This window comes from Luteibacter sp. P1_D3, from assembly GCF_056406135.1.
In genome coordinates, this window is sequence record NZ_JBFUAT010000001.1 from 44055 (window position 1) to 101307 (window position 57253).

Below are 57253 nucleotides of genomic sequence, written 5' to 3' on the forward strand. Positions count from 1 at the left end.
CTGTCTGCACAGGCCCTGGTAGGAGCCGATTCATCGGCGATGCTCTTCCCTCGTCCAGGGCCAGGCGCATTGTGCGCCGCAATAAGGTATACTCGGCGGGTCGTGCTTGCGCTCCGACTCCCTTGCGGACCCCCGGCGTGGAGATTCTCCCGCCCGTTCCCCCACCCTCGGAAGCGCGCTCGACACCGGCCAGCCTGCTGTCTTCGTCATGGTTAGCGGCCGCCAATCCATCGACTTGTAGCGCGGTTCCAGGGAACGCTCGAGTCACGCAGGAGCTTCACTCCATGTCATTCGATTCGCTGGGCCTTGCGCCCGCGTTGCTGYGCGCCCTTTCCGAAGCCGGCTATGAAAAGCCGACTCCGATCCAGTCCGCGGCCATTCCCCTTGTCCTCGCCGGCAACGACCTCATGGCCGCCGCCCAGACGGGTACCGGCAAGACGGCCGCGTTCGCGTTGCCGCTGCTGCAGCTGCTTTCCAAGGACGACCGTAGCGATACGCGTCGCCCGATCCGCGCTCTGATCCTCACCCCGACCCGCGAACTCGCCGCCCAGGTGCAGGAAAACCTGCGCGACTACGGCAAGTACGTCCGCCTTTCCAGCACCGTCATCTTCGGCGGCGTCGGCATGGGCAATCAGCTGCAGGCACTGCGCCGCGGCGTCGACATCGTTGTCGCCACGCCGGGCCGCCTGATCGACCACATGCAGCAGCGCTCGGTCGACCTCTCCAAGGTCGACGTGCTCGTCCTCGACGAAGCCGACCGCATGCTCGACATGGGCTTCCTCCCGGCGCTCAAGCGCATCCTCGCCGCCGTGCCGCGCCAGCGCCAGACGCTTCTGTTCTCGGCCACGTTCGCGCCGGAAATCAAGGCGCTCGCGCAGCAGTTCATGCGTGATCCGAAGGAAGTCTCGACCACGCCGGCCAACACCGTCGCCAACACGGTCACGCACCGCGTGCACCCGGTCGACGCGGCCAACAAGCGCGACCTGCTGCTGCACATCCTTTCCCAGGACAGCCGTCGCCAGACGCTGGTCTTCGGTCGCACCAAGCACGGCGCCGACAAGCTCGTACGCCACCTGGAACAGTCCGGCATCAAGGCCGCGGCGATCCACGGCAACAAGAGCCAGAACGCCCGCACGCGCGCCCTGTCGGACTTCAAGACCGGCCGTGTCACCGTGCTCGTCGCCACCGACATCGCCGCGCGCGGTATCGACATCGACCAGCTGCCGGTGGTGATCAACTTCGATCTGCCGATGGTGGCCGAGGATTACGTGCATCGCATCGGCCGCACCGGCCGCGCGGGCGCCGAAGGCCAGGCCATCTCGCTCGTCAGCCACGACGAGTCGGGCCTGCTGCGCGACATCGGTCGCCTGCTCAAGACCGACCTCGAAGTCGTCAACGTCCCGGGCTACGAGCCGAGCACGCCGCTGCGCATGGACGCCGGTGCGCCGCGTCCGAAGCAGCAGCCACGTCAGCCGCAGGCCTCGCGCAACCAGGTCGGCCAAGGCCGTTCCGGTGGTGGCCAGGGTCGCTCGGCTGGCGGCCAGGGTCGCTCGGCCAGCAACGGCCAGGGCCGTTCCGCTGGCGGCGAAGCTCGCCAGGGTGGCGGTGGTTCCAGCGCCGGTCGTCCGTCGTCGCATCGTCCGCACGGCCATTCGGCCGCGGGCACCGGCGAGAACACCGGCAACCACAAGCGTCGTCGTACGCGTACCGGTCCGGCCACCAACAAGGCCTGATCGATCGCTCAGCCCTGCGCCCTGATTTTCGCGGTGAGCACGTGGTCTTCCCACAGCCCGTCGATCTTCAGGTAGCGCTTGGCATAGCCTTCCTTCTCGAAGCCCAACCGCTCGAGAAGGCGGCCACTCCGGTCATTGCGTGGCATGTAATTCGCCATCACGCGATGGAAGTCCAGAGGGCCGAACGCATAACGGATAGCGGCGTCCAGGGCCTCGTACATCAGGCCCTGCCCTTCGTGTTTCCGCGCAATGCCGTAGCCAAGATGGCAGGCCTGGAAGACGCCACGGACGACGTTGGCCAGGGTGAATGTCGCGATGATTTCGCTACTGTCGGGCGTCAGCACGACGAACGGAAATCCGCGATCCGCCCTTGCCGCCTCGAGGCCCGCCTCGATGGCGAGCCGGCAGCCGTCCGCGGTGTAGTGCGACTCGGTGCGCAAAGGCTCCCACAGCCTGAGGTGCTCCCGGTTCTCTATCCGGTAACGGCGTAGCAACTCGGCCTCGTCCACATCCAGCAGGCGAATCACCGTTCGCGGTGTGCGCATGCGGATCGGTTCGCTCATACCGCGAGTGCCTTCGCGTGATGACGCAGGTGATCCTCGACGAAGCTCTGGATGAAGTAATAACTGTGGTCGTAACCCGGCTGCATGCGCAACTGGAGCGGCTGGCCCGCTTCTTCACACGCGGCCTCGAAACGCTGGGGCTGCAACTGGTTTGTCAGGAAGCCATCGGCTTCACCCTGGTCGATAAGGATACGACCGTCGAAGCGCGCACCGTCGCGAACGAGCTGGGTGGCGTCGTGCAGGGCCCATGCCTTGCGATCGTCGCCGAGATATCGCGGGAACGCCTTCTCGCCCCAGGGCACGGTGGCAGGCGCGACGATCGGTGCGAACGCCGACACCGAACGATAACGGCCCGGGTTACGCAGTGCGATGGTCAACGCACCGTGTCCACCCATGGAATGGCCGAAAATGCCTTGCCGGCTCATGTCCAGGGCGAACCGTTCCGAGACCACCCGGGGCAGTTCGTCGACGACGTAGCTGTACATACGAAAACGTGAAGCCCATGGGGCTTCGGTGGCGTCCAGGTAGAAGCCTGCGCCCTCACCGAATTCCCAGTCACCGGTGGCGCCTTCAATGCCGGTCTCGCGTGGACTCGTGTCGGGCATCACCAGCGCTATACCCAGCTCGGCGGCGGCGCGTTGCGCGCCAGCCTTGATGGTGAAGGTTTCAGCGGTACACGTCAGACCGGCGAGGTACCACAGGACAGGAACAGGCCCGTTTTCGGCCGCCGGAGGCATGAAAACCGCAAAACGCATCGTACCGCCGCACGCCTCGGATGCATGGGAGTAAAACCCCTGAAGGCCGCCGAAGCAGCGTTGTTCCGAAATCGTCTCGATCGTCGTCATGCCCTTCTCCCTACGAAAGCTGACCGGGAAGTGTAACGCCGACGCAACAAGTGGCTATGGCCCGCCTCACCAGGCGCCCATCGCTGCTACAATACCGCTACTGCCCGGCGCCGCTTCCGCCGCCGCGCCCCCTCTTCGAGGTCGCCATGTCATCCCCCGATACAGATAACGCTCCGGCCCAGCCCGGTTTTAGCGCGCTCGCGCTCGACGAAAAAGTCATGCGCGTCCTGGCCGAAGTCGGCTACGAAGTGCCGTCGCCGATCCAGGCCGCCACCATTCCGCCGCTGCTCGAAGGCCGCGACGTCATCGGCCAGGCGCAGACCGGCACCGGCAAGACCGCTGCCTTCGCGCTGCCGGTGCTCTCGCGCATCGACCTGAAGCCCGGCAAGCCGCAGGCGCTGGTTCTCGCGCCGACCCGCGAGCTCGCCATCCAGGTCGCCGAAGCCTTCCAGAAGTACGCCACCTACATGCCCGGCTTCCAGGTCCTGCCGATCTACGGCGGCCAGAGCTACGGTCCGCAGCTGCAGGGCCTCAAGCGCGGCGCGCAGGTCATCGTCGGCACGCCGGGTCGCGTCATCGACCATCTCGACAAGGGCACGCTGGATCTCTCCGGCCTGCGCTTCCTGGTGCTCGACGAAGCCGACGAAATGCTTCGCATGGGCTTTATCGACGACGTCGAGAAGCTGCTGCAGGCCACGCCGAAGACGCGTCAGGTCGCCCTGTTCTCCGCGACCATGCCGGCGCCGATCCGTCGCATCGCGCAGACCTACCTGAAAGAGCCGATCGAGATCACGATCAAGAACAAGACCACGACCGCGGCGAACATTCGCCAGCGTTACTGGTTTGTCAGCGGCGTGCACAAGCTCGACGCACTGACCCGCATCCTCGAAGCCGAAAGCTTCGATGCGATGATCGTGTTCACGCGCACCAAGCAGGCCACTGAAGAACTGGCCAGCAAGCTGCAGGCAAGGGGTTTTGCCGCGGCTGCCATCAACGGCGACATCGCCCAGGCGCAGCGTGAGCGCGTGATCGACCAGCTGAAGACCGGCAAGCTCGACATCCTCATCGCGACCGACGTGGCCGCCCGCGGCCTCGACGTCGAGCGCATCAGCCACGTGCTGAACTACGACATCCCGCACGATACCGAGTCGTACGTGCATCGCATCGGTCGCACCGGCCGCGCCGGTCGCAGTGGTGAGGCGATCCTGTTCGTCACGCCGCGCGAGAAGAACCTGCTCCGCCAGATCGAGCGCGCCACGCGCCAGCCGATCGAACAGATGCAGTTGCCGACGATCGAAGCGGTCAACGACACGCGCATCAACAAGTTCAACCAGAAGATCACCGACACGCTGGCGACGGGCGACCTCGGCCTGTTTCAGCAGATGGTCGAGAAGTTCGAGCAGGAGCACAATATTCCTGCGATCGAGATCGCGGCCGCGCTGGCCAAGATCGCCCAGGGCGACCAGCCGCTGCTGCTCGAGCCGCCGGCCAAGCGCGAATACACCGAGCGTCCGCCGCGCGAGTTCGATCGCGAGCGTCCGCAGCGTGATTTCGACCGTGACCGTGGTCCGCGCGACAGCGGCGGCGACTTCAGCGACCGTCGTCCGGTTCGTGAAGGCATGCGCCAGCCGCGTCCGCACACCACGGAAGCCGGCAAGCGCACGTATCGCATCGAAGTGGGCCACGAGCACGGCGTCAAGCCGGGCAACATCGTCGGTGCCATCGCCAACGAAGGCGGCGTCGAGGCCAAGTTCATCGGTCGCGTGAGCATCCGTGACGACTACAGCCTGATCGACCTGCCGGACGGCATGCCGCCGGAGGTCTTCACCCACCTGAAAAAGGTGTGGGTGGCCCAGCAGCAGCTGAAGATCGCCGAGTGGGATGGCGTGGAAGCTCCGCAGAGCGGCAATGCCTCGCGTCCGCCGCAGCGCAGCTTCCGTCCCCAGGGCGCCCGCCCCGGTGGCCACGGTGGCGCTGGCGGTCCTCCCGGTGGCGGCAAGCCGCCGCGCAAGAAGCGCGATTACTGAGTAACGAAAAAGGCACCTTCGGGTGCCTTTTTTTATGGCTCCCACATTTCCAGGGTGAGCGGCTGCATCCCGTGCTTCACCCGCGCCTTGTCGCATTGCGGGCTCGGCTCGCCGTTCTCCCACGCAGGCTGAAGGTCGTGGCAGGGCGACGGCCGCACTTCGTAGATACCGCAATGCGCGGCAACGCCGACCTCGCCCACGAGCGACTTGCAGCGCGGCTGGTAGGCGTTGGTGCCGTGCATGTTCACCCGGTGCGGGTCCAGGTGTTCGGTCAGCGCCGACGGCACGATGCCGCCGGCGAGATCGGTTTCCATCCAGTGGAAGGCCACGCGAAACGTTGCGCAGCACGCGCCACAGAGAAGACAGGGATGGGTCATACGTCGCTTAGGTCAGATCGAACCGGAGAAAGTGTTGCACTTGCCGATGTCACCGGATTCGAGACCGGTCTTGAACCACTTCACGCGCTGCGCCGAGGTGCCGTGCGTAAACGAGTCGGGGACGACCCTGCCCTGAGCCTGCTCCTGCAAGGCGTCGTCGCCGATCGCCGTCGCCGCATTGAGCGCCGACTCGACGTCACCGGGTTGCAGCCATTGCTGGCGTTGCTGAGAACGGTTGGCCCATACGCCGGCGAAGCAGTCTGCTTGCAGTTCCTGTCGCACGGAGAGTCCCGTAGCACCTTCCAGGCGCGCACCCCGACGACGCGCGTCGCTCACCTTGTCGAAGACGCCGACGAGGTTCTGCACGTGATGGCCCACCTCATGGGCAATGACATACGCGCGAGCGAAATCGCCGGCCGAGTGGAAGCGCTGCTGCATGGTCTGGAAGAAGTCCAGATCGAGGTAGACCTTGTGGTCGCCGGGGCAATAGAACGGCCCCACCGCCGATGAGGCCGAGCCACAGGCCGTGCGGACGCCACCATGGAACAGCACCAGCTTCGGCCGCTCGTACGTCTGGCCATTCGCCGCAAAGATCTCGCCCCAGGTGTCTTCGGTCTCGCCCAGGATGGCGCGGACGAAATCCACCTGCGGATCGTTGGACGCCGCCTGATGTGGCGCCGACGGGGTCTGCTGCTGGGGTGCGGCGCCCGGTTCGCCCTGGCCGAGCAGGGCCGTGGGGTCCTTGTAGAACACCATCCCGAGGATAGCCAGGATGATGATGCCGCCGATGCCGAGGCCGCGTCCTCCGAAGGACGGACCGCCACCACCGCCACCTTCGCCCGCGTCTTCCACGTTGTCGCTTCTACGGCCTTTTTGCCAGAGCATGGCGCCCTCCTCCCATGGATGCGTCCCCGGAGCGAGACACGGTCGGCATGATCGCATGGACCAGAACCGCTAGACTCGGCGGCTGAATACGCTCCCCGGATAGGTTTCATGACCAGTCAGCTCCCCGCCGTCGTCACCCTGCTCACCCTGCTCCTGATGTTCGCCACCGTGTGGATGGTGGGCCGGGCGCGCCACCGCTACGGGATCAAGGCGCCGTCGATCTCCGGCGATCCCGCCTTCGAGCGGGCCTGGCGGGTGCAGATGAATACGCTGGAGAACGCGGTGATGTTCATTCCCGCGTTGTGGCTGGCGGCCCAGTACGCCGATCCGCTGTGGGCGGGCATCGCCGGGCTGATCTGGCTCGCCGGCCGCGCCTGGTATGCCTGGGCCTATGCCCGCGAAGCCTCGCGTCGCGGGCCGGGCTACATGGTCTCGATGATCGCCTGGGCGGCACTGATGATCATGGCCGCCGGCGGCATCGGCATGGCGATCATGGAAAACAACGCGGCCCCAGCCGAAGAAGCCGCCTGACGTCTGAGGTAACCGTTAGTCGTCGTCTTTCGCCACGGCCAGGACGCGAACGCGCTGGATGCGGGCACCTTCCATCGCGGTGACCTCGAATTCGAGGCCATCGGTTTCGAAACGGTCCCCGGCGCTGGGCAAGCGCCCCAACTGCTGAAGCACGAATCCGGCAAGCGTGGAGAAGTTGCCATCGCTCGCGCCGGGGAGACGGTGGCCGAGCAGGTGCTCCACGCGACGCACGTCCAGGCTGGCATCGAGCAACCAGGCACCATCGGGCTCGCTGACCGCGGACGGATCGCCCTCGCTGGTCTCGTCGGGGAATTCACCCGCGATCACCTCGAGCACGTCGGCCGGCGTGACCAGGCCGAGGATGCTGCCGTACTCGTCGACCACCAGGGCCACCTGTAGCGGCGCACGGCGGAATTCGTCGATGAGACGGAGCACGCTGAGCGATTCGAGCACCGTGATCGGCTTGCGCACGACGCGCTCGGTTTCCAGGCGGCCGTGATCGGCGAGGCTGGCAAGCAGGTCGCGCGACGACACCACCCCAATCAATGCGTCGAGATCGCCGTGGGCGACCAGCATCCAGTGATGGGGCGACTCGCGCGCCTCGGTCAGCAGGGTCGGCAGGTCCTCGCCCGGATCGACCCAGACGATTTCCGTGCGCGGGGTCATGATCGAGCGGACCGGACGCTGGGAAAGGTCGAGGACACCCTGGACCATTTCCAGCTCGTCCTTGCCGAACACCCCCGTGTCGGTGGCCTCGGTGGCGGGCGTGCTCTTGCCGCTGTCGCTCTCGTCGTCAGGTGCGCCGCCCAGCAGGCGCAACACGGCCTTCGCCGTGCGGTCCCGCATGATGCGGCCGCCGACCAGCAGCGAGCGACGGCGGTTCCGCCGCATGGTCTGGTTGAACGCCTCGATCATGATCGAGAAGCCGATCGCGGCGTACAGGTACCCCTTGGGAATGTGGAAGCCAAAGCCCTCGGCGATCAGGCTGAAGCCGATCATCAGCAGGAACGACAGGCAGAGGATGACGATCGTCGGGCGGGCGTTGACGAACACGGTCAACGGCTTGCTCGCGGTGATCATCAGGCCCATGGCGATGACCACGCCGATCATCATGATCGACAGATGATCGACCATGCCGACGGCGGTGATCACCGAATCCAGCGAGAACACGGCATCGAGGATGACGATCTGCGCCACGACCAGCCAGAAACTGGCGCGACGCGCGGCCTTGCCGTCGGCGCCATCGTCGGCTTCGAGCCGCTCGTGCAGCTCCAGGGTGGCCTTGAACAGCAGGAAGCCGCCACCGATCACGAGGATAAGGTCGCGCCAGGACAGGCCGAAGCCGTTCCAGCTGAACAGGGGCTTGGTGAGCGTGACCAGCCAGGACATGGCGGCCAGAAGGCACAGGCGCATGAGCAGGGCCAGGCCAAGGCCCAAGAGCCGCGCCTGATCGCGTTGGCGGGCGTGGAGCTTGTCGGCGAGGATCGCGACAAAGACGAGGTTGTCGATACCGAGCACGATCTCCAGCACGATCAACGTGAGAAGACCCGCCCAGGCCGAAGGGTCGGCAAGCCAGTCGAAAGCGAACATGGGTCGGCGCGGGGGCGCCCGGTTTCCTCCGGAAGGGACGCAACACTATACAGGGGGCACATGACGGTCTGTGCCAGAAGCGCCGTTGCGGAGCCCAACCCCGTCGGCTACGGTGGTTCATGCCTCACGATATCTCGCCGACCTCCCCACCCCTGGACACCGTCTCCGCCCCACCTGCCCTGCCGGCACGAACGCCCGGCCTGCTCGAGACCGTCCTGACCATCCTCGCCTACTTCGCGCTGCAGGCGGGCTTTGGCGGCGCCTTTGGCGCCACCTCGCAGTTCATCGCGCGGATGTTCCCCGATGCGGTACCGGACCAGCCCGACCGCCTGATCTTTGTCGTGATCCTCACCCTGACCTGTGCGGCGGGGGTGGTTGTCACATGGATCGTGCGACGCTGGTCGGCAAAAACGCTCGACGGCGGCGCCGGCGGACTCGGCTTCACGCCGCCCCCGGGGCGCTACATCGCACTGGGCACGGTACTGGGCATCCTCGCGCCCGTGCTCGGCGGCCTGCTCACCCAGTTCCTGGCGGCTGGCCACGATGTGAGCCAGACGGTCACCGACATCGCCGATCGCGCACACGTCGGCATGCGGGTGGCCTTGCTCCCGGCCGTGGTGCTGGTCGGCCCCCTGATTGAGGAAGTGTTGTTCCGCGGCGCCCTGCTGTCGGTGCTGCGGACCCGTCTTGGTGATGGCTGGGCCATCGCGGTCTCGGCCATCGTCTTCGGCGCGGTGCACCTGCCTGACCTGGAATGGCTCTGGTATGCCGTGCCCAACCTGATCTTGGTCGGCGTGTTCTGCGCCTGGCTGCGCGTACGCAGCGGGTCGATCTGGCCGGGCTTCGTCGCACACGCCGCCAACAACGCGCTGGCGACAGCCAGCTGGTTCATGGCGACCTGACGCACCGTCGAACGGTTAGAAGGTTTCCAACGAGGCCACGTGGCGCGACAGGCGTGGTCCGGCGTAACACTGCGAGCCCACCGGTAGCAGGCCCACCTCATTGAACGCGGCGCGGTACCAGCGTGCCGGTCGCGACAGGAACCCTTCGCGATCGCCGCCGGGATCATCCTCACGCGTATAGAGCTCGAGGAATGCCAGGCCTTCGAGCATCTCGCCGATGCCGGTCAGCCCGGCACGGATCTCGGCGGGCTTGAGGTAGTGCAGCACATCGGTGCAGACGATCAGGTCGAACCGCGTGTCGAAGCGCAACTCGGCCAGTTGGCCGAAACGGGCATAACCGATATTTCGCGAGCGACCGTAGCGTGCCACGGCGTATTCGCTGGCCTCGAGCCCACGATAGTCGATACCCGGCCGCATCTTCCGCAACACCGCCCGCCACGGCGCTTCACCGCAGCCGATGTCGAGGACGTTACGTACCGGATGGCCGAGGTAGAACTCCGCCTGGGCGAGCACCATGGCCACCTTGCGGTTAAGCTCGGCCGGCGAGCCCACGGCATGGTCCGTGCTGCGGTACCACTTGTCGAAATAGGCCTGATCGTAGGTCTTGGGCATGGTACGCAGTCGCCGAAAACACCTATGTTAGCCGGGCCTACACTTCGGGCATACATGCCCGGCCGCAGCATCGGACGTCACGGCTTCAGGAGAACCCCATGCCCCGCATCCAGCTCCGCATTACCGGCGACCGCGACATCTTCGACGACGTCATCAACGCCATCCACGGCATCGACCGCGTCGAACGCGTGGAAGAAATCGACGACTTCGGCATGGGTGTCCGCGACGACTCCAGTTCGAGCGAATTGTCGGACGATGTCGGCTCGCGGACCTTCACGGTCGAAGTCGAGGTGCCGAACGACAAGGTCGGCGAGCGCGTACGCGAGGTCGCCGAGGAAACCGCCGGCAACCGCGAAGCCGCCATCGAATTTATCGGCGACGACGAAATCGAGATGTAAGCGCGCTCTGTGTAGGAGCCGATTCATCGGCGATCCCGCGGCAGCGGGCGAGGTTGGGGCAAGCGCCCGATCGCCGATAAATCGGCTCCTGCCTGAGCGCGCCACATGTTCTTGCGGTTAGCTCGCGGTAAACCTTCGGCGCGCCCTCCCGTTTAAGGTGAACACCTCACCGAACCGGAGGTTTCATGCGAGCGTTGGCCACCGCCGTACTGCTTGCCCTTGTCGCCCTGCCCGCTGCGGCACGCGACGAAGCGCTCTCGAAGGACGACGTCGCCTGGTTGAACCGGGTGACCTTCGGCATCGATTCGGCGACGGTCGCCAGCTACCGCGACCTGGGTCGACGCCGTTTCCTTGACCGCCAGCTGCATCCGAAAGCGGACGGGCTTCCCGCCGACGTCCGCGCGCAGATCGACGGTTTCGACGTCGCGAAGACGCCCATGGCGACGCTGGTGGCGCAAGTCCGCGACCAATATCGCGACATCAATGCCATGCCCGACGGCGATGGCAAACAGGCGGCGAAACAAGCCCTGCAGAAACAGGGCAACCAGTATGCGCAGGAAGCCCAGGCGACCGAACTGCTCTACGCCATCTACGACGAGAACCAGTTGCGTGAGCAGATGGTCTGGTTCTGGCTGAATCATTTCAGCGTGTTCCAGCAGAAGGGCCGCGTGCGCTGGGTCGTCGCCGACTACGCGCAGAACACCATCCGGCCGCATGCCCTGGGCAAGTTCCGCGACCTCGTGCTGGCTACGCTGAAAAGCCCGGCGATGCTCGAATACCTCGACAACGTGCAGAACGCGCGCGACAAGATCAACGAGAACTACGCGCGCGAGTTGATGGAACTGCACGCGCTAGGCGTAGGCAGCGGCTACAGCCAGGACGACGTGCAGAACCTGGCGCGCATCCTCACCGGTGTCGGCGTGAACTTCGACGGCCAGCCGCGAAAGATGAAACCCGACATGCAGGCGTACTACCTGCAGGAAGGCGTCTTCGAATTCAATCCGAACCGACACGACTTCGGTGACAAAGTCTTGCTCGGCACGACGATCAAGGGCGGCGGATTCGACGAGGTTGAAAAAGCCGTCGACCTGATCGTCAGCCAGCCTGCCTGCGCGACCTTCGTTTCCACGAAGCTGGCGCAGTACTTCGTCGCCAACGATCCACCACCGGAACTGGTCAAAGCCATGGCGAAGACCTTCCACCACACCGATGGCGATATTGCCGCGGTGATGGACACGATGCTGACCTCGAAGGCATTCACCGCGTCGCTCGGCAAGCGCTACAAGGACCCGACCCAGTTCCTGGTCTCGACCATGCGTCTCGCCTACGACGGCAAGCCGGTGTCGAACCCGCGTCCGCTGGTCAACTGGATCAACCAGCTCGGACAGGCGCCGTTCGGCAGGATCACGCCGGACGGCTGGCCGACCACGGATTCCGAATGGTCCAGCTCGGGCCAGATCGCCAAGCGTTTCGAAATCGCCCGGGCCATCGGCAGTGGCGCCAACCACCTGTTCGATCTGGACGAGGCGGGGACGCATACCCGCGGCGGCTTCCCGCAACTGACCACGCCGACCTACTACGCCACCCTCGATCCCTACTTGTCGCCGAAGACGCGCGACGCGCTCACCCAGGCCACGTCGCAGCAGGAATGGAACACCTTCCTGCTCGCCTCCCCCGACTTCAACTACCGCTGAGGCTAACCATGGATCGCCGCCAGTTCCTGCTCGCCACTGCCGCGACCGTTCCCGCGCTCATGCTGGGTGGCAAGGTGTTTGCCGCACCCGCGTCGTCGCCGCGCTTCCTGCTGGTTTTCCTGCGCGGCGGTTACGACGCGAACAACATGCTCGTGCCGTACTCGAGCGACTTCTATTACGAATCGCGGCCGAGCATTGCGCTGGCCAAACCGGATGCAGGTAACCCGAAGGCGGTCCGTGCACTCGATACGAACTGGGGTCTCACCCCAGCACTGGCCGCTTCGATGGGCCCACTGTGGGACAAGCGTCAGCTGGCTTTCATTCCGTTTTCCGGCACCGACGACCTCTCGCGAAGCCACTTCGAAACCCAGGACAACATCGAGGCCGGTGAGGCAGGAGACGCGCGCAACTACGGTTCGGGTTTCATGGGCCGCCTGTCCAGCGTACTGCGGGGATCGCCGCCAATCGCGTTCACCGACGCGCTGCCGCTGTCGTTCCGCGGTGCGGGCGACATCCCGAACATCTCGCTCAAGGTTGGCAGCAAGGCCGTCTTCGACGACCGCCAGTCGAAGATCCTCGCCAGCATGTACGAAGGCACGTCGCTACAGGCGGCAGCCACCGACGGGCTGCAGTTGCGCCAACAGGTAGCCCAGGATCTGCAGACCGAAATGGTCGCGGCGAGCCGCGGTGCGGTGAACGCGCGGGGTTTTGCGCAGCAGGGCCAGCGTATGGCAACCCTCATGCGCGACCGGTTCCGCCTGGGTTTCGTCGACGTCGGCGGGTGGGACACGCATGTGAACCAGGGCGGTGCCGATGGCCAGCTGGCCAACAACCTGGACAATCTCGGGCAGGGTCTTGCCAGCTTCGCCGATGGCCTGGGCGAGGCCGAGTGGAACAACACCGTGGTCGTCGTCGTGTCCGAATTTGGTCGGACCTTCCGCGAGAACGGTAACAAGGGTACCGATCACGGTCATGGCACGACGTACTGGGTCCTCGGCGGCAAGGTCCACGGCGGCCGCGTTGCCGGGCAGCAGGTCGCGGTGAACGCCGGCAGCCTGCTGCAGAACCGCGACTACCCCGTGCTCAACAACTATCGCGACGTGCTCGGAGGCCTCCTGCGCCGCACCCATGGACTGTCCGATAAGGACCTGGCCACCGTGTTTCCTGGCGCAAAGCCTCGCGACCTGCAACTTGTCTAGGGCCTAGGGCCTAGGGCTGCCAGAGCTGCCCGCCGGGATTCGAAAGCTGACGATCGAGGTAGTAGGCAGCGCTGATGAAAGCGAGATGGGTGAGCGCCTGCGGAAAGTTGCCGAGAGGCTCGGCGCGCAGGCTCAGCTCTTCGGAGAACAGCCCGAGGTGGTTCGAGTACAACACTCCGCGCGCCATGATTTCGCGGGCCTCGTGCAGGCGTCCCGCGCGGGCCAGGCATTCCACGTACCAGAACGTGCAGGTGGTGAACGCACCATCCCCGCCTTCCAGGCCATCAGCATTGCGATAGCGGAACACCAGGCCATCGTCGGTGAGCTGGTCGCGGATGGCATCCAGCGTGCTCAGCCAGACCGGATCGGTCGCCGAGACGAAGCGGACCAGAGGCATCATCAGCAAGGCGGCATCGACATCCGTGCCGCCCTTGCTCTGCACGAAGTGGCCGTGTTCCGGATGACGGAAATGCGTCCAGATATCCTCGGCGATGCGGTCGCGATCGCGCGTCCACTCCACCACGGGAGCTGGCAGGGAGCGCTTGTGGGCGAGACGAACGGCACGATCCAGCGCCACCCAGCACATCAGGCGCGAGTGGAGGAAATGGCGAGGCTCGTCGCGAATCTCCCAGATGCCTTCATCGAGATCTCGCCAGTGGCGGCGCACGTGGTCGACCAACCGACGCACATGCTCCCAGCCGGCGTGACTCATCGCCGTGCCGTACTTGTTCGCCAGGTACAGGCTGTCCATCAGTTCGCCGAAGATATCGAGCTGGGTCTGCGTGCGTGCCGCATTGCCGATGCGTACGGGCTGCGAACCGGCGTAGCCGGCGAGGTGGTCGAGGGTGGACTCCTCCGCCGCTTCGCTGCCATCCAGCGCATACATGATCTTCAGGGCAGCGTCCTTGCCCAGCTCCATGATCCGTTTCTCGGACCACTTGCGAAAATGCTCCGCCTCCTCGACGTAGCCCAGGCGCATGAACGCGTAAACCGTGAACGACGCGTCGCGGATCCACGTCGCGCGGTAATCCCAGTTGCGCTCCGCCCCCGTGGCCTCGGGCAAGCCGAATGTCGCCGCGGCGGCGATCGACCCATGGCGATGTGAGGTGAGCAGCTTCAGCACCAGGGCCGAGCGTTCCACACGCTCGCGCCAGCGGCCGCGGTAGTTCGATTTCCGTGCCCATATCCGCCACGCAGCGGCCGTGTGCTCGAGCGCGGCGATGCACTCATCCACGTCGAGCGGGTCGTGCTCCTTGCCGCACAGGACGAACCAGACCGTATCACCCTGGCCGAGTACGAACTCTGCCGTCGCTTCACCTTCGCCGCAGTGCAAGGGAACGCTCGCGCCCAGGCGCAACGAGGTGGGACCGTCATGGAAGACGACACTCTCACCGTAGTGCTCGGTCGTCGGAATCTTGCGCGCGTAATCCAGTCGCGGCCGGCAGCGCACACGAATCGTCACTTCGCCACGAGGCACGCGAAGACAGCGAACAAGGCTCGCGGGCAACCGGGTGTCGGTCTGCGGATGCGGCATGAAATCGGTCAGCTCCACACTGCCCTGCTCCGACATCCATCGGGTCATCAGGATGTTGGTCTCGGGAATGTAGAGCTGGATCGTGCGTGCATGGTCGAGCTCGGGCTCGATGGTGAACTCGCCGCCTTTTTCCGGATCCAGCAGACCGGCGAACACGGTCGGGCTATCCATGTGCGGCCAGCACATAAAGTCGATGGTGCCGTCGCTTGCCACCAGGGCAGTCGTGTCGAGATTGCCGACGATACCGTGCTCGCCGATGGTCCGGCCCGGAACGGGATTTTCGCGCTGGGTCACACCGTTCTCCGACAACGGGAGGTGGCGGAGGTTGCCACAGCCCGCGTGAAGAAGGTCAGAACTCGAGTCGGTAAGCCACCTTGACCAGGCCTTCCTGGATGTCCTTCAGGCCGAAGCCACGACGGAACTGCGAGCCGACCTCATCCTCGGTGTCCTGCTCGTAGCCACCCCGGTTGTAGACGATGTACAGGTTGGACAGCGGCGCGATCTCGTAACGGTAGCGGATCTGGAAGCCGAGATTGGCCACGCCCAGGCCATCGACATGCTCGTTGGAGGGCACGGCACGGCCTTCCGGATCGATCTCGTAGGCCTGGCGCAACTTCGCACCGACGGCCAGCGTCTGCAGCTTCACGCGCAGCTCCTGCTTGTTGCCGAAGTTCCAGTTCACGCCGCTGTCGATACCGACCGTCCTGCCGTCGAACGCGCCGACCAGGTTGGAGACCTGCGCGCCGCGATCCTGCCAGATCAGCCAGTTCGGATCCCATTCGTAACTGGCGCCAGCGAAGATGCTGAAGGCGTCGGTGATGAAATACGTCGGAGTGAACTTGAAGTAGTACGAAAGGCGGTGATAGCCGGTGAGCTGGTTGCCACTGATGAAGCCTTCGTCCTTCCAGCTCCAGTGGCCGATGCGCGGGCTTTCGCGCTCGTACGTCAGCTTGGCCGTCGGCGGCGTATGCAGGGGATTGCCGCCCCGCGTGAGCAGGTCGTCGTAGGCGGCCGTGAACATGTCGAGGCGCCACTCTTCATCACCACCATCGCGGCGCCGGCTATCACGCTGGATGCGGAAGCGACGAGAGATGCGACGGCCCTCGGTGTTGTCCTGCGCGGAGATGCGGTAACGCCAGAGATGCGAGGCGTACGCGGAATCCGCTGGCAGGTCGGTCACGCGCTGACGCACTTCCCAATGCAGATACTCCATGTCGTTGCGCGGCAGGTAGCCAAAATCATCGATGTCGAGCCGATGGCCGAAGTACATGCCCAGCCACTGCTGGCTCCACACCGGCGTCATTTCCCAGAACGCGATACTGGTCGCGCCGAGGCCCGACGAGTTCGCCTGCGGCTGGTCGATCTTGCTGCCGACGATGTTGCTGGTCAACGTAAACGTCTCGCTCGGCTGCCAGCGGTGATCGAAGCCGAGCACGTTGGCATCGCGGTCCAGGAACGGATGATTGACCCGCGTGGCGAGCATGCCGAAGGTTTGCGTGCCCTCGGTCTGGGTGAGCCGGAGCGCGCCGAAGGTGCGGCCATCATCGCCCTTTTCCTGCGCGGTGAGGATCCCGTAGCTGGTGTCGCCGACACTGCCGTTCACCTTCACCGCCGCCGAGATATCCGCCGGACCATGGCCGTCATCCGACTCCCCACCGACGCGTCGCGTGTAGACGAGCTGCGAGTAGTCGTCGAGCAGGCTGAAATCGAAAATGCCCTGGTTCTCGGTAAAGAACGGACGTTTGTCGGTGAAGAAGGTTTCTTCCGGCGAGAAGTTCACGACGAGGTCGTCGCTCTCCACCTGGCCGAAATCGGGATTGATCGTGGCAGTCAGCTGGGTCTGCCCGTTCGGCTTCCACACGATGTCAGCCCCTTCCTGGAACGAGGTGCCACCGTGGGCGCGATCGACGCGGCCCACCAGGTAAGGCGTCACCGCGAACAGCGACTGCGAGTACGCAGGCAACGACACCTTGTTGAAGCTGGATAGAAAACGGCCCTGATCGAAACTGACCGCCGGCCATGCCATGCGCTCACCGGTAGCCGCGATGACACGGTCGATGTACAGGCCGATGTGGCGGTTGTCGCCATCGGCCCGGCGCATCGGCGCGATGTACCAGGGAATCAGGATCTCGACCGAATAGCCTTGCGCATCCTGGGTCACGGCATGGTCCCAGCGGCCGTCCCAGTCGTAGCTGAAGTCGGACTCGTTGGTGATCACCTCGTCGGCGACGCCACCGAGCGAGCGCACTTCGAAGTCGTAGCCGACGCGGCCATCGCCGTCGAAGTCCACCATCACATTGATGCGATCGACGAGCGCGTCTTCGTCGCGGCGGGTCTGCTGCGTCGAACGTGGCACGTCCGCGGACTGGGTCACCCGGATCGCAACGGCCAGACCCTTCGGTGTCGACAACACCCAGGCCTCCGTCGGCTGGCTGCCCGGCTTGCCGGTTTTTGGCTGGGTGTCGCGAAAATCGGTGATGTGCTGCGCACCGGCCCATTCCGTCGGGTCGATGTGGCCGTCGATCGTCACCTCGGCGTGGGCCGAGAAAGCAGCGAGGCAGAGGGTGGCGAACAAGGCGAAGCGGCGATGCATGAGTCATCCGGGACGTGGAATCTTGCGGATAGGATGCCGCCCGTTTCGCAAAGGTTTGCCATGACCCTTGGCCCATGCGCTCAGCCCATCTCCCTGATGAGGTCGATCAGTGCGCGCAATGCCGCGGGCACATGGCGTCGACCGGGGTAATACAGGCATAGCCGGTCGAAGGGCGGTGTCCAGTCGTCCAGCACCCGCTCCAGCGTGCCGGCCGCAAGATCCTCCGCGATGTTGAACTCGGTCAGGTAGGTGAGCCCCAGCCCGGCGCGAGCCGCCTCCCGCATGAGATCGGGCTGGCCGAGGGTCAATTGCCCCTCGACGTCGATGCTGATGGCTTCACCGTGGCGTTCGAACTCCCAGTGGTAGATATGCCCCGCCGGCATGCGCGCACGAATGCAGCGATGACCGGCCAGGTCGGCCGGGGTCTGGGGACGGCCATGCGCCGCGAAGTACGCCGGTGAGCCAACGACCGCGAAGCGGATAGCCGGCCCAAGGGGCACGGCGATCATGTCCCCGGGCACGGTGTCGACCGTCCGGAATCCGGCGTCGAAGCCCTCACGAACGATATCGATCATCCGTTCTTCCGTGACCAGGTCGAGGTGGACGTTCGGATAGCGCTGCAGATAGGGGATGAGCAAGGGCAGCATCAGCCAGCGCGCGGCACCGGTGGACGAGTTGAGCCGGAGGGTCCCGCTCGGCGTGGTCGCCTCCTCGCCTGCGCGGTCGACGGCATCGCGAATGCCCGCGACCGCAGGGGCGAGGTCGGCAACGAACCGTTCCCCCGCCTCGGTCAGGCGAACGCTGCGCGTGGTCCGGTGGAACAGCCGCGTGCCCAGACGGGCCTCCAGTGACGCGACCGACTGGCTCAGGGCCGAGGTCGACATCTCCATCTCGGCTGCCGCCGCCCGAAAGCTGCCCAGCCTCGCCACGGCGAGTACCGCTTCGAATTCCGTCAGTCCCGATCGCATTGTCCGCTCCAGCTTCATGCCTCATCCGGCTTTGTCCGGCTTATCAGGCTAATCCTTTGCGCCCATTCTTGCCATCAAACCTCCCCCTCCCCCCCCTTTCGCGAGAATCCCCATGCACACGATCGACCAGATCTACATCGACGGCGCGTTCGTTACCCCGCACGGCGAAGAGCGCTTCGACTTGTTCAATCCGGCTACCGAAGAGGTCATCGGTATCGTGCGCCTTGCCGACCAGGAAGACGCCCGCCGCGCCATCGCGGCGGCGAAGCGCGCCTTCCCGGCCTTCTCCCGCACGACGATCGCCGAGCGCATCGCCCTGCTCCGCCGCATGCACGCGGCTGTGGAGGCCCGTGGCGACGACCTCTTCGCCGCCGTGCTCGAGGAATACGGTGCACCGGTCAATCGCGGTCGCTGGATGGTCGGGCATGCGTCGAGCGTCTTTCTCGATGCCATCGACACGCTCGAGCATTTCGAGTTCGAGCGCCGCAAGGGCACGGCGACCGTCGTCATGCAGGCGGTCGGCGTGGTCGGCCTCATCACGCCCTGGAACAGCGACGCCGGCTTCATCTGCGGCAAGCTGGCCACCGCCATCGCAGCAGGCTGCACCGCGGTGATCAAGCCGAGCGAAATGAGTGCGCTGCAGACGCGCGTCGTCACCGAGGCCCTGCACGCCGCGGGCGCACCAGCCGGCGTGTTCAACATCGTCACGGGCCGCGGCGACGTGGTCGGCGCCGCCATCGTCGATAGCCCGGATATCGCCAAGATCTCCTTCACTGGCTCGACCGCCGTCGGCAAGGGCATCGTCCGCGCCGCCGCCGATACGCTCAAGCGCGTCACGCTGGAACTCGGCGGGAAATCCCCCGTCGTCATCCTCGACGATGCTGACTTCGACGCCGCCGTACCGCTGGCCGTGATGGCCGGCTTCGCCAACAGCGGCCAGGCCTGCATCGCCGGAACGCGTCTGCTCGTGCCGCGCGCGCGCCTTGCCGACTTCGAAACGCGCATGGCCGCCGCCGTGAATGCCGTGGTCTCGGGTGATCCGTCCGACCACGCCACGGAGGTCGGTCCCATGGTCAGCCAGAAGCAGTGGGAGCGCGTGCAAGGCTATATCGACAAGGGTATCGCCGAAGGCGCGCGCCTGATTGCGGGTGGTATCGGCCGGCCGGAAGGCTATTCGCGTGGCTGGCTGGTCCGCCCCACCGTCTTCAGCGACGTGCGCAACGACATGGTCATCGCCCGCGAAGAGATCTTCGGACCGGTGCTGTCGATCATCGCGTACGACGACGATGAAGATGCCATCGCGATCGCCAACGACACGCCGTATGGCTTACAGGCCTACGTATTGTCCGTCGATACGGCACGCGCGCGCCGCGTCGCCTCGCGCATCGATGCCGGCCGCGTCTTGATTAACACGCTCACGCATGAGCCGAAGGCACCGTTCGGCGGGTTCAAGCAATCCGGTCTCGGTCGCGAGTACGGCAGCTTTGGCCTTGAGGCTTATCTCGAGCCGAAGGCCTTGCTTGGCGTCGATGCCTGACCGGACCGGCAGGCCGCTAAGCCGCTGGCCATCAATGCGACTTGGCGATGTCCACGGCGGTGAGGGTCAGTGTCGCCCGGTGAACAAAACCGAGTTTCTCGTATAACCGCGTGGCACCCTCGTTGCCGGCCGAGACATGCAGGAAGGAAACCAGTCCTTGTTCGCGATGCCGGTTTACTAATGCCACCAGGAGTGCCCGGGCGAGCCCTCGCCCGGCGAACTCCGGATGCGTGCAGACGGCGCTGATTTCGCGGCCCCCGGGTACGGCCATGCGCTCACCGGCCATCGCGATGAGGCGGCTTTCCTGGAGGACACCGACGTAGGTACCCAGGGCTGCCGTGTGCTCGCGGAAGAACTCGGGGTAAACCAACGAAGTGAGCGCCCGCATGCGCTCGCGGTGTTCGTTGCCGAGCACGCTCACGGTCTCTTCGGTATCCAGGTCGGGCGCATCCAGGGAGCGGACCAGTTGGAGGGTGTCGGCCACCGCATGCCCGGCATCGACGGGCGCGCGTACCCACCGCTCGGGCAGGATCTCCGGTGCGACGCCGAGGAAATAACGCCGGCCGACCAGGCGCGGATCGTCGACCACGTGGGCAGCCGGGCTCGCCACCGCCACGAAGGGTGCATAGGCATCCCCATACCAGAGCGCATCGCCCGATCGACGGGCCAGCGCTGCGTGTTCGCCCGTGAGCGAGTGCCACAGCGGATTATCGAGTACGGAGGTATCCATGCCTGCCTTCCGATGACGAATGTCACATCATGGGGGTCAACCCGAGCGCATCACAACAGGCTCTGTTACTTTTCTTCGGGTTCGCACTCAATCCGGGGATCCCATGCTCGCTCGTACCTGCCTTGTTCTCGCCCTAGCCCTCGCCCTGCCCGCCGTCGCCGAGGAGGCGAAAAAGGCGCACACGCCCACCGCCAAGGAGTTGCTGGCCAAGTCGACGGCCGCCGAATGGCGCACCCCGGATCCGCAGAACCTCGTCTATATGGACCTTCCGCAAGGCCAGGTCGTCATCGAGCTCGCGCAGGACTGGTCGCCGGAACATGCCGCCAATATCCGTACCCTGATCCGCGAGCACTACTTCGACGGCACCCAGGTCATCCGCGTCCAGGACAACTTCGTCACCCAGTGGGGTGACCCCGACGGCGACGACAAGAAAAAGGCCAAGAGCCTGGGTAGCGCCAAGGAGACGCTGACGCCGGAATTCACGCGGAAGCTGGGCGGCAAGGCCATTCCGTTCACCAAGCTACCGGACGGCGACGTCTACGCGCCGGAAGTCGGCTTTTCTGAGGGCTTCCCCGTGGCTCGCGACACCAAGGCCGGCGAAGCCTGGATCGCGCATTGCTACGGCACCGTGGGTGTCGCACGCGACGTCGGCGCCGAGACCGGCAACGGCAGCTCGCTCTACGCCATCATCGGCCAGGCCCCGCGCAACCTCGACCGCAACCTCGCCGTCGCCGGCAAGGTCATCAAGGGGATGGAGTTCCTCGCGGCGTATCCGCGTGGTGGCGAACCGATGGGCTTTTACGACAAGCCCGAGCAGCGCGTGACGATCAAGAGCGTGCGCCTTGCGGCCGATGTTCCCGAAGCGCAGCGCACGCCGATCCAGGTGCTGCGCACGGACAGCAAGACGTTTGCGGCGGTGATCGAGGCCAAGCGCAACCGCAAGGACGATTTCTATACGCGGCCGGCGGGGAAGATCGATCTGTGCAACATCAGTGTGCCGGTGCGTGATCCGTCGAAGCCTGTCGCACCCTGATCGGAGAGCGTCGCCGATAAATCGGCTCCTACAGAGGTGTCGGTGCCCTTGTAGGAGCCGATTCATCGGCGATCCCGCGCCAGCGGGCCAGCTCACCACACCAACTCGCAATCGCGAATCACTCGCCGACTGACATCGCCGCCCTATCCGCCACGATCTCTTCTCGCAACGCGCGCAGCTTCGCCTTCAGCTTCGCCTCGTTCTCCGGCCCCACGCGAATCATGAACTTCTGCCCGACCGACAACTGCTCGAGCGCCTGGTTCGCATAAACGTATCCGACCTTCTCCGGCAGAAGCTGCTGGTTACCCTTCGGCTCCGGCGCAGCAAGCAAGTGATCGATCACCTCGATCAGCCGGTCGTTGAAGTAGCCGTTGGTACCCAGATCGCGATAGGCCTGCTGGAACAGCGGGTAGTTGCGCTTGTACCAGGCGGCGGCCGCCTTGGTATTAATCCGGTCAGCGACATACATGTACGTCGCGTAGCGATCGATGTTCTTCTTCGACGCGACGAAGTTGCCGTCGTCTGAAACCACCTGGAAACGGCCCGTCGGCGTGCGCAAGGGCACCACGTTCATGCCGACGCTCTGCTTCGGCAGTGCATCGATCGTCGAGACCATGCGCGAGACGATCGCCTCGGGGCGCAGCAGGGATTTCAATGCACCGTCACTGGTCAGGGCCATGAGACCCGCCAGTACTTGGTCATCGCTCTGGTCCAGGGCTGGCAAGGCCGTCGTCGACCCACTGGCGGGACCGATCGGATGTTGCACGAGAGGCGCATCGTGCACGGTGGTCGACGACGCGGACGCCGCCGGTGCTGTCGAGAAAGCGGGCGCCGTCACGGCATCACGCGCCTGCTTCTCCCGGAAGATGAAGATGCCGACGACGACCAGAATCGCAACGATCAGCAAACCCGCAACCCACTTCGAACCCGACGACTGACTGCTCAACGCAGCTTCTCCTGCCAAAACCTAGCCCCATGGGACTACGAACGGCGGGTTTGGTTCAAGGTTGACCGGGAAACTGATCCGCATCGATCACGTAGTCGCGGTAACGATGTCCTCCGGCGAAACCGAGGTCGAACCCGTAGACCATGCGTACCGCAAGGTTCGTATCCACATGGCAATGGAACCGCGAGACAAGGCCCGTAGCCACTTTCCGCGCGATCTCTTCATCGTCCACGCCCGTACCGCGTAAGGACACCGTGACACTGGTGCAGGTCCGAGGCGTGCCTTCGACAGGCGTCCAGCGAATCCACGCGGCGCGCACCAAAGGCCGCCCCAGCGACGGCAGCTGTGTCGCCTTCGACGATGTGCCCGGCGCAAAACCGACGTAGACCGGATAGCCCGCCATGCTGATGGGTACGCCGGTTACCACGAAGATGGCCGCCACCGCGAGGTGCGCTCGCCAGAGCGTCAGGCCGCTCATCGCCTGGCGCGATGCCCGGCCTCGTACGACGAATGCACCCGACGCCAGGTCATGCAGCCCCTGACGAGTCGAGCGGTTGAAAGCGAGCATGTAGATCGACGCTATCGCCAGGCCGCCCATGAGGCCGCTGGCCGCGCGCTCACCATAGGACGCGTCACTCATCACGACGATGGTGCCGTTGAACATCATCGGAGCCACCAGCACACCGGCGCGAAGCATCGATTTGGGCAGCGACACGACGCGACCTGCCGCGTCCACCACGCGCAGTCCGAAGGCTCGCTTTCCTGGTGTGGATGCGCCGAAAGGGCCGCTGTCGAGCAAGCCAAAATAGAGGGTGGCGATCACGAACCCGAGCAGTCGGTCCCAACCGCCCAGCCACGCCAGCTGATCGAACATGAGCTGGCCAACCACGCCGCCGCCCAACGCCAAGATCATCCAGTCGACGGCAAACGCGCCGAGCCTTCGCCAGAATCCGCCCAGCGACACCCGCGGTGCCGCCGCCCCTGAAACCTCTTCCATGCTGCCTCCGTTTATCCAACCATGATGCACCGGCCCAGCCGCTTGCGGGAAGGGCCAGTCGGCACCTAGTCTGAGTTTGCCGGACATCCCCCCATGGTCCGGCACCAGGGCACCACCCCATCGATAATGTCTGTAGGAGGCACCATGGCTTTCTCTGCACGGCAAGACGCTACCCCGATCTCGGGCATCAATGTCACCCCGCTCGTCGACGTCCTCCTGGTCCTGTTGATCATCTTCATGATCTCGGCACCGGTCATCGCCCACAAGGCTCGTGTGGACCTGCCAGCGCCAGGCTCACAACCGCCCACGGCAATGATGGAACCCATCGACATCACCATCGAACCTAACAGCATGACGTTCTGGAACCATGTACTGGTCACGGATGCCGCGTTGGCGACGCAGATGCAGATCCTTGGCGCACGGGAAGGAGACAAGCCAGCGATCCACATCGGCGCGTCGGACGATGCAGCGTACGAGGATGTGGCGAAGGTGCTGGCTGAGGCGAAGGTCAACGGGCTTTCGAAGATCGATTTCGTCAACCGTTGACGCACCCGGCTACGGGCCGCTCTACGGCAAGGATTCGATGTCGCCGTAGAGCTGCCCCGCAATCAATCGTTCACTAGCGACCAGCGAACGATCCACCGAATTGTCCGCCACGCGGATACATTCCTCCGTTGCACGCCGCGACGCCTCCCCATCGCCGACTAGATGCGCGCGCCACGCCTCGCACCGCGCAGCAAAGGATGAGTCACCCCGCCGGGACCGCCGGAGGGCATCCGGGGTCGGCAGTCGGGCAACGTCCCGATGAACGACGGCAGCCGAAAAGGCCATCTCGGAACGCATCAGGTCGATTAACTCGGCAAACCTGGACTTCGCGTATCGTTGCACGGGAAGCAGATCATCAAGTCGCGCGCGAAGCTCGGTCGCCAGCTCCCACTCGCCGCGCTGCTGGTGCCGCTTGAGCGCAAACCAGACTCCGCTGATCGACTCATCTAACAGCATGTTGAGGTCGGCTTGCCCCAACGATGAGAAGGGTGTCCCACGCACCATGCGCGACAATGCGAGCGTCCGGGCCATCCACGCACCCGAAGGCGGATGCTTCCACCAGCGCCACGCCATGACGCCTGCGGCCTCGAGTATCGGACCAGCCGGAGTCAACGGACTGGGAAACAGGCTCGACAGTGGAGTTAGGAGTACAGCAACCACTCCGGCCATCGACCAGCGGCCGGCATCCGTCTGAATCAGCGGAATCGTCAGCGCCACTAGTACGGCGACGATGACCGTCGACGCGACGCCGCCCAAGGCGAAGCGGATCATTGGCAGGCGCAGTGGCTGGGAGGGATCAGGTAGAGCGTAGACATAGCCGGCGGGAAGCGGGTGAATGTAGCGTTTCCAGCGAAGCTTCCAGCCAACTCGGCGTGGCAAAATATCCACAGCACCGATGCGCATCGCGACGACGACCATGCCGGAACGGCGCGCGGCGACGTAACGCCCTGACTCATAAACGACCCTTCCAAAGGGAACGGCGACCATCAGCGTGAGGAGAAGGATTACAAACGCGACGCTACCTACCGCTGCGACATCGCACAGATAAGCTGCGCCAAACAGCAGATACACCACGACACGCCCCATGCGGACGCCAACACGTGTCCACGCCGGCGTCAGCGACCATTCTGCCCGGCCTTCGCCGTCCCCTCGATCGGTTCCGTCCATACGCCCCCTTCCTTTGCACCCGATCAAGCATCGTATGCGAACGCACGGCACGTCAACGACTCAGGGGGTGGCGGCGAGCTTCTCGGCCATGGAGGCATCGATGAGGCACGTCAACGGCGAGGCCGCCGCATCGATGTGAACGATACCGTCCGGATCGGGGGCGTGATACCAGAGCGGGCCGCCGACGCACGGCGTTCGCCTGGATACCTCCCCCATCACCAAACGCCACGTACGCAACGCCATCAGCGCCGTCGTCGTCTGGCCCGGGTGCTCACCGTCTGCGGGCGTCCACGCAGCTTCCGGATACAGAGCCATCAGCTGCCGGCGAGTCTCGCTGATCTCGATCATCGGCATGTGCGCGAGCGCAGCGATACGGCGCTCTCCCTTTACTTCGCCCTGGCTGACCTGGGAATTCGCGCGTTGCCAGGTACCCAGGTAATACACGCGGGCACCGGCAGCGCGGGCATCCCGAGCTAGCGATATCGTTGCCTGATCCGTTCGGGCAAACGCCGCCAGCCGCGTTTCGCAACCCGGTGTACACGTGGCATTGCCACCGCGTTCCTGGAGGATGACGTCCGTGTAACCGCCCGTTGCCAACGCCTTCATCACCACGGGGTCGTGGTCGTAGTCTTCCAACGCCGCGCCGGCCCGGGCGATCATGTCGACCCTCAGGTGTACTCCAGCGGGCGCGAGCGATGCAAAGGCAGATGGGAGGTTGTTGACGTAGGTCAGGCTGTTGCCGATGAAGAGAACACGACGTCGATCACCGTGCTCGGCAGTCGCAGAGATCGCAGGGGGATAGGCACGGCGCAGGGCAAACTTCTCCGACGCGAGGTAGATGGTGTCGTGATGCTCTTCGGGACGCGGCACATATATCCAGTCAAGGCCCGTCGGAGCGTCCGATTTCAGTATCGCGGCAAACTTCGCCACGTTCGGCGCGATGTTGTCCTCGTCGGCCGAGGTGAGGAAGAGACGACGGCTGGCATGTGCCTGCTGCCTGAGCAGCGCCGGCGCATCGCGCAGCAATGCCCCGTCGTTCCACCACAGGCTCGGGCTGATCGCGACGACCGTGTCGAACAACCCAGGCTCTCGCAGGAAGGTCTCTACCGAGAAAAGCCCTGCCAGTGACTCGCCGATGATGCCGCGATGGCCGTCGACCCTGTAGCGGCGCCCGATCTCGGGAATGAGCTGCCTGGCAATGAACGCGCGGAAGACCGCCGAACCACCCACGCGCGGCGCAATCGCCATGTCGGATGCGACGCTGGTCGGCCCGGTCATGTCGCGACGGCGTTCGGTGTTCTCGATGCCGACGAGGATCAGCGGCTGGACCTCACCGGCACGAATGCCGGCGTCGACCGCCTCCGCCAGATGCGGGAAGTCCTCCTGCATGCCGCCGTCCGGCATGTAGAGCACAGGATAGCGGGCCTGTGACGCCTCGTAGCCTGGGGGCTTGTAGACGTTGATGACGCGGGTTTCGGCGGGGGATGTCGTGGCGAGGGTGAAGGTGTCGTGGGGTGGGGTCTGGGCGCTTGCGGCCGGCGACACCACGCAAAGCGCCAGGGCGAGGATCATGGCCCTGACGCTAGCACCCATCGCCGATGAATCGGCTCCTACCAAGAGCGATGCATCGGCTCCTACAAGGAGGCGCCTCACGCGTTACATGTTGCGGCGGTACTCACCGCCGACGTCGTAGAGGGCGTGGCTGATCTGGCCGAGGGAGTTGTTCTTTACCGCGTCCATCAGCTGCTCGAACACGTTGCGACGCTCGCGGGCGGTCTTCTGCAGGGTGCGCAGGCTTTCCGGGGCAAGGCTGTTGCGGGCGCGGCCGTAGAGCAGCACGTTGTCGATCTGCTGGCCCTTCTCTTCTTCCGTGGAGCGGATGAGTTCGATTTCGGTCGAGATCTCGCCACCGTGGTCCTTGGGCAGGAAGGTGTTGACGCCGATGAGCGGAAGCGAGCCGTCGTGCTTCTTGTGCTCGTAGTACATCGACTCTTCCTGGATCTTGCCGCGCTGGTACATGGTGTCCATCGCGCCGAGCACGCCACCGCGCTCGCTGATCGCCTCGAACTCCTTGTACACCGCTTCCTCGACCAGGTCGGTCAGCTCGTCGACCACGTAGCTACCCTGCCACGGGTTCTCGTTGAAGTTGAGGCCGAGCTCGCGATTGATGATCAGCTGGATCGCCACCGCGCGGCGCACGCTTTCTTCGGTCGGCGTGGTGATCGCTTCGTCATACGCGTTGGTGTGCAGGCTATTGCAGTTGTCGAACAGCGCGTACAGGGCCTGCAACGTGGTGCGGATGTCGTTGAACTGGATTTCCTGCGCGTGCAGCGAACGGCCGGAGGTCTGGATGTGGTACTTCAGCATCTGGCTGCGCGCGCTGGCACCGTAGCGCTCGCGCATGGCGCGTGCCCAGATGCGGCGGGCAACGCGGCCGATCACCGTGTATTCCGGGTCCATGCCATTGGAGAAGAAGAACGACAGGTTAGCCGCGAAGTCGTCCACTTTCATGCCACGAGCGAGGTAGTACTCGACGATGGTGAAACCGTTCGACAGCGTGAAAGCAAGCTGGCTGATCGGGTTCGCGCCCGCTTCGGCGATGTGATACCCGGAGATCGACACCGAGTAGAAGTTGCGCACCTTGTGGTCGACGAAGTACTGCTGGATGTCGCCCATCATGCGGAGCGCGAACTCCGTGCTGAAGATGCAGGTGTTCTGCGCCTGGTCTTCCTTGAGGATGTCTGCCTGCACGGTGCCGCGTACGTTGGCCAGCGTGAAGGTCTTGATCCGCGCGTAGGTTTCCGCGTCGACCACTTCCTCGCCCGAGATGCCGAGCAGGCCGAGACCGAGGCCATTGTTGCCTTCGGGCAAGCCGCCGGTATACGTCGGGCGATTGCCGTCGGCGTAAAGCTGCGCGATACGCGCCTTGGCGGCCTCCCAGCGCGAGGGCTCTTCGTTGAGGTACTTCTCGACGTTCTGGTCGATCGCCGTATTCATGAACATGGCGAGGATGATCGGCGCCGGGCCATTGATCGTCATCGAGACCGACGTGGACGGTGCCGTCAGGTCGAAGCCGGAGTACAGCTTCTTCATGTCGTCGAGCGTGGCGATGGAAACGCCGGAGTTACCGATCTTGCCGTAGATGTCCGGGCGCGGGGCGGGGTCTTCGCCGTACAGCGTGACCGAGTCGAACGCCGTCGACAGGCGCGCCGCGGCGCCGCCCAGTGAGAGGTAGTGGAACCGACGGTTGGTCCGTTCAGGCGTGCCCTCGCCCGCGAACATGCGGGTCGGATCCTCGCCGGCGCGGCGATAGGGAAACACGCCGCCGGTGTACGGGTAATAGCCCGGGAGGTTCTCGCGCATGAGGAAGGAGAGCAGTTCGCCCCAGTCCTTCGTCTTGGGCGGAGACACCTTGGGGATCTTCTGGTGGCTCAGCGAAGTGCGGTAGTTCTCGACGCGGATGACCTTGTCGCGCACTTGGTATTCGGTGAACTCGTCGGTGACCGAGGCGAAGCGCGACGGCCATTCGCGCAGCAGCGCGATCGCCTCGCTGCTCAGCTCGCGGACGGCCTCGTTGTAGCGCTGGCGAAGCGTCGACAACGAACGGTCACCCTCGACGCTCAACGCATCGTGATCGTAGAGATCGAACGCGCGCGGCAGCGCCGCGTCACCGATATCCTTCAGCGACTCGTAGTAATGCTGGGCCTTGCTTGCTGCTTCGGCCTGCTTCGCGATACCGCTGTTCACGCCACGACCCTGCTCGGCGATCTCGGCGAGGTAACGCACGCGATTACCCGGGATCAAGACCGTGGCGCGGGGTTCACGCAGCGTCGTGTCGATGTCCGGCGTCCAGGTGGCCTCCGGCAGCGAAAGCTTGCCGCGCATCAGGCGGCAGAGATTGGCGAACATCCAGGTGACGCCCGGATCGTTGAACTGGCTGGCGATGGTCGGATAGACCGGCACGTTCTCGTCAGCCATCTGGAAAGCGGTGCGGTTGCGCTTCCACTGCTTGCGCACGTCACGCAGCGCATCTTCGGCGCCACGCTTGTCGAACTTGTTGAGCACGACGAGCTCGGCGAAGTCGAGCATGTCGATCTTCTCGAGCTGGCTCGCCGCGCCGTACTCGCTGGTCATCACGTAGACGGGGAAGTCGACGAGGTCGACGATTTCCGAGTCACTCTGGCCGATACCGGCGGTTTCCACGATTACCAGGTCATAGGCCTGCGACTTGAGGAAATCGATGCAGTCGTGCAGCACGATCGACGTGGCGGCGTGCTGGCGACGCGTCGCCATGGAACGCATGTAAACGCGCGGGCTGCGCAGCGAGTTCATGCGGATGCGGTCACCCAGCAGGGCGCCACCGCTACGGCGACGCGTCGGATCCACCGCGAGCACGGCGATGCGAATCGACGGGAAGGCATGCAGGAAGCGCAGCAGCAGTTCGTCGACGACGCTGGACTTACCGGCGCCACCGGTGCCGGTCAGGCCGAGGACGGGCGTCTTGTTGCCGGCGAGTTGCCATTCCTTGCGCAGGCGCGCCAGCTCGGCTTCGGGAAGCAGGTCTTCCTCGATCGCCGACAGCATGGCGCCGATCGAGATCTCGTCTTCCACCGAAGCCGTTACCGGCGCCGCTTCGACACGCTGGCTGGCCGCGGCGCGTGTACGCGACATCACGTCTTCGATCATCTCGGTGAGGCCGAGCTTCATGCCGTCGTTCGGGTGGTAGATGCGCTCCACGCCGTACGCCTGCAGCTCACGAATTTCCTCGGGCGTGATCGTGCCGCCACCGCCGCCGAACACGCGGATATGGCCGGCGCCGCGCTCGCGCAACATGTCGACCATGTACTTGAAATATTCCACATGGCCGCCCTGATAGGACGACAGCGCGATGGCATCGGCATCTTCCTGAAGCGCCGCGCGCACGACGTCTTCCACCGAGCGGTTGTGCCCGAGATGGATCACCTCCGCGCCCTGGCTCTGGATGATGCGACGCATGATGTTGATGGCCGCGTCGTGCCCGTCGAACAGGCTCGCCGCCGTGACGAAGCGCAACGGCGTCGCCTCCGCGTCGGTGTGGCTGGCGGGGATGTGCTTGGGCTGCGAGCTCATGGAAACTCCGGGGAAGATCGACTGCGGGTGGGGAACCCCGCAATTCTAACGCCGGAGGCGGCACGGGCTCTGGTGCAGTGCAGCGAAGCCCGCGCCTGCGCGATTAGCCCAATCCCGCGGAATACAGGCTCGCACGATGCGTCGTGATCCCCGCGCGCTGCTCGTGCCCCAACGGCAATACCGAATTCACGATGAATACCTGCGGCCGGGTGTTCGGCCCGGTGAGTTGCATGAGCACCCGCTCGCCAAGACTGCCTTCGTGGCTGCGTATTTCATTGGCCAGCGCGGCGGACATGGGAGGCTCGGCGGCCTGCTCGGGATCGTCCCAGAGGTCGCCGACGCGGTGGAACTGTTCTTCGCTGACCTCGACCCAGACGCCGATGTGGTAATCGTCCTTGCGACCTTGCACAGGCAGCGGCAGGGTCGCGCGAAGAAAGAAGCGTTCGTCGTCGATCACGCACGCATCGTCGCTCTCGTACACGTCGAGCGAACGCTCGTCGTTGCCCATCTCGAAAATGGCATCGGGCCGGCCGTAGCTGAGTTCCAGCTCGTCTTCCTCGTGCGTCGCTCCACAGATCGCGCAGGTAGCTGTCATGGGACCGCTCCGTGAGGTAGAGGTCGATGGTAGCTCAGCTGACGTCGGCCCCACCGAGAAAGGCGATCGCCGTCGTCATGACACCTTCATCGTCGACGATGCGGCGGTGACCCAGCCGGCGCGTCTTCAACAGCACGGCGCCCGGCCAGAGCCGTGCATAGAGTTCTCCCTCTTCCACCGGCACGTCGCGATCGGACACGTCATGGATGATCAGCGCGGGCTGGGTGCGTTGCGGCGCATGCCGCTCCACGTGCAGGGCCTCGATCGTCACCCCGGTGCGGGCAGCCAGCACCCGGTGCAGGGGCTCGCGCAGGTGTTCGGCGAGCCGGACGAAGCGGGCAAAACGTCGCGTTGCCGCCATCGGGTCAGCGGCAGGCGCGATCAGCACCACGCGTTTCGCGCTCCAGCCGTCGCCGAGCGCCAGCGTGACGGCAGCGCCGCCCAGCGAGTGCGCGATCACCCCTTCCGCATCGCCGTAGTGACGGCCGATGGCCGCTACTGTCCGAGCGAAGTCCGGTAGCGTGCATAGCGTCCCGCCGCTTTGTCCGTGCCCGGGCTGATCGAAGGAAACCGCGGCCCAGCCCTGCGCAAGGAGCTGCGGTGCCCAGCTTTCCCAGCGCAGGCCCATGCTCGACCAGCCGTGGGCCAGCAACACATACGGCTGCGTGGAGGGATCGCCCCACACATACGTAGCGATGGATTCGCCGGCGACATCCACATGGACCTTGCGTGCCGACATGGTGGCCTGCGCGTGTGCGGCCCGCTGGCGGCTGCTCGGCAGCGGGGTCTGGAAGACCCGGGCGGCGTGGGCCACCGTGCGGGTCGGCGCCAGACGGCTGCCGAACCGGTAAGCGAAGCGGATGCCCAACAGGGTCGCGACGGTGCGCACGCCAAAGCGGCGGGGTGGTTTCATGGGATGGGGACCGGTGACCTGGGGGGATGGGCAAGCTTTCGCGAAGCTGAATACTACCCCGGAGGGCGGGTCAACCCCTCGCAAGGAAACCGCGTTCTGGCGCACGAATCCGCATTCGCGGACGTCCCGAGGAGAGAGTTCATATGACGACCCTGACCCGCAAACTCGTTGCCCTGGCTGCCCTTGGCCTGGTCGCGGGCGCCGCAACCTACACCCCGCCCGCCGCCGCGCGGGAAGTTGTCGAAGTGGTCACCGTCGGCACCCGTCCGCCGCCGCCCCGCTTCGAGCGCGTGCCGCCGCCCCGATCCGGCTACGTCTGGGCACCTGGCTACTGGAACTGGTATGGCGGCCGTTACGTCTGGGTCGGTGGCCGCTGGAACACGTATCGTCCGGGCTATGTCTATCGCCCGCCGGTCTGGCGCCCCTACGGCCGTGGCTATCGCATCGAGCGTGAGACCTGGGTCCGCGACCCGCGCTGGCACCGATAAGCACCCCGTTGCTGCGCCGCACCTACACGGACGCGCACAACGGTTTAAACTAGGCAGCTGACACGACATCTCGCCCCCGCCATCCGGCCGGGGCGATTTTTTTGGATGGTCATTACCGACCCGTGATCCCCATCACGGGCTTTCACCTCGAAGCGCGGTGCTGCTGCCGCTTGTCACTGGAGTTTGCGTTCGATGATTTTCGAAACCATCGCCAACACGGGCCACGAAGAAGTCGTCTTCTGCCATAACAAAGACGCCGGCCTGAAGGCCATCATCGCGATCCACAACACGGTCCTCGGCCCGTCGCTGGGCGGCCTGCGCATGTGGCCGTACAAGACCGAGCAGGACGCGGTCAACGACGTGCTCCGCCTGTCGCGCGGCATGACGTATAAGAACGCCGTGGCCGGCCTGAACCTGGGCGGTGGCAAGGCCGTCATCATTGGCGATCCCTCCAAGGACAAGTCCGAAGCGCTGTTCCGCGCCTTCGGCCGCTTCGTCAATTCGCTCAACGGCCGCTACATCACGGCTGAAGACGTCGGCATCGACGTCAACGACATGGAATACGTCTACCGTGAAACCGAGTACGTCACCGGCGTGCACCAGGTCCACGGCGGTTCGGGCGATCCCTCGCCGTTCACCGCGTTCGGCACGCTGCAGGGCCTGATGGCCGCACTGCAGGCCAAGCATGGCAACGAAGACGTCGGCAAGTACAGCTACGCCGTGCAGGGTTGCGGCCACGTCGGCAGCGAGTTCATCAAGCTGCTCCGCGAGCAGGGCGCCAAGGTGTTCGTCACCGACATCAACAAGGATGCCGTGCAGCGCTGCGTCGACGAACTCGGCTGCGAAGCCGTTGGCCTGGACGAAATCTATGACGTCGACGCCGACGTCTACAGCCCCTGCGCCCTGGGTGGCACGATCAACGAACAGACGATCGATCGCATCAAGGCAAAGATCATCTGCGGTGCGGCCAACAACCAGCTGGCGACCGACGCGATCGGCGACGAACTCGCCCGCCGCGGCGTGGTCTACGCACCGGACTATGCCGTCAATGCCGGCGGCGTGATGAACGTCTCGCTGGAAATCGACGGCTACAACCGCGAGCGCGCCATGCGCATGATGCGCACGATCTACTACAACGTCGGTCGCATCTTCGAGATCTCCGCCCGCGACAACATCCCGACCTACAAGGCCGCGGACCGCATGGCCGAAGAGCGCATCAGCGCGATCGGCAAGATCCGCCTGCCCCACATGGGCAACGGCGCACCCCGCTTCCAGGGTCGTATGCGCGGGCAGTAATCGCTACGCGTTATGGGCAACACGAAAGCCGCCGGAGTGATCCGGCGGCTTTTTTGTGGGGGACTACAACGTTTGGCTGATCGAGGCATGGCGCGATTGCCGACAGTATGAGCTGCCGCCCATGTGGGCGGCGCACTCTTGAGGATGGAACCCCATGAACGCTGGAAAAAAGCTCTCCTTCGGCAGCAAGGCCGACGCCGACCTGGACCCCGCCTTCGGCGAACGAGGCAAGGCCATCTTGCCCAATCCTACCGGCTACAGGTCGACGGACATCTACGGCATCGCCACGGCGCACGACCATTCGATCTTCGCCGCCGTGGTCTGTGACCAGCAGTTTGGCATCGTCAAACTGCGACCCGATGGGGCGCTCGACACGAACTTCGGCGACGGCGGTTTCCAAGTCGATCCGGAAATGGGCTCCTTCTTTGCCGAACTAAAGATGTTGCCGGATGGTCGCATGCTTGCGTGCTACAAGCCTACCGGTGGAGTGACGCAGCGATTCCTTCTGCGGTTGACCGCCAGGGGTGCGCCGGACGCGACATTCGCCGCTCTCGGCATCCTGCCGTTGGAATTCGGTGAGTATCAGTTGCTCCATGCCGACATGATTCCGCTGTCCGACGGAGGTATCGTCCTTATGGGCGGTGCGGGTCTCAAGGAAGGTGGCGCACCGTCGGGAGGAATGATCGTTCGCCTGCTGGAAGACGGAACGCTCGACCCGACCCTCGGCGGGACCGGCTTCGTGCACGTCCCATTCGACAGCGAGCCCTACGATGTCGAGTACGCGGGGGTGATTCAGGACGACAAATACGTACTCGCCAGCAAGATCGGCGCAAACGCGGTCATTCGCCGATACCTGCCAAATGGAGAGCGGGACATGACGTTCGGCGTCGACGGCCAGTATGTTGCGGCAACGGGCAACGCCGAGGCCAGGTTTGTCGACATCCTGCATTCCGACAAGGGAAGTTTCGTAGGCATCGGTAACGCCCACGAATCAGGTCGCAGCCATGCCTTCCTGATAGGAATCGATGCCAACGGCGCACCTGACATGGGTTTCGCCAACGGGGAACCTGTTTACCTGCAAAGGCTTGGCGGCACGTACGTGAAACAGGCCACGTTCGATGACGCGGGAAGAGTCGTCATTCTTGGCAGCTTCGGCCCCATGAGCAAGCCGAGTGCCGTGCTTGTCGCCCGCTATACAGCTGAAGGCGTGCTGGATGAATCGTTCGGCGATGACGGCTACATCGCCATTCCCATATCGAACGGTTTCCTGGAGCCGCGCGGCCTTGCCATCCAGGGCGAGTTGGGCATCCTGACCTCCGCATGGTTTCAACCCACTTCGGGCAATCCTGACGAACCCAAGATTGACTGCGTCATGCGCATGCCTCATTCGCCGATCACCCGGGCGCCGTAGTCGCTGAGACCGGAATTCAGCATCGATTCTGGGTAAGTCCGTTCAGCGGGTGGAGGCAACCAGCGCCGGCGAAGCCACATGGTTCGCCGGCGAAACAACGAAGGCACCGAGCATCAGCAGGCAGGTCAGGGCACCGGCGACAAAGAAGGTCTTCAGCAGGGCGGTTTCGAATGTCATGGTCGTTCTCCTTGGACGATGAATGAAGCGGGGTCGTGATATCGGTTGCATCGGGCGTGCCAACCGTCGAAATTCCCTGCAGAGCGCATTCCTGCGCGGCTTCTGCCGCGCCAACCTGGCCAGTGCCGGTGTCCGCGGACGTTGGCCCAGGCGTCCGGACGCTGTCCGCCAGCCGGACAGGCTTCTGTAGGACCCGATTCATCGGCGAACGGGTGCTAGCCATAACCGGGCCCGCTGCCGCGGGGATCGCCGATGAATCGGCTCCGACAGGGGCCGGGGGCAGCCTGTCGCAAGAAACCTCCCTCTGCGGCAATCTGCTACACTTCGGACACCCCGGGCTGTCTTGTAAGGCTTTGCCTACATGGAGCTTTTGGGTCAAGGGGGACGCCGTTCGCGGCGGCAACAAACCAGAATCTTCGATCACGACTTTCGTCGCCTCGATGACGGCGTGGCCGCCCTTTTGCCCGGGGTGACCGTGTCCGTCCGGGGATGAAATGGACTTAGCCAGCTTATGAGCGCGATGCCAGCCGAAACCTTCACCTTCGACGACGTGCTCGCACGTTTGCGGTCCGTGCTGCACGAGACCTTCGAAATCGACCCGGCGAAGGTCACTCCCGAGGCCAACCTGTTTACCGACCTCGAGCTGGACAGCATCGATGCCATCGATCTGGCCATCCAGGTGCAGGACATGACCGGCACCCGGATCAAGCCCGAGGACTTCAAGAGCGTGCGCACCGTAGGCGACGTGGTCGCTACCGTGCAGACCCTCGTCGCCCGCTGAGCGGACCGATGGCCGGCAGCACCGCACCGCGCGGCACCGCGGCGCGACCCTTCGCGCCCTGCGCGGTCGTTCCGATCTACAACCACGGACGAACCATTGCCGCGACCGCCAACGCGCTCGCCGGGCACGGCTTGCCGGTCCTGATCGTGGACGACGGATCCAACGCCGAGACCCGCGCCCTCCTCGACACCCTTGTCGACGGCCGTGACGACCTACGCCTGATCCGTCTTGCCACGAATGGCGGCAAAGGCGCCGCCTTGAGCGCCGGCTTCATCGCCGCCTTCGACGCCGGTTACAGCCATGTGCTGCAGATCGACGCCGACGGACAGCACGACACGGCCGACGTACCTCGCTTCCTGGCCGAGGCGGAAGCCGCGCCGGACGCGATGGTCTGCGGTCGCCCGATCTACGACGACTCCGTGCCTCGCGCCCGTCTTTACGGGCGCTATCTCACGCATGCCTGCGTCTGGGCCGAGACCCTGTCGTTCGCGATCCAGGATTCGATGTGTGGTTACCGTCTCTACCCGCTGGATGCCACGCGTGCGGAGATCGCGCGCAAGCCGTTGCCAACCCGCATGGACTTCGACACGGAGATCGCCGTGCGCCTGTTCTGGCGTGGCGTCCCGGTGCGCAACCTGCCGACCCGGGTGATCTACCCGGAAAACGGCCTGTCGCATTTCCGCATGTGGCGCGACAACGCGCGGATCACCGCGATGCATACGCGCCTGCTGCTCGGCATGGTGCCGCGTGCGCCGGGCCTTCTCCTTCGCAAATTCAGCAACAGGGCACCTTGATGCGCCGCTTGATCGCCTTCGTCACCCTGTTCTGCGCGTTCGCCGTCCACGCACAATCGCCGACCCTCACCGACGACGTGCTCGGTCACCTCGCGAAGCACCCGCAGGTGCGCGCGGAATTTACCCAGAGTCGTGAAAACCCCGCGCTTGCCGAGCCGCAAGTCAGCCATGGCGACCTGTTGTTCGTCACCGGCCATGGCATGGTCTGGCACACACGCGATCCGTTCGAGGACACGCTGGTCTTCGCCTCGGGCGACACCTCGCGGCTCAACGCACAGCGCAAGCTGGAGCGCGTTCGTGACGGCAACCGCGGCGTCAGCCAGGTGTCCGGGATGCTGCAGTCGCTGCTCGCCGGCAAGTCCGACGACGCCGCACGCCAGTTCACCATCAGCGCCGAGGGCACACCGGGACACTGGACGCTGCACTTCGTGCCGCGCCAGTCCCGCGTGGCGAAGGTGCTCGCGGGCATCACGCTCAAGGGCGACGACTTTCTGCAGTCGATCGAAGTGGATCTGGCCAGCGGTGAGCGGACGCTCATCACCTTCGCCAACACGCGCGACGCTGGCTCGCTGACCCTGGTCGAAGCCAAGGTGCTCGGCATTCCATGACGTCGCCGTCGACTTCGCAGCGCGCTGGCCTGTTCGCACTCGCGTCGCTGGTCGTGTGCCTGCTGTGCGCGTGGCTGTTGTTCGGTCGTGGCACGTCGCCGTTGCAAACCGATGTTCTCACCCTGCTGCCCGCGACGGAGCGCCATCCGCTGGCGGAGGATGCCGTCGAGCGACTGGCCCGTGCCAGCGGCGATCGGATGGTGCTGCTCGTCCACGACAAGAACGACGACACCGCCAAGGACGCCGCGCGCGAACTAGGCGCCGCGCTGAGTCCCGACCCGGTATTCGCCTCGGTGATCGCGGAACTGCCACCGTTCGATCTCGACCAGCTCGTGACGCCCTTCCTGCCGTTTCGCTTCCACCTGCTGACGGCAGAGGACCGGGCAGCGATCACGACACCGGGCTTCGACCCCGTCGATGCGCTCAAACGGCGCCTCAACCAGCCCTTTGGCGCCAATGTCGGCGCGAGGCTCACCGACGATCCCTTCGGCTGGATGCAGCACTGGCTCGATCGCCAGCCATGGAACCGCTCGGCCCTCGTGCCGGAGGATGACCTGCTCACCGTACGCCGCGACGACGGCACGTATGTGCTGGTCATCGCCACGCTCAAGGGTTCGTCGTACGACGATGTCGTGCAGCGCCGTGCGCTGGCGGCGCTGGCCCACGCGGAAACCGCCATGGCGGCGAAGCATCCGGGCACGACGCTGCTGCGCACCGGGGCGATCTTCTACGCGGCGTCCGCCCGCGCCGGGGCCGAGCACGATACGCATGTGGTCGGTATCGCATCCACCGTGGGTATCGCGCTGTTGCTGCTGTTGGTGTTCCGCTCGCTGCGTCCGCTGCTGATCGCCTTCCTTTCCACGGCACTTGGCGTGATCGGCGCAATCGCCACCACGGTGCTCGTCTTCGGCCAACTGCACCTGCTGACCCTGGTGTTCGGCGCGGCGCTGCTCGGTGAGGCGGTGGATTACTCGATACAGTACCTGTGCGCCCGCGCCAATGCCGGCCCCCAGTGGAACGCCGAGCGCGGCGTGCGCCAGGTGCGTCCGGCGCTGTTGCTCGCGCTGGCCACCTCCCTGCTCGGCTACTCGTTGCTCGCCGTCGTGCCTTTCCCCTTCCTCCGCCAGATGGCCGTCTTCGCCATTGCCGGCATGGCCATTGCCTGCGCCAGCGTGTTCTGGCTGCTGCCGGCACTGGCGCAGAAGCCGGCAAGGGCTCCGCTAGCGCCGGCCCTCGTGCGACTGGCCCTCGGCTGGCAGCGCATCGCCTCGGGGCGACGCGCCCTGCTGGGCGTGGCGGTGCTGTGCGTCGTCGCCATTCCCGGCTGGCTGCGACTGGGCCACGATGACGATATCCATCTGCTCATCTCGCCACCGAAGACGCTGGCAGCGCAGACCGCGACGATCCGCGACGTCGCCGGCTTCGGCGGCGGCAGTCAGTTCTGGCTGGTGGAAGGGTCCACCGCCGAGGAAGTGCTCCAGCGCGAGGAAGCACTGACCGACCGGCTGCAGGCCTGGGTGGCCGATGGCAAGCTCGGCGGCTGGACCGGGATCACCGCGATGCTCCCATCTGCGCGTCGGCAGGCTTCGAACATCGCCGCGCTCACGCCGCTGTTCACGCCACGCGAGCGCATGACCGCGTGGCTGGGTCAGGCCGGCTTCCGTGCTGAGGGGAGTGCCGGCTTCGTTGCAGCCTGGCCAGGCCGCGCCTTCACGCTCGACGACTGGTTGGCCATGCCTGCCTACACGCCGTTTCGCTATCTGTGGATGGGCGGCGGCGAGCATGGCGTCGGCAGTATCGTCGCGCCGCAGGGCCAGGACGACGCGAACCTGCTTCGCGCGGCGGCCGATGGCCTGCCGGGCGTTTCGCTGGTCGACAAGCCGGCCAGCATCACCGCCCTGTTCGGTCGGTATCGCGGCTATGCCGACGTCTGGCTCGGCGGCGCACTGGCGCTCGTCGGACTGGCCTTCCTGTGGCGCTATGGAGCACGCGCCGCATGGCGCGTTCTTTTGCCGCCTGCCGCCGGTATCGTGCTCAGCGTCGCCGCCCTCGGCTACCTTGGCGAACCACTCACGCTGTTTCACGTCATGGCCTTGATGCTCGTCCTCGGCGTCGGCGCCAATTACGCGGTCTTCCTGCGTGAGGGCGAACCGCATGTCGCCCACCTTCCGGGCGCGGCGTATGCCGGTGTCCTCCTCTCGGCGGTCACCGCCCTGCTTTCCTTCGGCCTGCTCGCGCTCAGCACGATGCCGGCCCTGCGACACTTTGGCCTTACCCTGCTCCTCGGGATCGGCTTCACCGCGCTGCTTGCGCCGGTAAGCGTCCCCGCACCGAAGAATCGAACCGCATGAACAACGCAGCACACGACACCGGAGGTCGCGCGATGAAACGCGTCGTCGTTACAGGCATCGGCGGCATCACGCCGCTCGGCCACGACTGGATCACGATCCAGGCGCGCCTTCGCCAGTTCCGTAACGCGGTGCGCCGCATGCACGAATGGGATTACTTCGACGCGCTGAACGGACGACTCGGCTGCCCCGTCGACGATTTCAGCCTGCCGTCGCACTGGTCCAGGAAACACGTGCGCTCGATGGGTCGCGTGGCCCAGCTCGCCGTCGCCGCGAGCGAGCGTGCGCTCGACGACGCCGGTCTGCTTGGCAACCCCGACATCACCGATGGCCGCATGGGCGTCGCCTATGGCTCATCCGGGGGCAGCATCGAACCGGCCAAGACTATCGGGCGCATGCTCGAGACCGGCTCCATGCAGGGCGTCACCGCGACCAGCTATATCCAGATGATGGCGCACACGACGGCGGTGAACGTCGGCGTGTTCTTCGGCCTGAAGGGTCGCATCATCACCACCTCGAGCGCCTGCACATCCGGCAGCCAGGCGATCGGCTATGGCTACGAAGCCATCCAGCAGGGCAAGCAGACACTGATGCTCTGCGGCGGCGCCGAAGAGCTGTCCGGCCCCGGTGCCGCCGTGTTCGACACGCTGTTCGCGACGAGCACGCGCAATGATACGCCGCAGGTGACGCCGCGCCCGTTCGACGCGAAGCGCGACGGACTCGTCGTCGGTGAAGGTGCCACCACGCTGGTCCTCGAAGAGTACGAACATGCCGTCGCACGCGGCGCGTCCATCTACGCGGAGATCGTCGGCTTTGGCACCAACTCCGACGGCCAGCACATTACGCAACCGACGCGCGAGACGATGGCCGCGGCCATGCGCATGGCGCTCGCCGATGCCGACCTGCCGCCCGCGGCCATCGGCTACGTGAGTGCGCACGGCACCGCGACCGATCGCGGCGATGTGGCGGAAAGCCATGCCACGGCGGACGTGCTCGGCACCGGCGTGCCGATCAGCTCGATGAAGAGCTACGTCGGCCACACCCTCGGCGCCTGCGGCGCGATGGAAGCCTGGTGGGCGATCGAGATGATGCGTGGCGGCTGGTTCGCGCCGACGATCAACCTGGAAACACCCGACCCCGAATGCGCGCCACTGGATTACCTCACCGGTGAAGGTCGCGAGATTCGCACCGGCTACGTGATGAACAACAACTTCGCGTTCGGCGGCATCAATACCTCGCTGATCTTCAAGGCCTACGGCTGATGAAGCGGGTCGTCGTCACCGGCATGGGCGCCGTGTCCTGTCTGGGCCCGGACCGTCGTGCCTTGTTCGATGGCCTGCGCGAGCGCCGCGCGGGCTTTCGCGACATGCCCGATTTCGCCGCGCTGGGCATGCGTTGCCGCGTGGCCGCGCCTGCCGATACCGGCGACCTCGAGCCACCACATCGCAAGCTTCGCCGGTACCTGCCGCAGGCGGCGGAATACGCCTGGCATGCGACCCGCGAGGCACTCGACGAAGCGGGGCTGGACGATGCCCGGATTCGCGAACGCGACGTCGGCATCGTGATGGGCGCGTCAGCCGCGCTTTCCGAATACGAGGCGGGCCTGGACATGTTCCATGCGCGCGGCATCTCGCGCCTCTCCCCGTTCATCGTGCCGCGAAGCATGGGTAGCGCGGTGGCGGCGACACTCACCCACGCCTTCGGCTTCGGCGGACGTGGCTTCACCGTGAGCTCGGCGTGCACCAGCGCGACGCATGCGATCGGCCAGGCGATGGAACTCATCCAGCTCGGACGACAGGCGATCGTCGTCTGCGGCGGCGCCGAGGAACTGCACGATAAGGCCGCCATGTGCTTCGACGTGATGAACGCGCTGTCGACGACGAGCGTGGCCGGTGAGCGCGTGGCCTGCCCTTACGACGCCGATCGCGATGGCATCGTTCTCGGCGGCGGCGCCGGCGTGCTGGTGCTGGAATCGCTCGACCACGCGCGTGAACGCGGCGCGCGCATCCTCGCCGAACTCGTCGGTTACGGCGCGGCCTCGGACCCGGACGGGATGGTCAGCCCCGAGGCCGCCGGCATGGCAGACGCGATGCGCGAGGCCATCGATCTCGCCGGCGTGCTGCCCGACTACGTCAACACCCACGCCTGCGCCACCGTGCACGGCGATCTCGCGGAGTGGCAGGCGCTGAGCCGGGTATTCGGCGAACGCGGCCGCGCCGTGCCGCCGATATCCTCGATCAAGGGCCTGACCGGTCATGCCCCGGCCGCCGCCGGCGCGATCGACGCCATCGCGTCGATCGCCATGATGGAGCACGGCGTGCTGCTCGGCGGTGCGACACCGGTCAAACGCGATGCCGCCTTTGCCGATGCGCCCTTGATCGATGGGGAAATCGCGTTGACCGTCAACAGCGTGATGTCGAACACCTTCGGGTTCGGTGGTAGCTGCGCCGCCCTGGTTTTTCGCCGGTATGCCGGGGCCGCCGCGTGATCGCGCTGACCATCGAGCGCTGGCGAGCGTGGGCGCCTGGCGTCGAGGAACCCTCCGACTGGGCCGCGTGGGCGGCGTCGCCTCGTCATCTCGACGACGACGGCGAGCAGCCGTCCTGCGCTTTCGTCGCACCGATGCAACGCCGCCGGCTCAGCCGCCTCGCGCGCATCGTGATGCATACGGCGTGGCCGATGTGCGCGGACGACGAGCAGCTTCCCTTCGTCTTCGCTTCACGACACGGCGAGACCACGCGCACCTTCGCCATGCTCGACGAGATCGGCCGCGAGGCGCCCCTGTCACCCACGCAGTTCGGCCTGTCCGTGCATAACGCGATCGCCGGGCAGTGGTCGATCCTGCGCGACCAGCGCGGTGAGTCCGTGGCGATCGCCGGCGAGTCCGACACCTTCGAGCATGCCATCGTCGAAGCCGCGGGCCTGCTGGGCGATGGCGCCCCGGCGGTGATCGTCGTGATCGCCGAGGAACGCCCCGCGACAGCCTATGACGGCTGGATCGACGATGTCCCCTTTTCCTACGCCGTCGCCCTGCGCGTCTCGCGCGCCGACGGCCCGGCCGCCGGCTCGCGCTGGGGACTGTCGCTTCGTGGTAATACGGACGGCGAACCGTCGGCAGAGGGCCCGCACGCCCTGCAGTTCGTTCGCGCGCTGCACGATGGCAGCCCCCTCGACCACCCGTGGAAGACACGACGATGGACATGGCAGCCGATAGCGTGACCCGCCGGGGCGACTTCTGGGCCTGGCGCTTCGTCTGCACCGCGCTGAGCTTTGCCCTGTTCGGCATCGGCGGCATCGTGCTGCGCGTGGCCGTGCTGCCCTTCGTCCTCGCCTGGCCGGCACCGGAGCCGGTGCGCCGGCGGCGTGCGCGCCGGACGGTGGGGCGCGCGTTCTGGCTGCACTCGCAGTTCATGTACCGGACGGGCACGGTCGCCTTTCGCTTCGATGGCGTGGAACGTCTCGGCCTGCCTGGCCAGATGATCGTGGCCAACCACCCTTCCCTGATCGACGTGGTGTACCTGATCGGCCACGTGCCGGAGGCGAACTGCGTGGTCAAGCACAGCCTTTGGAAGAACCCGTGCATGCGCGGGCCCGTGACGGCCGCGGGCTACATCAGCAACGACGGTAGCGCCGAGATGCTCGACCGCGCCGCCGATGTGCTTCGCGACGGCCAGACGCTGATCATCTTCCCCGAAGGCACGCGCACCACGCCCGGCAAGGATCCTGTTTTCCACCGCGGCGCCGCGGCCATCGCGGTGCGTGGCGCCCGCATCGTCACCCCAGTGTTCATCTCGGTGGTACCGACCACACTGACCAAGGCCGAGCCCTGGTACAGGGTGCCGCGCCGCCGCGTGCATGTGCATATCCGCGTCGGCGACGATATCCCGGTGGCGGCCTTCAGCGAACGCGCTCCCGGGCCGATAGCCTCGCGTCGCCTCAACGAACATCTCCATCACCTCTACGCCAGGGAACTCAAGGCATGAACGACCTCGAACGGGACATCGCCGGACTCATCATCGAAACCCTCGCCCTCGACCACCTGAAGGTGGACGAGATCGCCGTGGATCAGCCCTTGTTCGGCCAGGGACTCGGCCTGGATTCAGTCGATGCGCTGGAACTCGCCCTCGCACTGCAGACTCGCTACGGCCTGAAAATCGCCTCGGACTCGCGTGATGCGCGACGTCATTTCGAGACGGTGTCGAGCCTCGCCCACTACGTCGAAGCGAACCGGGCCCCATGCGCAAGCTGAGCAGTCTCGTCCTCCTGCTGGTCGGGGTGCTCTATCCCTTCATCGTCTATTTCGGTATGGATCATGTGTCCACGCCGATCTTCGGGCTGATTCTCGGCGGCTTGTGGCTGGTGCGCGCGCCTGCCCTGTGGCACCAGCCCGGCGGTCGCTGGATGCTCGGCGTCACCCTGGTCTACTGCGCCGTGCTGGCCTTCGGCGGTGAGGACGACCTGTTGCGCTGGTATCCCAGCCTGATCTGCGCGCTGTTGCTGGCCGCCTTCGGGCTCAGCCTGAAGTTCGGGCCGCCGATGATCGAGCGCATCGCCCGCGTCACCGAACCCGACCTGCCGCCGGTGGCCGTGCGCTACACGCGCAAGGTCACCTGGGTTTGGGTGGCGTTCTTCTTCCTCAACGGCACCGCCTCCGGCCTTCTGGCGAAGTGGGGGCCGCTGTCGTGGTGGACGTTCTACAACGGCATCCTGGCGTACTCGGTGATGGGCGTCCTGTTCCTGGGCGAGTGGATGTTGCGGCAGCGCTTGCGTCGCCGCATCAACAAGGCACCGATGGACGGCGCGGCCCAACGCCTGCTCTCGCATCCATGGGTCGCGGATGCCGCGGGCGGTTATGCCGGCAAGCTGGGGCCCGGCATGGTCGTGGAGCTGGCTCACGCGGGACGCAGCGCCCTGCTACGCCACGGCCGCGCCGGCATCATCAACGAACTGGGCCAGCAGGCCGCCGGCGACGATGCCTTGTCGACGCCGATGGTCTGGCGCTTCGTCGACGTCCTGCCGGAAGTCGCCCGGGTGGATGCACTGCTGCAGGCCGCCTTGCCGACCCTGCCCCGGGTGCTGGGTGAACGCCTGGACGGCGACACGCAAGTCATCGAGCTGGAGCTGCCGCTGGACCTGGCCTGCTTCGCGGAGCACTTTCCGGATGCGCCGGTGCTCCCGGGCGTGGTCCAGATCGGCTGGGCACTCGACTTCGCGGCGCCGCGGCTCGGTACACCGACGACGTGCCGTGGCATCGATGCGCTGAAATTCCAGCGCCTGCTCCGTCCGGGAGATCGTGTCGAGCTGACGTTGCGTTACGACGCCGCTCGCGAGCGCCTGCACTTCGCCTATCGCACTGGCGACGCACACTATTCATCCGCGCACCTGCGGCTGGAAGGCACCCATGCCTGAGGTCGCCGCCACCACGCACTGGGCCGCGAAAAGGGAGCGCGGGAGCTTTCTCGGCATGAAGCTCACCTCGATCGCCGTGCGCCTGCTCGGCCGTCGGCCGGTCGCGCCGGTGATCTACCTCATCGTTCTGTACTTCTTCGTGACCGGTCGCGGCACCCGGCGCATCGTCGCCGACTATCAACAGCGCCTGGCGGCCTGGAGCGGGCGCGACGACCTCTTTCCGCGCACGCGCCCCGTGCTTGCCCAGTACCTCGCCTTCGGCGAATGCATGCTCGATCGTTTCGACGTCTGGCGGGGCAAGCTGTGCCTGTCGTCGGTCGACATGGACGATCCCGACGGGGTACGCGATGCCCTTCGCTCAGGTGCTCGCGGGCAGCTGCTGGTCTGCACGCATCTGGGCAACCTGGACGTGTGCCGGGCCATGGCCGAGATCGGCGAAGGCGTGGCGCTGAACGTACTGATGCACCTGCCGAACGCGGCGCACTTCAATCGCCTGCTCGGCGAGTCGGGCGACCGTCGCCTGCGCCTGATGCATGTCGGCGACCTCGATACCGTCGCGATGATGGACTTGTCGCAACGCCTCGAGCGCGGCGAATGGGTCGCCATTGCCGGCGACCGCGTTCCCGAGCATGGCGGTCGCCGCGTGAATGCCGATTTCCTCGGCGCGCAGGCCGCTTTTCCGCAAGGCCCCTGGTTGATGGCCGCCATGCTGCGATGCCCGGTCAACCTGGTCTGTTGCCTCAAGCGCGCAGGCCGTTACACGATCCACCTGCGCCGGTTCGACGACGCTTCGACGTGGGAACGTTCGACACGCGATGCCGCCATTGCCGGCGCCGTCACCCGTTATGCCGCGTGGCTCGCCCAGCATTGCCTCGCTGCGCCGCTGCAATGGTTCAATTTCCACGCGTACTGGCACGGTACGAACGGAGCCCCCGATGCGCGCTAACGGTGTATTCGCCGTCGATACCGAGCTGACCGTTCCCTTCTTCGATGTCGATTCGATGGAGGTCGTTTGGCACGGCCACTATGTGAAATATCTCGAGATTGCCCGTTGTGCCTTGCTCGATGCGCTCGGCCACGGCTATGTGCGCATGAAGGACACGGGTTATGCGTGGCCGATCATCGACCTGCAACTGCGCTACGCGCGCGCCGCGCGCTTCGGCCAGGCCCTGGTCGTGCGCGCCGAACTGGTCGAATGGCAGAACCGCCTGAAGATCCACTACACCCTCAGCGATGCCGCCAGCGGCGAGCGACTGACCCGGGCCAGCACGATCCAGGTCGCGGTCAAGCTCGCCGACGGCGAGATGCAACTGGTCTCCCCTTCCGTTTTCATCGACGACATCGAGCGCCATCTGGCGCGTCATTCGTCACCCTGATCGCCATGGACGCCTCACCGATGAAGTACGCCAGCGCCACTTATGTCGAGGAAACCCGGATCGGTTTCGTCTTCCTGCGCACCTATACCTGGCAGCACCACGTTCTGCGCGTGGCGATCAACGACCTCAAGCGCCTCGCCGGCCCGCTACCGCAAGGTGGCACCCTGCTCGACGTCGGCTGTGGCCAGGGTCGTTCGTTTCGCTACCTGCGCGATGTCTTCGCGCCGTCGCGCATGCTCGGCCTGGATGCGGATCCGCACAGCATCGACCTGTCGCGCGCCGAAGCCGAATGCGAGGGCATCGCGGTGGACCTCTTCACCAGCGATTGCGCGCGTATCGACCTGGCCGATGCCAGTGTCGACGTCGTCTTCTGCCACCAGACCTTTCATCACCTGGTCGAACAGGAGCGCGCCCTGGACGAATTCTGGCGCGTGCTGAAACCAGGCGGCCTCTTGCTCTTCGCCGAATCCACCAAGGCGTACATCGACACCTGGGTGATCCGCTGGTTCTTCCGCCACCCGATGCATGTGCAGAAGAGCGCCGACGAATACATCGCCATGTTGCGCGGTCGCGGGTTCGTCTTCACCGACGAACAGGTGTCACTGCCCTACCTATGGTGGAGCCGTTCGAAGGACTTCGGCCTGCTCGAGCGCTGGGGCATCAAGGCGGCGCCGCCGGTGGGCAAGCGCGAGGAAACCCTGGTCAACGTCGCCGCACGCAAGCCGGGCTGACAGCATGACCACCTACCTCAATGCCCTCGGTGTCGTGTGTTCGCTCGGCGCCGGCAAGCAAGCCGTTGCTGAAGCGATGTTCGGTGCGGCGTCGCACGGACTGCACGATCTGGAGGGCTGGGTTCCCGGGCAGACACTGACCGTCGGCCACGTGATGGCCGCGCTGCCCTCGCCGCCTGCCGGACTGGCACACAGGGATACCCGCAACAATCGCCTGCTGCTGCTCGCCGCGGAAGAGATCGAGACGGAACTGCGTGCCGCCATCACGCGGTTTGGCGCGGAACGCGTCGGCATCGTCATTGGCACCAGCACCACCGGTATCGAAGAAGCGACGCGCAGCATCGCCACGCGCGGCCAGACCGGCGCCTGGCCCGCCGACTACCGATACGCCGACCAGGAACTCGGCGCACCGGCGGCCTTCCTTGCCGAATGGCTGGGGGTCGCCGGTCCTGCCTATGGCATTTCCACCGCATGCACCTCGGGGGCGCGCGCCCTGCTCAGCGCACAACGCCTGCTTCGTAGCGGCCTTTGCGACGCCGTGATCTGTGGGGGCGCCGATACGCTGTGCCGCCTGGCCACGAATGGCTTCCACGCCCTGGAAGCCACCGCGGACGCCCGTTGCCAGCCGTTCTCGAAGCAGCGCGACGGCATCAATATCGGCGAGGCAGCCGCCCTGTTCCTCATGACCCGCGAGAGCGCTCCGGTGGCCTTCCTCGGCGGCGGCGCGAGTTCGGATGCGTACCACATGTCCTCGCCGGAGCCGGAAGGCCGCGGCGCCAGCGATGCCATGACACGGGCGTTGTCGGCGGCGGGCCTCGATGCGGGCATGATCGACTACGTGAACCTGCACGGCACCGCCACCGAACACAACGACGCCATGGAGAGCCGCGCCGTCGCGGCCACCTTCGGTCGCCACGTACCCTGCTCCTCGACCAAGGCCCTCACGGGCCATACGTTGGGCGCCGCCGGCGCACTCGAGGCCGCGTTCTGCTGGCTGTCCCTCACCGATCCGCAGCGACGACTACCACCGCATGTATGGGACGGCGAGGCCGATCCGTCGCTGCCGACGCTGGCGTTTACCGATGCCGACAGTCGCCTGGCACCGGGTCCACGTCGACTGATGAGCAACTCCTTCGCGTTCGGCGGAAACAACGCGAGCCTGATCCTGGCGGACGCCCCATGACGCTGTGGCCGATCGAACAACTGCTTCCGCATGCGGGCCGGATGATCCTGCTCGACCGCGTCGTGACATGGGACGCGGAGCGCATCGCCTGTGAGCGCGTAATCCGTCGGGGCGATGCCTTCGTCGAGGCTAGTGGCCTGCCAGGCTGGGCCGGCATCGAACTCATGGCGCAGGCCATCGCGGCCTGGAACGGCTGCCAGGTGCTCGCCGCGGCTGGCGAGATACGTCCGGGCTTCCTGCTCGGCACACGCAGTTACCGCGTCGACGCCGACGTGTTTCCTCCCGGCGCAAAGCTGCTCATCGAAGCCGTGCGCACCTTTCATGACGAGGACGGCATGGGCTCGTTCACCTGTCGCATCGAGGCCCAGGGTATCCATGCCGAGGCGCGCCTGACGGTGTTCAGTCCGCCCGATCCGACGCCCTTTCTCGATCCACGCAACACTCTCGATTCCAAGGGAACCGCGCCATGAACGACACCATCCTCGTCACCGGCTCCAGCCGCGGTATCGGGCGCGCCATCGCGCTGAATCTCGCCGACGCCGGCTACGACATCGTCGTGCATTGCCGCTCGCGTCGCGACGAAGCCGAGGCTGTCGTCGCCGAGATCGTCGCCAAGGGCCGCGCGGCGCGCGTCATGCAATTCGATATTGCCGACCGCGCCGCATCCGCTGCGGCTTTGGAAGCCGATGTCGGTGAGCACGGCGCCTACTACGGTGTGGTCTGCAACGCGGGTCTCACGCGTGACGGTGCCTTTCCCGGCCTGACATCCGAGGATTGGGATCAAGTGCTGCGGACCAACCTCGACGGCTTCTACAACGTGCTGCACCCGTTGGTGATGCCGATGATCCGTCGCCGCAAGCCCGGGCGCATCGTTTGCATCACCTCGGTCTCCGGCATGATCGGCAATCGTGGGCAGGTCAATTACAGCGCGTCGAAGGCCGGTGTCATCGGTGCGGCGAAAGCACTTGCCGTGGAACTGGCCAAGCGCAAGATCACCGTGAACTGCGTGGCGCCCGGCCTGATCGATACCGACATGCTCGACCCGGACGTACCGGTGGAGCAGATCCTCAAGGTCATTCCGATGGAGCGCACTGGTACGCCGGAAGAAGTCGCGGCGGCGGTGCGCTTCCTGGTCAGTCCGGAAGCGGGGTACATCACCCGTCAGGTGCTGGCGGTCAACGGCGGCTTGTGTTGATGTGGGAACCGAGTCATCGGCGATGCTCTCCCTCCAGGGCACGATGCTCTCCTACCCGGGCACGATAAAGTAGCCGTCATGCCCTCCCTACGCTCCCTGGCCGAATCCGACCGTTTCGCCGACGTCCTGCGCAGCTTCCTCGCGCTTTCCGGCATCACGGCATGGTGCACCTTGATCGGCCCGGCAAGCGCCATCGTCCCTGCCCTCCTTGGCGCTATCGCCTGCGCCCTGGCTGAAACCGACGACGCCTGGCAAGGCCGGCTGCGCGGGCTCATCGTCACCCTGCTCTGCTTCGCCGCGGCCGCCGCTGGCGTACGCGCGCTTATCGGCATACCCGTGCTCTTCGCTATCGCCTTGCCGCTGGGCACCTTCATCCTGGTGATGCTCGGCGCGGTGAGCGGGCGCTATGCCACGATCGCCACGGCGACGCTGATCCTCTCGGTCTATACGATGATCGCCTCCGATGCTGCCGCCGCCGGCACCGGCAACGAAGGCACGCTCGCCATCCTTGCCGGCGCCGCGTGGTATGGCCTGCTCTCCCTGGGCTGGAGCGCCCTCGCCCCGCAGCGCGCCGTGCGCCACGCGTTGGCGCGCCTGTTCGAATCGCTCGCGCTGCTGATCGAAGCCAAGGCCGCCCTGTTCGAGCCCGTGCATGGGCTCGGCCGCGATGCCCTCGACCTCGCCTTTTCGAGGCGCAGCCTGGGTACGGTCGACGCGCTGACCGGCGCGCGCACCGCGCTCCTGGACCGCATCGGCCGGCGCCAGCCGCGCGGACGCAGCGCGGCACGGCTGGCCATGTTCTTCGTCGCCCAGGACATCCACGAGCGGATCAGCTCTTCGCACTACCCCTACGACGAACTCGCTGACGCGCTGTACCACAGCGATCTCATGTTTCGCTTCGGCCGGCTGCTGCGCCTGCAGGCGATGGCGTGTCGCGAGCGCGCCGATGCCATCCGGAGGGTCGCGCCGCTCGGTTCCATCGCGCTACCACGCGCCGCACTCGACGATCTGCGCGAAGCCATCGCCTATCGCCGCCGCAGCGATCCGCCCGACGAGGCCATCGACGACGCACTCTCCGCGTTGATGGACAACATGGAACGGCTGCAGGGCGCCATCGAAGACGAAGGCAGCCTGCCCCAGGACATGGACACGTCGCTGCAGGGCAATGAGCCATCGTCACTGAACGATGCCGTGGCACGTATCCGCCTTCGTCTGAACCGGCGCTCGATGCACTTCCGCCACGCCGTGCGCCTGGCCACCGGCATGCTCGGCGGTTACCTGCTGATGCTCGCGCTGCATCCCACCCACGGCTACTGGATCCTGCTGACCACGCTCTTCGTCTGCCAGCCCAGCTACGGCACCACACGTCGACGTCTCGTCCAGCGCGTGGTCGGCACCACCACGGGCCTGATCGCGGGCTGGGCCATGCTGAAGCTGCTTCCGGGCGGCGACTGGCGCCTGCCGGTCCTGGTAGCCACCGGCGCCGGCTTCTTCGCCTTCCGTTTTCGCCGTTATGCCCTGGCTACCGCGGTCATCACGCTGTTCGTCCTGCTCTGCTTCGACCGCGTCGGCGCCGGCTACGACGCCATCGGTCCACGGCTGCTGGATACGCTGATAGGCGCCATCGTCGCCGCCGTGGCCATCCGCTACGTGCTGCCCGACTGGCGCGTTCGCCGCTTCGACGACGTGGTCGCCGACGCCTTGCTCGCCTACGCGCGCTACCTCAAGGCCATTGCGATGCAGTACCGCAGCGGCAAAGCGGACGACCTGCCCTATCGCATCGCCCGTCGGGACGCGCACGCGGCGCAGGCAGCCGTCGCCGGAAATGTGAACGAACTGCTCGCCGAGCCCGGTCATCCCGTGGCACGCGGCGAGCGGGCGCTGCGCCTGCTCACCGCGCTGCAGGCCGGGCTGGCCCACCTGTCCACCCTGGGCGCGCATCGCCAGGCCCTGCCAGCCGACGATGCCGCCGTCGTGGACGAGCTGAGCCGGCGCATCGCCCATGGCCTGGACGCGCTGGCTGAACACCTAAGGACCGGCTCACCGGCCCCGCTGCTGGGGACGTCGGCCCTCCTCGTCGACACGTCGTCACGCGTCGCCGGGAGCCCGGAAGTGGTCCGCCTGATCGACCGCCAGTGCCTGCTCCTGGTCCGCGTCCACGACCGCATCGCGGCCATGCCGGAGGCCTGATTGCTGCGTCGCGCCGTGGATTGACGTCCCCGGCGCGTTACGATGGGAAGCTTTTTCCCCGTATCCCCCCGGAGTTGCACGCATGCGCCCGTTTTCCCTCGGTGAAGACCTCGACCTCCTGCGCGAAAGCGTCCACGCCTTCGCCGAGAAGGAAATCGCCCCACGCGCCGATCGCATCGATCGCGAAAACGTCTTCCCGGAAGACCTCTGGCTGAAGTTCGGCGAGATGGGCTTGCTCGGCGTGACCGTGCCCGAGGAATTCGGCGGCTCCGGCCTCGGCTTCCTCGCCCACATGATCGCGATGGAAGAGATCTCCCGCGCCTCGGCCTCGGTCGGTCTCTCCTACGGCGCGCACTCCAACCTGTGCGTGCAGAACATCTATCACAACGGCAACGACGAGCAGCGCCGCAAGTACCTGCCCAAACTCACCAGCGGTGAGTGGGTGGGCGCGCTGGCGATGAGCGAACCCGGTGCCGGTTCCGACGTGGTCGGCTCGATGAGCTGCCGTGCCGAGCTGGTCGGCGACGTGTGGGTCGCCAACGGCACGAAGATGTGGATCACCAACGGCCCCGATGCCGACGTGCTGCTGGTCTACATGCGCACCGCGCCGCGTCCCGCCGGCAGCCGCTGCATGACCGCCTTCATCATCGAAAAGGGCATGAAGGGCTTTTCCACCGCGCAGAAGCTCGACAAGCTCGGCATGCGCGGCTCGAACACCTGCGAACTGGTCTTCGACAATTGTGAAATTCCCGCCGAGAACATCGTAGGCGAGGTGAACGAGGGCGTGCGCGTACTCATGGGCGGCCTGGACACCGAGCGCCTGGTGCTCTCCGGCGGCCCGATCGGCATCATGCAGGCCGCTGTGGACCTCGTGCTTCCGTACGTGCGCGAGCGCAAGCAGTTCAACGCGCCGATCGGCACGTTCGGCATGATGCAGGCCAAGGTGGCCGACATGTACACCGCACTGCAATCTTCACGTGGCTTCGCGTATATGGTGGCCCAGCAGTTCGACAACGGCGTGAAATCGCGCATCGATCCGGCAGCCTGCCTGCTCAATGCCTCGACCAACGCGGTAAAAGTCGCCCTCGAGGCGATCCAGTCGCTCGGCGGTAACGGCTACATCAACGAGTTCCCTGCGGGTCGGTTGCTCCGCGATGCGAAGCTCTACGAAATCGGTGCGGGTACCAACGAAATTCGTCGCATGCTTATCGGACGCGAGCTGTTCCACGGCAAGTCATAACAGACGCAGCTTTCGTTTTGCGACATGGGCCGCTCCCACGCGAAGGTGGGAGCGGCCTTTTTTTGGTCACCAAGCCAGGCGATAGCTCAAACTCGCCGAGTGCGAGTGATCGCGATCGGCGAAGCGCTGATCCACGTCCATGGCGAACTGTGAACGTCCGCTCAAGTCCATGGCCATCGTGAAGCCCGCCGTACCCGCGCGACGCGACAGGCCGATGCCATCGACTGGTGCCCACTGCGCGATGCCGTTGTAGCGAGCCGAGAACACTTCGCCCTTCGTCGCAAACGCGTTCTGCCAACCGAGTTTGGCATCGAAACGCAGCGTGCCGTACGAGGTCAGCCACGTACTGCCGGCGCGCAGACCAAAACCCGCTTGCCAGCGGGAGGTCGTCTGGCCATCCGCGGCCAGACCGAAGCCATCGCCACCAGCTTCCTGGAACCCCGCGCGACGGATGCTCGCGAACTCGGTGTTCACGTACGGTGTAAGCGTGAAGGCGCCGACGTTCGTGCGGTAGCCGAACTCGCCATACGCCACGTTGTAGCGACCGTTGTTGTCGCCACCCGCGAACGTGCCCTGGTCACCCAGGCGCAGCAGGCGCTGCGTATCGCCACGGAAGCTGCCGAAGCCGAAGCGGCCCACGCCGTACCAGTTGGCGCCACGCGAACCGGCGTAGAGCATGCCTTCCGTCGCACGATTGGTCTGCCGATCCAGGCTGCCGGACAGCTGCCCCGTGCTGCGCATCTGGCTGACGGCCACACCGGCGAAACCGTTGCTGCCGAGCTTGACGTCGTTACCGACCACGCCACCGTCGAGATTGAAGTTCACGTTGCCGAAGCCGGCGCGGCTGAGGCCGCCCTGGGACCCTAGCGACTGGGTCCACGCACCCGTCGGGCCCTGCTGATCGAGATGATTGATCAGCGCATCGTTGCCAGCCTCGATACCCGCCAGCGTCACGGCCGTACTCGCCGCATACAGCTGGCCGGAGAGCGATTCCAGCGACGCCTGTGCCACCTTTTGCGTCGAAGACTGCTGGATGCTTCCCGCCGCGATCAGTGTGCGCGGATCCATCGATGCCGCCGTGGGCGAACCGTTGGCGAGGCTGGCCGTGATCTGCGCAAAGGCACCATCAAGACGCTGTGCCGAATTCACGGCGGCCACCGACTGCGACATGCTCGTCGTCGCTACCTGCGTGATGCTGAGCGAGGTCGTGTTGAGCCAGACTTCCTGCGGCAGGTACTGCAGCGTCGAACTGAGGAAGACGCCCGGACCCTGGGTCAACGTGGCGAACGTGCCGGAGATCGCGTTGGCCGTGAGCACCTGCTGGTGCGACGTCACCGTGTAACCGGGAACGGCACCCGCCACGTAGAAGTCACCCCCCAGATACGCCGTGCCGCCGACGATGAGCGGAGCGCCGAGCTTCTGCGACAACCGACCGTTGGCCGCCTGGGAGAAATCGCCACCCACGTGCGTCGACGCATCCAGCGTGGCCAGCTGCCCGTTGTTGATGACCCCGCCGCCGATATTGCCGTGCGCGATCAAGGTGCCCGAACCGTTGGTATAGGCACTGCCCGGAATCGCGTTCATCGCCTCCACCGTGGCGAAATCGTTCACGGTGGTGCCACCGGCGTACGTGTTGTTGCCCGACAGGGTCAGCTTGCCGTTTCCGGTCACGACGAGGCCGTTCGCGCCCTTGATGTCGTTGACGAAGGCCATGTTCTGGCCCGCGGATGTCGCTGCCTGGAAGTCGCCCCAGTCGAACGTCGCCGGACCACGAATGGCACGCCCGACGTTCAGGGCGCCATAACCGTAGACGGCATCGGGGCCCGCGGCGCCGAGATCGTCCGCCGTACCAAGAATGATCTGCCGAACCGCGTTGACGCTCAGCGACGGGAACGCCTGCATGACCACCGCGGCGGCGCCCGACACCTCGGGTGCGGCCAGCGAGGTTCCTGTCCAGACCTGATACGACGTGTTCGTGGTGGTCGACGTGGCCGACGCGGTGATCACTTCGCCCGGCGCGGCGAGGCAGTAGTTCATCGCGATGCCGCACTGATTGGAATACGAGGCGATCTGCGTGGGGTTGTTGCTGTCCAGCGCGACGACGACAAGCCAGCCCTGTTCGATACCCGCGGCCCGCGCGGGCAAGGCCGCGATATCGGACGGATTGGCACGGCTGTCGTTACCGGCAGCAAAGACGAACAGATGGTTGGCCGTAAACGGCGCGTAGGCGCCCTGGAAACTCTGGTTGGCAGCGCTATCGGTAGCGCTCCAGTACACCCCGCCCCAGGAGTTGTTGATGACTTTCGCGCCGGCAGCGACCACATCGCTGTTGACCTTGCCAAGCGGGTCGGAGTTCGTCGCCTGGTTGCCCTGGCCGGAACCGTCGTCCGTCGGCGCCTTGTCGTTGATGATGCGGGCCGAAATGATGGTCGCGTCGGGGGCGACACCGCCGGCGAATTTGCCGAAAGCGCGCCCCGCGGCGATCTGCGCGACGGCCGTGCCGTGCCCCACGACGTCGTCGACACCGGTGTTGTTCGTGCTGGGGTCGACGTAGGTGAGATTGGCGGTGACACGCCCCGCAAGGGCCGGGTGGGTCGAAGTGACACCGCTGTCGATGATACCGATGGCGACGCCCTTGCCGGTGAAGCCGGCGGCCTGGGCCACGTTGGCACCGGTCAGCGAGAGCTGGGTGTCGAGCGGCGGATCGGGCTGGGTGGGCTGCGTCGGCGTGACGGGCGGCTTGGCCGGCGCGATGGCGACCCCACCCCCACTGCTCTTGGTACCGCCTCCACCGCCGCCACAGGCGGCCAGGCCCAGGCTCAGGCACACGGCTAGCGCCAACTCACGCTGACGCGGAATCTTGCTTTCAATCACTTGTTGAACCCCTTCAGTTCGACGTCACTGTCTCGCGGCCGGTCTCCCCCGGCGGCGCCCTGACGTGCATAGTCGCATAGCACACCCCGGGAAGGCGTGCGGCAGCGCACAGGGATGCGGCGGCGCAGATTGCCCCGCCCCGCCCCCCACTGCGATACTCGACCGGTTTTCCGCCCCCACCGGCGGCCATGCGAGTCCCACGGAGTTCCCATGTCTGAGATCGTCATCGCGGGCGCCAAGCGCACCGCTATCGGTTCCTTCCTCGGCCAGTTCACCGGCGTCCCCACGCCGAAGCTCGGTGCCGTTGCCATCCGCGCCGCCCTCGAGCAGTCCGGCATTGCGCCAGCCGACGTCAGCGAAGTGATCATGGGCTGCGTGCTGCCCGCCAACCTCGGCCAGGCGCCGGCTCGCCAGGCGTCGCTCGAAGCCGGCCTGCCCGTCTCGGCCGGCTGCACCACCATCAACAAGGTCTGCGGCTCGGGCATGAAGGCACTGATGCTCGCGCACGACCTGATCAAGGTCGGCTCGGCACGCGTTGTCGTCGCCGGCGGCATGGAATCGATGACCAATGCGCCGCACATGGTCAATGCACGCACCGGCATTCGCTACGGCGATGGCCAGCTGGTCGACCACATGGCCTGGGACGGCCTGACCAATCCGTACGACGGCCAGTCCATGGGCGTGTTCGGCGAGAAGTGCGCGGACAAGTACACCTTCACGCGCGAAGAACAGGATGCCTACGCCATCGCGTCGGTGGAACGTGCGCAGGCTGCGCAGAAAGCCAACGCGTTCGCCAACGAGATCGTGCCGGTGACCGTCCAGGGTCGCAAGGGTCCGCAGGACTTCGCCGAGGACGAACAGCCGGGTCGGTCCGACACCGCGAAGATCCCGACCCTGCGCGCGGCCTTCCGCAAGGAAAACGGCACGATTACGGCAGCGAGCTCGTCGAGCATCTCCGACGGTGCTGCGGCGCTCGTCCTGCTCGACGCCGACGATGCCAAGGCACGTGGCATTACCGCACTGGCGCGTATCGTCGCGCACGCCACGCATTCGCAGGAACCGGAGTGGTTCACCACGGCACCCGTCGGCGCCATTTCGAAAGTCCTTGAAAAGGCCGGCTGGAAAGCG

General features: G+C 65.7%; 51 protein-coding genes (1 of these 51 running past the window's edge). 32 read left to right on the top strand and 19 right to left on the bottom strand.

Annotation, left to right across the window (positions count from 1 at the left end):
* Positions 1-284 precede the first annotated feature (284 nt).
* On the top strand, positions 285-1733 hold the full coding sequence (locus AC1DYM_RS00255) for a DEAD/DEAH box helicase (protein WP_477334846.1): 1449 nt from the start codon (positions 285-287) through the stop codon (positions 1731-1733).
* A gap of 8 nt (positions 1734-1741) precedes the next feature.
* Here the strand turns inward: AC1DYM_RS00255 and rimJ are convergent, their stop codons facing one another.
* Both rimJ and fghA read right to left on the bottom strand, forming a co-directional pair.
* Positions 1742-2296: a ribosomal protein S5-alanine N-acetyltransferase gene (gene rimJ, locus AC1DYM_RS00260; RefSeq protein ID WP_477334848.1), complete on the bottom strand. Its 555-nt coding sequence runs from the start codon at positions 2294-2296 to the stop codon at positions 1742-1744.
* Positions 2293-3141 carry an S-formylglutathione hydrolase gene (gene fghA / locus AC1DYM_RS00265; protein ID WP_477334850.1) on the bottom strand — a complete coding sequence of 283 codons (849 nt, stop codon included), beginning with the start codon at positions 3139-3141 and terminating at the stop codon, positions 2293-2295. The genes rimJ and fghA overlap by 4 nt, the downstream gene beginning before the upstream one ends.
* A 146-nt stretch (positions 3142-3287) precedes the next feature.
* On the opposite strand from fghA, the gene AC1DYM_RS00270 reads away from it, so the two are divergent.
* Complete coding sequence (locus AC1DYM_RS00270) at positions 3288-5168, top strand: DEAD/DEAH box helicase (protein WP_477334852.1); 1881 nt, start codon at positions 3288-3290, stop codon at positions 5166-5168.
* Between the two features lie 32 nt (positions 5169-5200).
* Here the strand turns inward: AC1DYM_RS00270 and AC1DYM_RS00275 are convergent, their stop codons facing one another.
* Both AC1DYM_RS00275 and ypfJ read right to left on the bottom strand, forming a co-directional pair.
* Positions 5201-5545 (bottom strand): YkgJ family cysteine cluster protein, encoded by a 345-nt coding sequence (locus tag AC1DYM_RS00275; protein WP_477334854.1) that lies wholly within the window; start codon positions 5543-5545, stop codon positions 5201-5203.
* A 12-nt stretch (positions 5546-5557) separates the two neighbouring features.
* Positions 5558-6430 (bottom strand): KPN_02809 family neutral zinc metallopeptidase, encoded by an 873-nt coding sequence (ypfJ, locus tag AC1DYM_RS00280; protein WP_477334856.1) that lies wholly within the window; start codon positions 6428-6430, stop codon positions 5558-5560.
* Positions 6431-6538: 108 nt separating this feature from the next.
* Here ypfJ and AC1DYM_RS00285 point away from each other — a divergent pair, with 108 nt between their 5' ends.
* Positions 6539-6961, top strand: coding sequence for an MAPEG family protein (locus AC1DYM_RS00285; protein ID WP_477334858.1), 423 nt, complete (start codon positions 6539-6541; stop codon positions 6959-6961).
* 15 nt (positions 6962-6976) lie between these two features.
* Here AC1DYM_RS00285 and AC1DYM_RS00290 read toward each other — a convergent pair whose 3' ends face one another.
* Complete coding sequence (locus tag AC1DYM_RS00290) at positions 6977-8551, bottom strand: TerC family protein (RefSeq protein WP_477334860.1); 1575 nt, start codon at positions 8549-8551, stop codon at positions 6977-6979.
* Positions 8552-8670: 119 nt separating this feature from the next.
* Here AC1DYM_RS00290 and AC1DYM_RS00295 point away from each other — a divergent pair, with 119 nt between their 5' ends.
* On the top strand, positions 8671-9453 hold the full coding sequence (locus AC1DYM_RS00295) for a lysostaphin resistance A-like protein (RefSeq protein ID WP_477334862.1): 783 nt from the start codon (positions 8671-8673) through the stop codon (positions 9451-9453).
* A 15-nt stretch (positions 9454-9468) separates the two neighbouring features.
* Here AC1DYM_RS00295 and AC1DYM_RS00300 read toward each other — a convergent pair whose 3' ends face one another.
* Positions 9469-10065 carry a class I SAM-dependent DNA methyltransferase gene (locus AC1DYM_RS00300; protein ID WP_046978489.1) on the bottom strand — a complete coding sequence of 199 codons (597 nt, stop codon included), beginning with the start codon at positions 10063-10065 and terminating at the stop codon, positions 9469-9471.
* Positions 10066-10163: 98 nt separating this feature from the next.
* Here AC1DYM_RS00300 and AC1DYM_RS00305 point away from each other — a divergent pair, with 98 nt between their 5' ends.
* The 3 genes from AC1DYM_RS00305 to AC1DYM_RS00315 all read left to right on the top strand — a co-directional run bounded on the left by AC1DYM_RS00305 (position 10164) and on the right by AC1DYM_RS00315 (position 13356).
* A complete protein-coding gene (locus AC1DYM_RS00305; protein WP_477334865.1) occupies positions 10164-10463 on the top strand; it encodes a hypothetical protein in 300 nt (99 codons plus the stop codon).
* Between the two features lie 185 nt (positions 10464-10648).
* Positions 10649-12157, top strand: coding sequence for a DUF1800 domain-containing protein (locus AC1DYM_RS00310; protein WP_477334867.1), 1509 nt, complete (start codon positions 10649-10651; stop codon positions 12155-12157).
* 8 nt (positions 12158-12165) lie between these two features.
* Entirely contained in the window at positions 12166-13356 is a 1191-nt protein-coding gene (locus AC1DYM_RS00315) for a DUF1501 domain-containing protein (RefSeq protein WP_477334869.1), read from the top strand.
* A 10-nt stretch (positions 13357-13366) separates the two neighbouring features.
* Here AC1DYM_RS00315 and AC1DYM_RS00320 read toward each other — a convergent pair whose 3' ends face one another.
* The 3 genes from AC1DYM_RS00320 to AC1DYM_RS00330 all read right to left on the bottom strand — a co-directional run bounded on the left by AC1DYM_RS00320 (position 13367) and on the right by AC1DYM_RS00330 (position 18451).
* Positions 13367-15184 carry a glycoside hydrolase family 15 protein gene (locus AC1DYM_RS00320; protein ID WP_477334871.1) on the bottom strand — a complete coding sequence of 606 codons (1818 nt, stop codon included), beginning with the start codon at positions 15182-15184 and terminating at the stop codon, positions 13367-13369.
* 55 nt (positions 15185-15239) lie between these two features.
* The gene (locus AC1DYM_RS00325) at positions 15240-17483 is read right to left on the bottom strand and encodes a DUF5916 domain-containing protein (RefSeq protein ID WP_477334873.1); all 2244 of its coding nucleotides are present in this window, start codon (positions 17481-17483) and stop codon (positions 15240-15242) included.
* 80 nt (positions 17484-17563) lie between these two features.
* On the bottom strand, positions 17564-18451 hold the full coding sequence (locus tag AC1DYM_RS00330) for a LysR family transcriptional regulator (RefSeq protein ID WP_477334875.1): 888 nt from the start codon (positions 18449-18451) through the stop codon (positions 17564-17566).
* 112 nt (positions 18452-18563) lie between these two features.
* Here AC1DYM_RS00330 and AC1DYM_RS00335 point away from each other — a divergent pair, with 112 nt between their 5' ends.
* Positions 18564-19988 (top strand): aldehyde dehydrogenase family protein, encoded by a 1425-nt coding sequence (locus tag AC1DYM_RS00335; protein ID WP_477334877.1) that lies wholly within the window; start codon positions 18564-18566, stop codon positions 19986-19988.
* Between the two features lie 31 nt (positions 19989-20019).
* Here AC1DYM_RS00335 and AC1DYM_RS00340 read toward each other — a convergent pair whose 3' ends face one another.
* Positions 20020-20718, bottom strand: coding sequence for a GNAT family N-acetyltransferase (locus tag AC1DYM_RS00340; protein ID WP_477334879.1), 699 nt, complete (start codon positions 20716-20718; stop codon positions 20020-20022).
* 103 nt (positions 20719-20821) lie between these two features.
* Between AC1DYM_RS00340 and AC1DYM_RS00345 the strand changes: the two genes are divergently transcribed.
* Positions 20822-21751 carry a peptidylprolyl isomerase gene (locus AC1DYM_RS00345; RefSeq protein WP_477334881.1) on the top strand — a complete coding sequence of 310 codons (930 nt, stop codon included), beginning with the start codon at positions 20822-20824 and terminating at the stop codon, positions 21749-21751.
* A 118-nt stretch (positions 21752-21869) separates the two neighbouring features.
* Here the strand turns inward: AC1DYM_RS00345 and AC1DYM_RS00350 are convergent, their stop codons facing one another.
* The gene (locus tag AC1DYM_RS00350; protein ID WP_477334883.1) at positions 21870-22697 is read right to left on the bottom strand and encodes a DUF3014 domain-containing protein; all 828 of its coding nucleotides are present in this window, start codon (positions 22695-22697) and stop codon (positions 21870-21872) included.
* 55 nt (positions 22698-22752) lie between these two features.
* Positions 22753-23694, bottom strand: a complete 942-nt coding sequence (locus AC1DYM_RS00355; RefSeq protein ID WP_477334885.1) for an RDD family protein — start codon at positions 23692-23694, stop codon at positions 22753-22755.
* 144 nt (positions 23695-23838) lie between these two features.
* Between AC1DYM_RS00355 and AC1DYM_RS00360 the strand changes: the two genes are divergently transcribed.
* On the top strand, positions 23839-24240 hold the full coding sequence (locus AC1DYM_RS00360; protein ID WP_477334887.1) for an ExbD/TolR family protein: 402 nt from the start codon (positions 23839-23841) through the stop codon (positions 24238-24240).
* A gap of 21 nt (positions 24241-24261) precedes the next feature.
* On the opposite strand, the gene AC1DYM_RS00365 is transcribed toward AC1DYM_RS00360, so the two are convergent.
* From AC1DYM_RS00365 to AC1DYM_RS00385, 5 genes are all read right to left on the bottom strand, one after another.
* Complete coding sequence (locus AC1DYM_RS00365) at positions 24262-25407, bottom strand: hypothetical protein (protein ID WP_477334889.1); 1146 nt, start codon at positions 25405-25407, stop codon at positions 24262-24264.
* A gap of 60 nt (positions 25408-25467) precedes the next feature.
* Positions 25468-26979 (bottom strand): alpha/beta hydrolase, encoded by a 1512-nt coding sequence (locus tag AC1DYM_RS00370; RefSeq protein WP_477334891.1) that lies wholly within the window; start codon positions 26977-26979, stop codon positions 25468-25470.
* An 84-nt stretch (positions 26980-27063) separates the two neighbouring features.
* The gene (locus AC1DYM_RS00375) at positions 27064-30516 is read right to left on the bottom strand and encodes a methylmalonyl-CoA mutase family protein (protein WP_477334893.1); all 3453 of its coding nucleotides are present in this window, start codon (positions 30514-30516) and stop codon (positions 27064-27066) included.
* 103 nt (positions 30517-30619) lie between these two features.
* Entirely contained in the window at positions 30620-31111 is a 492-nt protein-coding gene (locus tag AC1DYM_RS00380; protein ID WP_477334895.1) for a DUF2199 domain-containing protein, read from the bottom strand.
* A 34-nt stretch (positions 31112-31145) separates the two neighbouring features.
* Positions 31146-32024, bottom strand: a complete 879-nt coding sequence (locus AC1DYM_RS00385; protein WP_477334897.1) for an alpha/beta hydrolase — start codon at positions 32022-32024, stop codon at positions 31146-31148.
* Between the two features lie 143 nt (positions 32025-32167).
* Between AC1DYM_RS00385 and AC1DYM_RS00390 the strand changes: the two genes are divergently transcribed.
* From AC1DYM_RS00390 to AC1DYM_RS00400, 3 genes are all read left to right on the top strand, one after another.
* A complete protein-coding gene (locus AC1DYM_RS00390; protein WP_477334899.1) occupies positions 32168-32512 on the top strand; it encodes a YXWGXW repeat-containing protein in 345 nt (114 codons plus the stop codon).
* Positions 32513-32704: 192 nt separating this feature from the next.
* The gene (locus AC1DYM_RS00395) at positions 32705-33808 is read left to right on the top strand and encodes a Glu/Leu/Phe/Val dehydrogenase dimerization domain-containing protein (RefSeq protein WP_046966271.1); all 1104 of its coding nucleotides are present in this window, start codon (positions 32705-32707) and stop codon (positions 33806-33808) included.
* A 154-nt stretch (positions 33809-33962) separates the two neighbouring features.
* The gene (locus tag AC1DYM_RS00400) at positions 33963-35219 is read left to right on the top strand and encodes an NHL repeat-containing protein (RefSeq protein WP_477334901.1); all 1257 of its coding nucleotides are present in this window, start codon (positions 33963-33965) and stop codon (positions 35217-35219) included.
* Between the two features lie 42 nt (positions 35220-35261).
* Here the strand turns inward: AC1DYM_RS00400 and AC1DYM_RS00405 are convergent, their stop codons facing one another.
* Complete coding sequence (locus tag AC1DYM_RS00405) at positions 35262-35396, bottom strand: hypothetical protein (protein ID WP_477334903.1); 135 nt, start codon at positions 35394-35396, stop codon at positions 35262-35264.
* Positions 35397-35907: 511 nt separating this feature from the next.
* Between AC1DYM_RS00405 and AC1DYM_RS00410 the strand changes: the two genes are divergently transcribed.
* The 18 genes from AC1DYM_RS00410 (at position 35908) to AC1DYM_RS00495 (ending at position 53251) form a co-directional block, all read left to right on the top strand.
* Positions 35908-36177, top strand: coding sequence for an acyl carrier protein (locus AC1DYM_RS00410; RefSeq protein ID WP_477334904.1), 270 nt, complete (start codon positions 35908-35910; stop codon positions 36175-36177).
* Between the two features lie 8 nt (positions 36178-36185).
* Positions 36186-36971: a glycosyltransferase family 2 protein gene (locus AC1DYM_RS00415; protein WP_477334905.1), complete on the top strand. Its 786-nt coding sequence runs from the start codon at positions 36186-36188 to the stop codon at positions 36969-36971.
* The gene (locus tag AC1DYM_RS00420) at positions 36971-37579 is read left to right on the top strand and encodes a LolA family protein (RefSeq protein WP_477334906.1); all 609 of its coding nucleotides are present in this window, start codon (positions 36971-36973) and stop codon (positions 37577-37579) included. The genes AC1DYM_RS00415 and AC1DYM_RS00420 overlap by 1 nt, the downstream gene beginning before the upstream one ends.
* Positions 37576-39930, top strand: coding sequence for an MMPL family transporter (locus AC1DYM_RS00425; RefSeq protein ID WP_477334907.1), 2355 nt, complete (start codon positions 37576-37578; stop codon positions 39928-39930). Before AC1DYM_RS00420 ends, AC1DYM_RS00425 begins: the two co-directional genes overlap by 4 nt.
* A 32-nt stretch (positions 39931-39962) precedes the next feature.
* A complete protein-coding gene (locus tag AC1DYM_RS00430) occupies positions 39963-41189 on the top strand; it encodes a beta-ketoacyl-ACP synthase (protein WP_477335458.1) in 1227 nt (408 codons plus the stop codon).
* Positions 41189-42415, top strand: coding sequence for a beta-ketoacyl-[acyl-carrier-protein] synthase family protein (locus AC1DYM_RS00435; protein WP_477334908.1), 1227 nt, complete (start codon positions 41189-41191; stop codon positions 42413-42415). The genes AC1DYM_RS00430 and AC1DYM_RS00435 overlap by 1 nt, the downstream gene beginning before the upstream one ends.
* Complete coding sequence (locus AC1DYM_RS00440; RefSeq protein ID WP_477334910.1) at positions 42412-43146, top strand: beta-ketoacyl synthase chain length factor; 735 nt, start codon at positions 42412-42414, stop codon at positions 43144-43146. Before AC1DYM_RS00435 ends, AC1DYM_RS00440 begins: the two co-directional genes overlap by 4 nt.
* Positions 43128-43910 (top strand): lysophospholipid acyltransferase family protein, encoded by a 783-nt coding sequence (locus AC1DYM_RS00445; RefSeq protein WP_477334912.1) that lies wholly within the window; start codon positions 43128-43130, stop codon positions 43908-43910. Before AC1DYM_RS00440 ends, AC1DYM_RS00445 begins: the two co-directional genes overlap by 19 nt.
* Positions 43907-44176: a phosphopantetheine-binding protein gene (locus tag AC1DYM_RS00450; protein ID WP_477334914.1), complete on the top strand. Its 270-nt coding sequence runs from the start codon at positions 43907-43909 to the stop codon at positions 44174-44176. The genes AC1DYM_RS00445 and AC1DYM_RS00450 overlap by 4 nt, the downstream gene beginning before the upstream one ends.
* Positions 44164-45336 carry an ApeI family dehydratase gene (locus AC1DYM_RS00455; protein ID WP_477334916.1) on the top strand — a complete coding sequence of 391 codons (1173 nt, stop codon included), beginning with the start codon at positions 44164-44166 and terminating at the stop codon, positions 45334-45336. The genes AC1DYM_RS00450 and AC1DYM_RS00455 overlap by 13 nt, the downstream gene beginning before the upstream one ends.
* A complete protein-coding gene (locus tag AC1DYM_RS00460; protein WP_477334918.1) occupies positions 45329-46282 on the top strand; it encodes an LpxL/LpxP family acyltransferase in 954 nt (317 codons plus the stop codon). The genes AC1DYM_RS00455 and AC1DYM_RS00460 overlap by 8 nt, the downstream gene beginning before the upstream one ends.
* Positions 46272-46712 carry an acyl-CoA thioesterase gene (locus AC1DYM_RS00465; RefSeq protein WP_046966285.1) on the top strand — a complete coding sequence of 147 codons (441 nt, stop codon included), beginning with the start codon at positions 46272-46274 and terminating at the stop codon, positions 46710-46712. Before AC1DYM_RS00460 ends, AC1DYM_RS00465 begins: the two co-directional genes overlap by 11 nt.
* 20 nt (positions 46713-46732) lie before the next feature.
* Complete coding sequence (locus AC1DYM_RS00470) at positions 46733-47443, top strand: class I SAM-dependent methyltransferase (RefSeq protein WP_477334920.1); 711 nt, start codon at positions 46733-46735, stop codon at positions 47441-47443.
* A 4-nt stretch (positions 47444-47447) separates the two neighbouring features.
* Positions 47448-48626 (top strand): beta-ketoacyl-[acyl-carrier-protein] synthase family protein, encoded by a 1179-nt coding sequence (locus AC1DYM_RS00475; protein WP_477334922.1) that lies wholly within the window; start codon positions 47448-47450, stop codon positions 48624-48626.
* A complete protein-coding gene (locus AC1DYM_RS00480; RefSeq protein WP_477334924.1) occupies positions 48623-49096 on the top strand; it encodes a hotdog family protein in 474 nt (157 codons plus the stop codon). Before AC1DYM_RS00475 ends, AC1DYM_RS00480 begins: the two co-directional genes overlap by 4 nt.
* Positions 49093-49821: a 3-oxoacyl-ACP reductase FabG gene (gene fabG / locus AC1DYM_RS00485; RefSeq protein WP_477334926.1), complete on the top strand. Its 729-nt coding sequence runs from the start codon at positions 49093-49095 to the stop codon at positions 49819-49821. The genes AC1DYM_RS00480 and fabG overlap by 4 nt, the downstream gene beginning before the upstream one ends.
* A 78-nt stretch (positions 49822-49899) precedes the next feature.
* Entirely contained in the window at positions 49900-52011 is a 2112-nt protein-coding gene (yccS, locus tag AC1DYM_RS00490) for a YccS family putative transporter (protein WP_477334928.1), read from the top strand.
* 82 nt (positions 52012-52093) lie between these two features.
* On the top strand, positions 52094-53251 hold the full coding sequence (locus AC1DYM_RS00495) for an isovaleryl-CoA dehydrogenase (RefSeq protein ID WP_046966292.1): 1158 nt from the start codon (positions 52094-52096) through the stop codon (positions 53249-53251).
* Positions 53252-53317: 66 nt separating this feature from the next.
* Here AC1DYM_RS00495 and AC1DYM_RS00500 read toward each other — a convergent pair whose 3' ends face one another.
* Positions 53318-56125 (bottom strand): S8 family serine peptidase, encoded by a 2808-nt coding sequence (locus AC1DYM_RS00500; protein WP_477334930.1) that lies wholly within the window; start codon positions 56123-56125, stop codon positions 53318-53320.
* Positions 56126-56335: 210 nt separating this feature from the next.
* Between AC1DYM_RS00500 and AC1DYM_RS00505 the strand changes: the two genes are divergently transcribed.
* Positions 56336-57253, top strand: the 5' portion of a protein-coding gene (locus AC1DYM_RS00505; protein ID WP_477334932.1) for a thiolase family protein. Its footprint extends 258 nt past the window's final position; the window shows 918 of its 1176 coding nt (coding positions 1-918); the start codon lies at positions 56336-56338; its stop codon lies off the right edge, out of view.

Bases quoted from the DNA above. Each gene is read 5' to 3' on its own strand.
- AC1DYM_RS00420 (WP_477334906.1), top strand. From the start codon at position 36,971: ATGCGCCGCTTGATCGCCTTCGTCACCCTGTTCTGCGCGTTCGCCGTC.
- AC1DYM_RS00295 (WP_477334862.1), top strand. From the start codon at position 8,671: ATGCCTCACGATATCTCGCCGACCTCCCCACCCCTGGACACCGTCTCC.
- AC1DYM_RS00405 (WP_477334903.1), bottom strand. From the start codon at position 35,396: ATGACATTCGAAACCGCCCTGCTGAAGACCTTCTTTGTCGCCGGTGCC.
- AC1DYM_RS00385 (WP_477334897.1), bottom strand. From the start codon at position 32,024: ATGAAACCACCCCGCCGCTTTGGCGTGCGCACCGTCGCGACCCTGTTG.
- AC1DYM_RS00470 (WP_477334920.1), top strand. From the start codon at position 46,733: ATGAAGTACGCCAGCGCCACTTATGTCGAGGAAACCCGGATCGGTTTC.
- AC1DYM_RS00345 (WP_477334881.1), top strand. From the start codon at position 20,822: ATGCTCGCTCGTACCTGCCTTGTTCTCGCCCTAGCCCTCGCCCTGCCC.
- AC1DYM_RS00375 (WP_477334893.1), bottom strand. From the start codon at position 30,516: ATGAGCTCGCAGCCCAAGCACATCCCCGCCAGCCACACCGACGCGGAG.
- AC1DYM_RS00410 (WP_477334904.1), top strand. From the start codon at position 35,908: ATGAGCGCGATGCCAGCCGAAACCTTCACCTTCGACGACGTGCTCGCA.
- rimJ (WP_477334848.1), bottom strand. From the start codon at position 2,296: ATGAGCGAACCGATCCGCATGCGCACACCGCGAACGGTGATTCGCCTG.
- AC1DYM_RS00370 (WP_477334891.1), bottom strand. From the start codon at position 26,979: ATGATCCTCGCCCTGGCGCTTTGCGTGGTGTCGCCGGCCGCAAGCGCC.
- AC1DYM_RS00445 (WP_477334912.1), top strand. From the start codon at position 43,128: ATGGCAGCCGATAGCGTGACCCGCCGGGGCGACTTCTGGGCCTGGCGC.
- AC1DYM_RS00495 (WP_046966292.1), top strand. From the start codon at position 52,094: ATGCGCCCGTTTTCCCTCGGTGAAGACCTCGACCTCCTGCGCGAAAGC.
- AC1DYM_RS00285 (WP_477334858.1), top strand. From the start codon at position 6,539: ATGACCAGTCAGCTCCCCGCCGTCGTCACCCTGCTCACCCTGCTCCTG.
- AC1DYM_RS00455 (WP_477334916.1), top strand. From the start codon at position 44,164: ATGCGCAAGCTGAGCAGTCTCGTCCTCCTGCTGGTCGGGGTGCTCTAT.
- AC1DYM_RS00300 (WP_046978489.1), bottom strand. From the start codon at position 10,065: ATGCCCAAGACCTACGATCAGGCCTATTTCGACAAGTGGTACCGCAGC.
- AC1DYM_RS00365 (WP_477334889.1), bottom strand. From the start codon at position 25,407: ATGGACGGAACCGATCGAGGGGACGGCGAAGGCCGGGCAGAATGGTCG.
- ypfJ (WP_477334856.1), bottom strand. From the start codon at position 6,430: ATGCTCTGGCAAAAAGGCCGTAGAAGCGACAACGTGGAAGACGCGGGC.
- AC1DYM_RS00450 (WP_477334914.1), top strand. From the start codon at position 43,907: ATGAACGACCTCGAACGGGACATCGCCGGACTCATCATCGAAACCCTC.
- AC1DYM_RS00290 (WP_477334860.1), bottom strand. From the start codon at position 8,551: ATGTTCGCTTTCGACTGGCTTGCCGACCCTTCGGCCTGGGCGGGTCTT.
- AC1DYM_RS00460 (WP_477334918.1), top strand. From the start codon at position 45,329: ATGCCTGAGGTCGCCGCCACCACGCACTGGGCCGCGAAAAGGGAGCGC.
- AC1DYM_RS00305 (WP_477334865.1), top strand. From the start codon at position 10,164: ATGCCCCGCATCCAGCTCCGCATTACCGGCGACCGCGACATCTTCGAC.
- AC1DYM_RS00390 (WP_477334899.1), top strand. From the start codon at position 32,168: ATGACGACCCTGACCCGCAAACTCGTTGCCCTGGCTGCCCTTGGCCTG.
- AC1DYM_RS00325 (WP_477334873.1), bottom strand. From the start codon at position 17,483: ATGCATCGCCGCTTCGCCTTGTTCGCCACCCTCTGCCTCGCTGCTTTC.
- AC1DYM_RS00435 (WP_477334908.1), top strand. From the start codon at position 41,189: ATGAAGCGGGTCGTCGTCACCGGCATGGGCGCCGTGTCCTGTCTGGGC.
- AC1DYM_RS00355 (WP_477334885.1), bottom strand. From the start codon at position 23,694: ATGGAAGAGGTTTCAGGGGCGGCGGCACCGCGGGTGTCGCTGGGCGGA.
- fghA (WP_477334850.1), bottom strand. From the start codon at position 3,141: ATGACGACGATCGAGACGATTTCGGAACAACGCTGCTTCGGCGGCCTT.
- AC1DYM_RS00340 (WP_477334879.1), bottom strand. From the start codon at position 20,718: ATGGATACCTCCGTACTCGATAATCCGCTGTGGCACTCGCTCACGGGC.
- AC1DYM_RS00430 (WP_477335458.1), top strand. From the start codon at position 39,963: ATGAAACGCGTCGTCGTTACAGGCATCGGCGGCATCACGCCGCTCGGC.
- AC1DYM_RS00315 (WP_477334869.1), top strand. From the start codon at position 12,166: ATGGATCGCCGCCAGTTCCTGCTCGCCACTGCCGCGACCGTTCCCGCG.
- AC1DYM_RS00465 (WP_046966285.1), top strand. From the start codon at position 46,272: ATGCGCGCTAACGGTGTATTCGCCGTCGATACCGAGCTGACCGTTCCC.
- yccS (WP_477334928.1), top strand. From the start codon at position 49,900: ATGCCCTCCCTACGCTCCCTGGCCGAATCCGACCGTTTCGCCGACGTC.
- AC1DYM_RS00475 (WP_477334922.1), top strand. From the start codon at position 47,448: ATGACCACCTACCTCAATGCCCTCGGTGTCGTGTGTTCGCTCGGCGCC.
- fabG (WP_477334926.1), top strand. From the start codon at position 49,093: ATGAACGACACCATCCTCGTCACCGGCTCCAGCCGCGGTATCGGGCGC.
- AC1DYM_RS00310 (WP_477334867.1), top strand. From the start codon at position 10,649: ATGCGAGCGTTGGCCACCGCCGTACTGCTTGCCCTTGTCGCCCTGCCC.
- AC1DYM_RS00360 (WP_477334887.1), top strand. From the start codon at position 23,839: ATGGCTTTCTCTGCACGGCAAGACGCTACCCCGATCTCGGGCATCAAT.
- AC1DYM_RS00415 (WP_477334905.1), top strand. From the start codon at position 36,186: ATGGCCGGCAGCACCGCACCGCGCGGCACCGCGGCGCGACCCTTCGCG.
- AC1DYM_RS00425 (WP_477334907.1), top strand. From the start codon at position 37,576: ATGACGTCGCCGTCGACTTCGCAGCGCGCTGGCCTGTTCGCACTCGCG.
- AC1DYM_RS00395 (WP_046966271.1), top strand. From the start codon at position 32,705: ATGATTTTCGAAACCATCGCCAACACGGGCCACGAAGAAGTCGTCTTC.
- AC1DYM_RS00335 (WP_477334877.1), top strand. From the start codon at position 18,564: ATGCACACGATCGACCAGATCTACATCGACGGCGCGTTCGTTACCCCG.
- AC1DYM_RS00270 (WP_477334852.1), top strand. From the start codon at position 3,288: ATGTCATCCCCCGATACAGATAACGCTCCGGCCCAGCCCGGTTTTAGC.
- AC1DYM_RS00330 (WP_477334875.1), bottom strand. From the start codon at position 18,451: ATGCGATCGGGACTGACGGAATTCGAAGCGGTACTCGCCGTGGCGAGG.
- AC1DYM_RS00380 (WP_477334895.1), bottom strand. From the start codon at position 31,111: ATGACAGCTACCTGCGCGATCTGTGGAGCGACGCACGAGGAAGACGAG.
- AC1DYM_RS00275 (WP_477334854.1), bottom strand. From the start codon at position 5,545: ATGACCCATCCCTGTCTTCTCTGTGGCGCGTGCTGCGCAACGTTTCGC.
- AC1DYM_RS00480 (WP_477334924.1), top strand. From the start codon at position 48,623: ATGACGCTGTGGCCGATCGAACAACTGCTTCCGCATGCGGGCCGGATG.
- AC1DYM_RS00400 (WP_477334901.1), top strand. From the start codon at position 33,963: ATGAACGCTGGAAAAAAGCTCTCCTTCGGCAGCAAGGCCGACGCCGAC.